This window comes from Mycobacterium sp. (assembly GCF_025933915.1).
In the GTDB taxonomy this organism is placed as follows: domain Bacteria; phylum Actinomycetota; class Actinomycetes; order Mycobacteriales; family Mycobacteriaceae; genus Mycobacterium.
In genome coordinates, this window is sequence record NZ_JAICZA010000025.1 from 1 (window position 1) to 42,813 (window position 42,813).

Consider the following 42,813-nt stretch of genomic DNA (forward strand, 5'->3'; position numbering starts at 1 on the left):
AGCTGGACCGGGTACTGCGGCTCGCTGATCTGGGGCACCACGCTGTGCTCGACGAAGATGGCGTGCCAGAGCATGAAGATCAGCAGCGTCCACAGCCGGCGGCTGTGATCGCTGGCGCCGTTGCGGTGCTCGTCGAGCATCCTGCGTATCGCACTTTTATCGACCAGCTGATCGGCCTGCGACGACGCCACCATCGCGTAGGCCCACTCCAGCAGCTCGCCCGCGCGTAGCCAATGCCGGATCGGCACCGGGAACCCGAGCTTGGGCCGGTGCAGCACGTGTGCGGGAACGATCGGCTCCAGCGCGCGGCGCAACGCGTACTTCGTGGTCGTGCGGGTGATCTTGGCCTCGACGGGCAACCGGGACGCCACGGCGAACACCTCGGGATCCAGGAACGGCACCCGAAGTTCCAGGGAGTTGGCCATGGTCATCTTGTCGGCCTTGACCAGGATGTCGCCGCGCAGCCAGGTGAACAGGTCGATGTGCTGCATGCGGGCCACCGGGTCCCAGCCCGCCGATTCGGCGTACAGCGGCGCGGTCACGTCGGTGTGGGTCCACTCCGGGCGGAAGCCGGGCAGCACGTCGCGCAGCTGCGCGTCGGAAAAGCTGCGGGCATTGCCGTAGTAGCGCTCCTCGAGCGTCAGCGACCCGCGGTGCAGCAGACTCTTGCCCCGCATACCCTCCGGCAGCGGCCGCGACACCTTGCCCATCGACTTCCGCAGCGGCCGCGGCAGATAGTCGAAGGGCTTCAGCGACAGCGGTTCCCGGTAAATCGTGTAGCCGCCGAACAACTCGTCGGCGCCCTCGCCGGACAGCACCACCTTGACGTGCTTGCGGGCCTCACGGGCCACGAAGAACAGCGGCACCAGCGCGGGGTCGGCAACCGGCTCGTCGAGGTACCAGACGATCTCGGGCAGGGCGGCGACGAACTCGTCGGGCGTGACCACCTTGGCGATGTGGCGGGCGCCGATCGCCTCCGCCGACGCCACCGCGACGTCGATCTCGGAGAATCCCTCCCGCTCGAAGCCGGTGGTGAACGTGATCAGCCGCGGGTTATGCCGAATCGCCAGCGCCGCGATGGCGGTGGAGTCGATTCCCCCGGAGAGGAACGCCCCGACCGTCACGTCGGCGCGCATGTGCTTGGCCACCGAGTCCTCGAGCACCGCGGTGATCTCGTCGTAGCGGGCTTGTTCGGTGCCGCGGGTGATCGGGGTGGCGGCGAACCGCGGCACGAAGTACCGGGTCACCTCAGGCTGCAGGCGGTCGGGACGGATCCGGGCGTAGCAGCCCGATTCCAGCCGGCGCACCCCGCGGTGCAACGTCTCGGGCTCGGGCACGTACTGCAAGACGGTGTAGTGCTGCACGGCCCGGTCATCGATCCGTGTGTCGAATCCGATCAACTCGGCCAAATCGAGCAGACACTTTTTCTCGCTGGCCACGGCCGTACCGCCGGCACCGGTCGCCATGAACAGTGGCTTGATGCCGAAAGGGTCTCGGGCGCAGAATAATTCGCGGGTAGCGGTATCCCACAACGCGAACGCGAACATGCCGCGCAGCCGCGTCAAGACATCGGTACCCCAGTAGTGATAGCCGGCGACGACGGCCTCGCCGTCGCCGTCGGTGGCGAAGAGGGCGCCATGGCCGGTGGCCAGTTCGTCGCGCAGCTCCAGGTAGTTGTAGATCTCGCCGTTGAACACCAGCACGTAGCGGTCGGGCGTCTCCGGCGGCCCCCAGCGCAGCGGCTGATGCGAATGCGCGATGTCGATGATGGAGAGCCGGTTGAAGCCGAAAACGACCGAGCCGTCGGTGTCTGGGTCCACCCAGGTGCCGGGTTCGTCGGGCCCGCGGTGGCGCATCGAATGCGACGCGCGGGCGATCGCCTCGTCGGCGCGGGCGGCGGCCGCCTCCTTATCCCCAGCCTCGGGGGCGGCAACAAACGCCAGCAGACCACACACGGCGCCCCAGTATGCCGCACTTCGGGGACGCCGGTGGACGTCGCACCCGGCACGTCGCGAAAGGTTGGGCGCACTGGCGGGCCGGGGTTTCGTCGCCCGGCTCGGGCGCGTGGTCTACGCTGCGTAGTATTCGATATCCGAGCAGGAGGCGCCAACGTGACCCCTCGCGAGCAGGACCGTTCGCAACGTTTGTCGCAGGGTAGGTTTCAGCGCCGTTCTGCGGCCCCCGCGGGTCTTTCCCGTCGTCTGCGGCTGCTGGCGCTGGCCGTGACGCTGGGTGTGCTGGCGATGTTCCTGAGCGGATGCAGCAGCTGGGCCGACGCGCTGGCCCTGGGCTGGCCGAGGGGCATCACGCCCGAGGCGCAGCTCAATCGGCAGCTGTGGATCGGCGCGGTGATCGCCTCGCTGGTCGTCGGGGCCATCGTCTACGGCCTGATCTTCTGGTCGTCGGCGTTCCACCGCAAAAAGGCCACCGACACCGAGCTGCCCCGCCAGTTCGGCTACAACATGCCGCTGGAACTGGCGCTCACGGTGACGCCGTTCCTCATCATATCGGTGCTGTTCTACTTCACCGTGGTGGTGCAGGAGAAGATGCTGCACATCGCCAAGGACCCCGAAGTCGTGGTCGACGTCACCGCCTTCCAGTGGAACTGGAAGTTCGGATATCAGCGCGTCGCATTCAAAGACGGCACGCTGAACTACGACGGTGCGGACCCGGCGCGAAAGAAATCGATGGCGTCCAAGCCGGAAGGTAAGGACGCCCACGGCGAAGAGGTCGTCGGGCCCATTCGCGGGCTCAACACCGCGGACCGTACCTACCTGAACTTCGACAAGGTCGAGACCCTGGGAACCAGCGACGAGATCCCGGTGCTGGTGCTGCCCGCCGGCAAGCGCATCGAATTCGATCTGGCGTCCGCGGACGTCGTCCACACGTTCTGGGTCCCGGAGTTCCTGTTCAAACGCGACGTCATCCCGAACGCGGACGCGAACAACTCCGTGCACGTCTTCCAGGTCGAAGAGATCAAGACGCCAGGGGCGTTCGTGGGCCACTGCGCCGAGTTCTGTGGCACCTATCACTCGATGATGAATTTCGAGGTTCGCGTGGTGTCGCCCAACGACTTCAAGGCCTACCTGCAGCAGCGGATGGATGGAAAGAGCAACGCCGCGGCATTGCAGGCGATCGGCCAATCTCCGACGGCGGTGACCACGCACCCCTTCGATACCCGCCGCGGTCAGTTAAGCCAGTAGGTTAGGACACCAAATGCATATCGAAGCCAGGCTATTCGAGTTCGTCGCCGGGTTTTTCTTTGTGGTTGCGCTGCTCTACGGGATTTTGACCGCGCTGTTCGCCACCGGCGGTGAGGAGTGGGCGGGCACCACCGCGCTGGCGCTGACGGGTGGCCTCGCGTTGATCGTGGCCACCTTCTTCCGGTTCGTGGCACGGCGGCTCGACACCCGGCCCGAGGACTACGAAGGCGCTGAGATCAGCGACGGAGCAGGGGAATTGGGCTTCTTCAGCCCGCACAGCTGGTGGCCGATCCTGATCGCGCTGTCGGGCTCGGTGGTGGCGGTGGGCATCGCGCTGTGGCTGCCGTGGCTGATTGCCGCCGGCGTGATGTTCGTCCTGACGGCGGCGGCCGGACTGGTCTTCGAGTACTACCTGGGTCCTGAGAAGCACTGAATCGCGGCATAAAGGTCACAATCCGATCACGTGATCGCTTGCGCCGTTCGCCACGACGGCTTTGCCCGTTTTGGGTTCGGTAGTGTTTCGCCCAGGCAATGAGAAGTTTCCCAGCGCGCCCGGCAACGAGGTGACCGCGGAGTCTTACGCGCAGGTGATGCAGTCGAAAAGGGTAGGCAAAGGGCACAGATGAGCGGGCCGAAACCCCCGGGATGGGAACCTGACGAACCCGATCCTGCCGACCCGATCAGCCACCAAGCGGAAGTCGCTGGTGAGCCCGCTGACGACCCGGAGCCCGGCGGGGACGACGACGTCGAGGGCGGGGCGGAACCCTTTGACAGCAGTGCCGAACCGGCCGCGGCGGACCAGACGGACGCCTATTCCCGTGCCTACTCCGCTCCGGAATCCGAGCACTTCACCAGCGCGCCCTACCTGCCCGCCGATCTGCGGCTCTACGACTACGAAGACTACGACGAGTCCGAGCAGGACGATGAACACAGCCCGGCGCGCTGGCCGTGGGTGGTGGGGATCGCCGCGATCGTGGCCGCGATCGCGCTCGTCGTTTCGGTGTCGCTGCTGTTCGCGCGGACCGACACCAGCAAGCTGGCCAACCCCAACACCAGCACCGTCCCGTCGACCCCACCGATGCAGGACGAGATCACGACCACCAAACCGCCGCCCCCGCCGCCCCCCACGACCGAGCCGCCACCGCCCCCGACAGCAACGGAGACACAGACTGTGACGGTGACGCCTTCTCCGGCACCGGCGCCCCCGCCCGCACCCGCTCCGGCGCCGCCGGCGACCTCCACGGCGGCAGCGCCTCCGCCGCCCACGACACCGACCGGTCCGCGGCAAGTCACCTACTCGGTGACCGGCACCAAGGCCCCGGGCGACATCATTTCGGTGACCTACGTCGACGCGTCCGGTCGGCGGCGCACCCAGCACAACGTGTACATCCCGTGGTCGATGACCGTGACCCCGATCTCGCAATCCGACGTGGGCTCGGTGGAGGCCTCCAGCCTGTTCCGGGTCAGCAGGCTCAATTGCTCGATCACGACAAGCGACGGAACCGTGCTGTCGTCGAACAGCAACGACTCGCCGCAGACGAGCTGCTGATGGTCAGCAGATATTCGGCATATCGGCGAGGCTTGGGCGACGACACCATTTCGCCCGAGGTCATCGACCGCATCCTGGTCGGCGCGTGCGCCGCCATCTACCTGGTGTTGTTGGGTGTTAGTGTGGCCGCGGCCGTCGCGCTCACGGACCTGGGCAGGGGCTTTCACAAGGCGGCCAGCAGCCCGCACACCACCTGGGTGTTGTACGCCGTCATCATCGTGTCCGCGCTGATCATCGCGGGCGCGATCCCGATACTGCTGCGGGCCCGCCGGATGTCTCAGTCCGAGCCGGCCGCCCGGGCGATGACCGCGCCGAACAGGCCTCCGGTGCGCCTCATGTCTCAGGCGCCGCGCACCGCGGCCGAGCGGGCGCGGCAGGCCCCCGTGCAAGCGGCGGTGCCGAAGTCGGACGCGGAGTGGTCAGGCGAGACGGTAGACCGAGTCTGGTTGCGCGGCACGGTCATATTGACCGGCACGATGGGTGCGGCGCTGATCGCCGTCGCGACGGCGACCTACCTGATGGCGATCGGTCACGACGGCGCGTCCTGGGTGGGCTACGGATTCGCCGGCGCCATCACCGCCGCGATGCCGGTGGTCGAGTGGCTCCACATCCGGCAGCTGCGCCGCGTGGTCGCCGAGCGCTGACACATACTGCGGCTTCCGCATCGCGCTACGCGTTGCCGCGCCTCGGGTCAATCCCGCGACGCTGCCGGTGACGCCGACGTTCGGTCGGCTGGTGCGGGACGCCCCGGAGGGGTCGCCCCGCCACGGTGGATAGCCGCGCTAGTGCTCGCCGGCCTCGCCGTTCGGCGTACCCGCAATGCTGTCCTGGTGTTCGCGCAGTGCGGTCAGGGCACGCTGTTCGGAGCTGTGCGCCGCCTCCCGCAATGCCGCGTCCTCGGACACCGGATCGGCGAACATGAAGCTGCCGCTACCCGGCGATCCGGACGAGCCCAGCTTGTTCATCTTCTTGGGCAGCGCCGCGCCCTGGTACTCGAGCGGCAACGGGTGGCCGTGGTCGTCGACCGGGCCCAGGGGCTGATGCAGCTCGATGTAGGCGCCGTGCGGCAGCCGCTTGATGATGCCGGTCTCGATGCCGTGTTCGAGCACCGCGCGGTCGCTGCGCTGCAGACCGATGCACCACCGATACGTGACGAAGTAGACGATCGGCGGCAGGATCACCATGCCGATGCGGCCGATCCACGTGGTCGCGTTCAGCGAGATGTCGAACTTGAGCGCGATGATGTCGTTCATGGCCGCCAGCGTCAGCAACATGTAGAACGAGATCGCCATCGCGCCGATCGACGTACGCACCGGCACATCGCGCGGACGCTGCAGCAGGTTGTGGTGCGCGTTGTCACCGCTGAACCGCTTCTCCAGGAACGGGTAGATGATCAGCAGGACGAAAATCCCGCCCATGATCAGCGCCACCCAGACCGCCGCCGGAATGGTGTGGTGCCAGAAGTAGAACTCCCACGGCGGCCAGATACGGGCCAAGCCCTCGGTCCACATCATGTAAAAGTCCGGCTGCGAGCCCGCCGAGACGTGAGATGGCTTGTAGGGCCCCAGGTTCCAGATCGGGTTGATCTGCAGCAGGCCTCCCAGCAGCCCCAGCACGCCGACGATCGCGGCGAAGAACGCTCCGGACTTGACCGCGAACACCGGCATCACGCGCACCCCGACCACGTTGTGCTCGGTGCGACCCGGCCCGGGGAACTGGGTGTGCTTCTGGAACCACACCATGGCCAGGTGCAGTCCGATCAGCGCCAGGATGATCCCGGGCAGCAGCAGAATGTGCAGCGCGTACATGCGCGGAACGATGTAGCCCACCGCGTCGCACTGGTTGCCGAGACCGCCGCAGGGGAAGTCGCCGCCGAACAATGCCCAGTGCAGCCAGGTGCCGATCACCGGCATGCCCAACGTGATCGAGGACAGGGCGGCGCGCACCCCGATGCCCGACAACAGGTCGTCGGGCAGCGAGTAGCCGAAGTAGCCCTCGAACATGGCCAGGATGAGCAGCAGCGAACCGATCACCCAGTTGGCTTCACGCGGCCGTCGGAACGCGCCGGTGAAGAAGATGCGGGCCAGGTGGACCATGATCGACGCCGAGAAGATCAGCGCGGCCCAGTGGTGAACCTGACGAACGAACAGGCCGCCGCGCACCTCGAAGGAGATGTCGAGGGTCGATGCGAAAGCCTTCGACATATCCACGCCGCGCAGCGGTTGGTACGCGCCGTTGTAGGTGACCTCGGCCATGGACGGGTCGAAGAACAGCGTTAGGTACACCCCGGTGAGCAGCAGCACGATGAAGCTGTACATCGCGATCTCGCCCAGCAGGAACGACCAGTGGGTCGGGAACACCTTGTTGAGCTGTCTGCGCACGGCCGCCGAGGGGTGATAGCGCGTGTCGATGTCCTCGCCTTGACGGGCCAGGACGTCGCCGATCTTCGGGGGACTCAGTTTGGGACTCATGTTGTCGTCCTCTCCCAGAATGCCGGTCCGACGGGCTCGACGAAGTCGCCGTTGGCGACCAGGTACCCGTTGGTGTCGATGGTGATCGGCAGTTGCGCCAACGCGCGCGCGGCCGGCCCGAAGATCGGCTTGGCGAAGTGCAGCGCGTCGAACTGCGACTGGTGGCAAGGGCACAAGATTCGGTAGGACTGCTGCTCGTACAGCGACGCGGGGCAACCCAGGTGCGAGCAGACCTTCGTGTAGGCGAACAGTTCGCCGAAGTTGAAGCTCTCCTGGCCCTGCCGCTTGACCACGCGGTGCATGTCGGTGGGGCGAATCCGGATGAGCATCACGGGGTTACGCACACCCTGGTTGATCGCGCGCAGCTTTTCCTGCGACTCCGGAGTGGTTCCGTCACCGTCGGACTCCCGCCACGGGAAGACGGTTTCCATCCCGCCGGCGTCGAGATCCCCGGGGCGCATCTTGACGAACGGCGACGCGGAGAAGCTGCCGGTGGCGCGCGCCAGATAGATGGTCTCGCCTGGGTAGCGCGGGGTCCAGTCGGAGGTGAACAGCACGGCCTTCTTGCCGTTGGCGGTTTGCACCACCGGCTTCCACGGGTTCTTGATCAGGCCACCAGCAAATGCCACCAAGGTGGACAGGCCGAACGCGCCCAGGCCCACTCCCAGCGACAGGCCGACCAGCTTGCGCCGACCGATGGTGGAGCTGCCGTAGGCGTCGGCCAGGTTCGCCACGACCGTCTTGCGGTCGATGTCGCGGGACGCGCCGTCATGGCGGTCCTGGATCGAAATCTCTTCGGGGATAAACCGTTTCTGGTACAGGATGGTGCCGATCCCGATCGACAGGATCGACATCCCGAACGTCAGGCCGTAGAGCGGGGTGGTCAGCGTGTAGAGCAGGCTGCCCGGGGCTTCCTTCGGCTTGTACTCCCACGGCCAGAACAGGAAGATCAGCAGCAACGCCAGCCCGAACCCGCCGCCCAGCAAAAGCCACAGGGCTACGCCGCGCTCGGCGCGCTTCTCGGCTTTGGTGCCCTCGACCGGCCAACGGTTTTCCTTGAACACGGTCTCGACGCCGTCGAGCCTGCCGCCCAGCGCCACCAGTTCCTGCTGCGACATCGCGGCCAGCGCCGCGTCGTCGGGATCCTTCGCGCCGGCGCCTTGAGGGCTGCCGCCGGTGTCAGAGCCGCGAACGTCGCCTCCGCTCATTTTGCGCCGCTCCTCTTCGCCCTTTTTGGCGCTGCGCGCCATATCGTCTCGACGCGGCTCATGCCCGTGCCCCAATCCACAGTGCCAGTCCGATGGCCGCGACCATCCCGATGATCCAGGCGGCCATGCCCTCGGGTGCGGGCCCGAATCCGCCCAGGCCGTAGCCGCCCGGCTGGCGCTCTTCGGTCACCGCCTTGACGTAGCCGATGATGTCCTTCTTGGCTTCGAAAGACAGCTGATGGTCGGAGAACTTCGGCATGTTCTGCGGGCCGGTCCGCATGGCCGCCAGGATTTGCTGCTCGTTGGCGGGTTCCAGGTCCGGCGCGTATTTACCGGACGACAGCGCACCGCCCTTACCGGTGAAGTTGTGGCACGACGAGCAGTTCAGCCGGAACAGATCGCCACCGCGGCCGAGGTCCTCACCGCGCAGCGAGCGCATCGCCAGGCTGCCGTCCGGGTTGCGCACCGTCGTCGGGCCGCCACCGTTGGCCTGTACGTAGGCGCCCAGCGCGTCGATCTGCCCCTCATCGAAGATGGGTTCCTTGCGGGGTGCCTGCGCCTCGCCGGTCATCGCCGGCATCCGGCCGGTGGACACCTGGAAGTAGACGGCTTCCTCGCCGACGCCGATCAAGCTCGGCCCGCGGTCCGGCACACCCTGCAGGTTGGCGCCGTGGCAGGACACGCACGAGGTGTCGAACAGCTGCTTGCCGGTCCGCAGCAGTGCCGAGTTCGACTCATCCGCGACGGCCACCTGCGGGCGCGGGGTGAGGACGGCGGCCAGTCCGCCGGCGATGGTCAGCGCGATCAGCAGCAGCAGGCCGCCCGACAATCGGCGGCGCAGCCGCCGCCGCGAACGGTCGCGTTGCCCTCGTTGCGACTGAGAAAGCCGCGAACCGGATCGGATAGACCCCAGTTTCTTCAACCGAGCACTCCTTTTGTCCAGCGCCTGCTCATCGGATGAAATAGATCACGGTGAACAGCGCGATCCACACGATGTCGACGAAATGCCAGTAGTAGGAGACGACGATGCTGGCCGTAGCCTGCGCCGGGGTGAACTTGCTCATCGCGGTGCGGGCCAGCAGGAAGATGAAGGCGATCAGGCCGCCGGTCACGTGCAGACCGTGGAACCCGGTCGCCAGATAGAACACACTGCCGTAGGCGCTGCTCGGGATGGTGGTCCCGTGACCCACCAGGTGGTAGTACTCGTAGGCCTGCCCGAGGACGAAGAACAGCCCCATCAGGAAGGTGATGACGTACCAGCGGCGCAGCCCGAACACGTCGCCGCGTTCGGCCGCGAACACCCCCATCTGGCAGGTGAACGACGACGCGATCAGCACCAATGTCACCGGGACGGCCTGGTACAGATTGAGCTCGGTCGGCGGCGGCGGCCACTTCCCGCCCGACTGGGCGCGGGCGGTGAAGTACATCGCGAACAGGCCGGCAAAGAACATCAGCTCGCTGGAAAGCCAGACGATGGTGCCGACACTGACCATGTTGGGTCGATTCAGCGAATGAACCCGTGACGTGATTGCAGTACCTGAAGTCCCGACAGCGCTGGTCACATCCGCAAGTATGACGCTTTGTAGTTGTTGAACTCCACCCGGGGCGGAAATTGATCGCTGGCGCGTCGCGCGCGCGTGCAGACCGGGCAGCTCGCAGCCGAGTTTGGTGGAGGTTGGGGCTGGTGTGGTCCGCGTGGGACCATCGGCTCGTGGCTTTGTCATCTGAGGATTCGCCCGTTGGGGGCCCCTGCGGAGATGCTCCGCAGGGGGCCCCAACAGACGCGGGCGGGTCCGCGACCTCGTGGCCGCGCGTCCTGGCCCGGTTGACGGGCGGACAGGACCTGACCCGCGGGCAGGCCGCCTGGGCCATGGACCAGATCATGGCCGGCGAGGCGAGCGCCGCCCAGATCGCGGCCTTCGCGGTGGCGATGCAGGTGAAGGTCCCCACGTCGGCCGAAGTCATCGAGCTGGCCGAGGTCATGCTCAACCACGCGCTGCCGATGCCCGACAGCGCCATCGGCCAAGACACCGTCGACATCGTCGGAACCGGCGGCGACGGCGTCAACACCGTGAACTTGTCCACCATGGCGGCGCTCGTGACGGCGGCCGCGGGGGTGCCGGTGGTCAAACACGGCAACCGGGCGGCCTCGTCGCTGTCCGGCGGCGCAGACACGCTCGAGGCGCTTGGGATTCGCATCGACCTCGGACCCGAGGAGGTGGCGCGCAGCCTCGCCGAGGTCGGCATCGGGTTCTGCTTCGCGCCGTTGTTCCACCCGTCATACCGGCACACCTCCGCGGTGCGCCGCGAGATCGGCGTGCCGACGGTGTTCAATCTCCTTGGGCCGCTGACCAATCCGGCCAGACCGCGCGCCGGTTTGATCGGTTGCGCGTTCGCCGACCTGGCCGAGGTGATGGCGGGGGTGTTCGCCGCCCGTCGCTCCAGCGTGCTGGTGGTGCACGGCGACGACGGGCTCGACGAGCTGACGACCACGACCACCAGCACCATCTGGCGGGTGCAGGCCGGCACCGTGGACAGGCTGACGTTCGATCCGGCCGGCTTCGGGTTCCCCCGGGCCGACCTCGACGATTTGTTGGGCGGCGACGCGCAGGCCAACGCCGCGGAGGTGCGTGCGGTGCTCGCCGGTGGCAAGGGTCCGGTGCGCGACGCCGTCGTCCTCAACGCCGCGGGCGCGATCGTCGCCCACGCCGGGTTATCCAGTCGCGCCGAATGGTTGCCGGCGTGGGAGGACGGGCTGGCCCGCGCCGGTGCGGCCATCGATTCCGGCGCGGCCGAACAGCTGCTCGCGCGATGGGTGCGGTTCGGCCAGCAGGTCTGAATCCGGAAGGTCTTGCGCCATAACCTGTTCCGAGGCCAGACGGGCCGAGCGCGCCGTCTCCGCCCAGGCCGCGCAGGCGCCGGCTGATCGCAGCGGGGAAGCCCAGCCCGCGGCGTCCCGGGCGCCCTCGACCCGGACGATGCGCACGCCGGGGGCGCCCAGCCAGCGCGCGATCAGCGCGGTCTCCTCGACCAGCGCCCCGCCCAGCGGGCCCGGGGCGGGCAAAATCGCCTGCGCCCCAGCGGTAATCGCGTCGACGACCGGTATCGGCGGCACCCCACGCCTGGCGTTGCCGGCGGCGGCGAGTTGGCCGTAGCGGATGACGGCGAGGTGATAGCCGCCCTGGCCGTCGGGCGCGGCGGCGATCAGCTCGGGCAGCGCGGCCAGGGCGCGCAACCGCTGACCGCGCCACAGCGTCTCGACCGCGGCGGCGGTGCGGTCGCGCAGCCGCGCGGCGCTCTCGAAGTGACGCCGCTCGGCCAGCGCGCTGACGTGGTCGACGGCGGCGGTCAGAGCGGTGTTGTCCGCGCCGTCGACCAGCGCCGCGATCCGGGCGACGGCCGCCGCGTATTGAGTGGCGGTGACGTCGCGCGCGGCCGGGCACGGCGACACCTCAGCCTCGGCGCACAGCGGTCCGTGTAATGCCGAGCGGCCCAGCCGGTTGGTGCAGGTTCGTAGCCCGGTGAAGCGGGCCAGCAGGTGGGCGGTGTCGGTGGCGTCGGCGCGGGCCCGGAACGGGCCGATGGCGCGATCGTGCCGCGGCGCGCGCACCACGGCCAGGCGCGGGAACGCCTCATCGGTCAGTGCCACCCACCACCAGCGCTGCGGGAACCTGGACCGCCGGTTGTACGGCGGGGCATGCGCGGCCAGCAGCCGCAGCTCGCGCACGCCGGCCTCCAGCGCGTGGGCGCACTCGACGTGGTCGACCGCGACGGCCAGCGTGACCATCTCCTTCATGCGGCCGCGGGGATCGGCGCCGGTGAAGTACTGGCCGACCCGGCGTCGCAAGTCGACGGTGGTGCCGATGTAGAGCACCTCGCCCGACGGCCCCCGGAACAGATACACCCCCGGCCGGTGCGGCAGCCCCTCGGCGAGCACCCGTTTGCGGCGCTGCGTCGGTGTTACCTCGGGCAGATAGGAGCGCAGGTCGGCGTAGGTGTGTACGCCCTGGTTGCCCACTCGCTCGATGAGGGCGTGCAAGACGTCGACGGTGGCCCGCGCGTCGTCGAGGGCGCGGTGGGTGGGCTGGGTGGCGACGGCGAACAGCCGCGCCAGGGAGGCCAGCCGCACGCTGGGGGCTTCCTCGCGGCTGAGCACCCGGCGGGCCAGCCGGACGGTGCACAGCACCTGCGGGCGTGGCCAAGCGATATCGCACTGTTGCGCGGCGGCGCGCAAAAAGCCCATGTCGAAGCCGGCGTTGTGCGCCACCAGCACGGCGTTGCCGGCGAACTCCAAAAACATCGGCAGCACGGCGTCGATGGTCGGCGCGTCGGACAGCATCGCCGTGGTGATGCCGGTCAGCTGCACGATCTGGGGTGGGATAGTGCGCCGCGGATCAATCAGGGTGGCGAACTCGCCGAGCACCACGCCGCCACGCACCTTGACCGCCCCGATCTCGGTGATGGCGTCCGGCAGTGTTCCCTCGGCGCTTTTGGTGCGTCCGCCGGTGGTCTCCAGGTCCACCACGACGAAGGTGGTGTCGCGCAACGAGAGCTCATCGGACGTGAACGGCGACCCCACGTCGGCGAAGCTCAACTGAGTCGCGCCGCGTGCACCCACGGGGGTGACGTTAAGCATGACGACCGACACCCGCGGCGGTCCCACGCCGGGGGATCACGGTCACGGATAGATGTCGGTGCCCGCGGTTACCGTTCGGGCAGTGCGGCGTGATGTTCGCCCACCCGGCTCGCAGAGCCAGACCGAGAGGACCGACCCGATGGCACCAAGAACTGGACCCACCAACGTCGCCGCGCCGCCGCCGGACCCGGGGGCGCCGGTGGTCATCGACTGCGACGACTGCGCGGTGCGCGGCCCCGGCTGTCGCGACTGTGTGGTGAGCGTGATACTCGGGGTCCCGGATACTTTGTTGCAGGACGAACGGGCGGCATTGGAAGTTCTCGCCGAGGTGGGCTTGGCGCCGCGACTTCGGCTGGTCCCGATTCGTCGGGATGCCGGATCTGGTGTAGCCTAAATGCCTTGTCCGCCAAAGGTCCTCGCGCCACGCGAAACGACTCACATAGAAATGACAGAATTCTTTCTAATTTCTTAACCGCTCGCTTTGGACAAACGCCGATATCGTTTCGTAACCTGTTTGAGACCTAAACCCGCTCGACGACCATGGTTCGTCGATGGCCGTTTAAGGAAGCAAATCTTGAGGCTTGACTCTAGGTACCCGGTTGCGCGTGTCCTGACACGTTCGGCCCTAGGGACGCTAGCTGGCTTCGCGATCGTGTGCGGTGTGGTGACCGCCCCCTCGTGGGCGGACCCGGCCGAAGACGCCACGGCAAAACTCAACGAGCTGTCCCGCCAGGCGGAGCAGACCACCGAGGCGATGCACAGCGCCCAGCTCGACCTGAACGACAAGCTGGCCGCCGAGCGCGCGGCCGACAAGAAGCACACGGACGACCAGGCCACCGTGGACGCGGCGAAGGTCCATTTGTCGTCGTACCAGACCTCCGTCAACAACCTGGCCGCCGCGACCTACATGGGCGGTCACGTCGACGGCATGGAAGCCATCCTGACCGCCGGCTCGCCGCAGGGGCTGATCGACAAGCTCGCGGTGCAGCGGGTGATGGCGACGCAAATGGCCAGCCAGATGAAGAGCTACCGGATCGCGGGCGAGCAGGCCGCCAAAGCCGAGCGGGAGTCCGCGAAGTCCGCCGCCGACGCCAAGAGCGCGGCCGAGCAGGCCGCCGCGGTTCGAGCGAGCCTGCAATCCAAGCAAAGTCAGCTGCAGGTGCAGATCGCGGTGGTCAAGTCGCAATACCTGTCTTTGACCGCCGACCAGCGCACCGCGCTCGCCAATCCCGGCCCCGCGGCCCCCGCGGCAGCGCCGGGCCCCGGTGCTCCGGCGCCGGAGGCGGCACCTCCGGGAGCCGGGCAGGCGCCGGGTGAGGCTCCGCCTCCCGGGGGAATGCCCGGAATGCCCGGTATGGCTCCCGACGGGGTCGGCGGCGGTGACCGCGCCACCGTCGTGCAGGCCGCGCTGACCCAGGTCGGTTCGTCCTATGTCTGGGGTGGCGCCGCGCCCGGCGGATTCGACTGCTCCGGCCTGGTGATGTGGGCGTTCCAGCAAGCCGGCATCTCGTTGCCGCACTCCAGCCAGGCGATGGCCCACGGCGGTCAACCCGTTTCGCTGTCGGACCTGCAGCCCGGAGACGTGCTGACGTTCTACTCCGACGCCTCGCACGCGGGCCTCTACATCGGTGACGGCATGATGATCCATTCCTCCACCTACGGTGTGCCGGTACGGGTGGTGCCGATGAACTCCTCCGGCCCGATCTACGACGCTCGCCGTTACTAGACACCCCGCGCCGCGGCGCCGGCGGCTTCCGATGCTGCTGACGTGGGTATTCGTCGTCGAATTGATCGTGGCCGCGGCGGTGCCGTTCGACGCGGAACGGAACAGCCGGATCCGGCCCCCGCAGCTGATCACGCCCGCCCACAGCCAGGTCAGCGCCTCGACAAAGTCGATCGTCGTCGGCGACCGCACCGTGCGGCTACTGGGCCTCGGTGGCCCATCGAGCGAACGCTTGTTGTTCCGGGTGGCCGAGGACATGGGCGCCGCGATCAGCGCCGTGGAGGCATTCTGGGGCGTCGACTGGACACGCGAAATCTCGGTGGTGGTGGCCGGCACGGACGAGGAATTTCGCGCCGACGCCGGCGGGGGACCGGCATCACAGTGGGACGATATCGCGGCCGCGACCGTCTCCGACCGGGTCGATCCCGTTCGCCGGATCGCCCTCGGGCAGCGGATCGTGTTCGCCCCGGGTGCCGCCAACATGAGCGCGGCATCACTGCGAATAGTGTTGGCCCACGAGCTTTTTCACTATGCCGCACGCGCGGACACCGTCGCGGACGCGCCCCGCTGGCTCACCGAAGGGGTCGCCGACTTCGTCGGCCGCCCACCGACGCCGGTGCCCACCGAGGGGTTGCTGCCCATGACGCTGCCGTCGGACAGCGACCTGGACGTGCCGGGTGCGCAGCGCTCGTTGGCCTATGACCGCGCCTGGTGGTTCGCCCGTTTCGTGGCCGACACCTACGGAACGCCGAAGCTGCACGATCTCTACCTGGCGACCTGCGGCACCAGGCGCGCCGACATGACCGTCGCCGCCCAGGACGTGCTGGGCACCAGCCCGACGGGCCTGCTCACCCGCTGGCGCCAATGGCTGACCCACTAGCGGTGCATCGCGGGGCTCAGACCGTGTGCACGGACCGCGTCGCCGCCACGCTAGCCTGACGCACGTGAGCCGGGTCTTGCTGGTAACCAACGACTTTCCGCCCCGCCCGGGCGGCATCCAGTCGTACCTCGGCGAGTTCGTCGGTCGGCTGGTCGAGGCCCAGTCGCATTCGGTGACGGTGTACGCACCGCAATGGAAGGGCGCCGAGGCATACGACGAGGCCGCTGGCTGCCGCGTGGTGCGTCACCCGGGCACCCTGATGCTGCCCGGCCCGGCGGTCGATGCCCGGATGCGCCGGCTGATCGTCGACCACGGCATCGAGACCGTCTGGTTCGGGGCGGCCGCGCCGTTGGCGCTGCTGGCCCGGCGTGCTCGTGGGGCGGGGGCGAGTCGGGTGCTGGCCAGCACGCACGGCCATGAAGTGGGCTGGTCGATGCTGCCGGTCGCGCGCTCGGTGTTGCGTCGCATCGGCGACGACACCGACGTCGTCACGTTCGTCAGCCGCTATACGCGGTCGCGGTTCGCGCCGGCCTTCGGGCCCAACGCGTCGCTGGAATACCTGCCCTCCGGGGTGGACACCGACCGGTTTCGGCCCGATCCGGCGGGCCGTGCCGAGTTGCGCAAGCGCTACGGGTTGGGCGAACGGCCCACCGTGGTGTGCGTGTCTCGGCTGGTGCCACGCAAAGGCCAGGACATGCTCATCAAAGCGCTGCCCTCGATCCGGCGACGCGTCGAGGGAGCCGCCCTGGTCATCGTCGGCGGCGGCCCCTACCTGGAATCGCTGCAGACGCTGGCCCGCGAGTGCGGGGTGGCCGGCGACGTGATTTTCACCGGCGGCGTACCGGCTGCCGAATTGCCCACGCATCACGCGCTGGCAGACGTATTCGCGATGCCCTGCCGCACCCGCGGTGCCGGCTTGGACGTCGAAGGACTGGGCATCGTCTTCCTGGAGGCCTCGGCGAGCGGTGTGCCCGTCGTCGCGGGCAGATCCGGGGGAGCACCAGAAACGGTGCGGCACAACGAAACCGGGCTCGTCGTCGACGGTTGCTCGGTGGGCGAAATCGCCGAGGCCGTCGTCGAGTTGCTGACCGACCGGGACCGGGCCGCCGCGATGGGCGCGGCCGGACGCGAATGGGTGACGGCCCAATGGCGCTGGGACACCCTGGCGGCACGGCTGGCCGAGCTGCTCGGCTAGTGGCGTGTGCTCGCCGGATTAACTGGCGTAGATCGATTCGATGTCGGAGGCGAACTTCTCGGCCACCACGCGGCGCTTGACCTTCATCGTCGGCGTCAATTCGCCGGTGTCCTCGGTGAAATCGACCGGCAGGATGCGGAACTTGCGGATCGACTCGGCGTGTGACACCGCCTGATTGGCGTCCTTGATGGCCGCGTCCACCTCGGCGACGAGGTCCGGGTCGGTGGCCAGATCGGCCACCGAGGCGCCGGCCCCCTTCTGGTTGCGCTGCTTCCAGCCGTCGAACGCCTCGGGATCGATGGTGATCAACGCGCCGATGAACGGTTTGGCGTCGCCGACCACCATGGCCTGACTGATCAGCGGATGCGCCCGCAGCCGGTCCTCCAGGGCGGCGGGGGCGACGTTCTTGCCGCCCGCGGTGACGATGATTTCCTTTTTCCGCCCGGTGATCTTCAAAAAGCCGTCCTCGTCGAGCACGCCCAGGTCTCCGGTCTTGAACCAGCCGTCGGTGAAGGCGTCGTCGGTGGCCTGCTCGTTGCGCCAGTAGCCGGTGAACACCACGCCGCCGCGCACCAGCAGCTCGCCGTCGTCGGCGATGCGCATGCTGTTGCCGGGCAACAACGTTCCGACGGTGCCGACCTTGACATTGCCGACCTGGTTGACGGTGATCGCCGAGCTGGTCTCGGTCAGCCCGTAGCCCTCATGGATGGTCAGCCCCACGCCGCGGTAGAAGTGCCCGAGTCGCGACCCCAGCGGCGCGCCGCCCGACACGGACGCGCGACAGTCGCCGCCGAGCGCCGCGCGCAGCTTGGCGTACACCAGCCGGTCGAACAACGCATGCTTGACGCGCAGCAGCGGCCCCCGCCGGCCGCGGTCCTGCGCCTCGCTCCAGTCGACGGCGGTCTGCACGGCCATGGCGAAGATCCGGCCCTTGCCGTCGTTTGCGGCGTTTTGCTCGGCCGTGTTGTAGACCTTTTCGAACACCCTCGGCACCGACACCACCACGGTCGGTTTGAACACGGCAAACATCGGCAGCAGGTTCTTGATGTCGCTGGTGAATCCGACGGTCACCTTGTTGGCGAACGCGGACAAGGTGAGCGAGCGCGCCAGCACGTGGGCCAGCGGCAGGAAGATCAGCAGCCGCTGCCCCTTGTCGAGCAGCGTCGGCAGGCTTTCCTTGGCGCCGCGGGTCTCATACAGCAGGTTGGAGTGTGTCAGCTGGCAGCCCTTGGGCCGCCCGGTGGTGCCCGAGGTGTAGATGAGTGTCGCGGGATCGTGGGCCCGCAGGGCCTCGAGGCGCGCGGTCAGCTCGGCCGGCTCGACCGACTCGCCGGCCTCGACAAGCTGGTCGAGCGCCTTGGGGCCCGAACCGTCGATGTGCAGCACCCGGCGCAGGGCGGGCAGTTCGGCGGTCAGCTCGGTGACCATCGCCGCGTGTTCGTCGGTCTCGGCGAACGCCAACACCGCCTCGGAGTCCTGCAGCACCCAGCGCACCTGTTCGGCCGAGGACGTCTCGTAGATCGGCACGGTGACCGCGCCCACCGACAGGATCGCCAGGTCGAGGATCGCCCATTCGTAGCAGGTGGCACAGAAGATCGAGACCCGGTCGCCGGCCTGCACGCCCAGGGCGATCAAACCCAGTGCGGCCGAGCGGATCTGACCGGCCGCCTCGGCGCAGGTGACGTCGGTCCACTCGCCGTCGACCTGGCGTTGGTAGATGACAAAGTTCGGATCATCGCGCTCGTGTTCGAAGACCATCCTCGCGATGTTGTCGTCTTCGTCGACCGAAAAACGGGCGGGGACGCTGTACTCACGCACTCTCATGACCTCGATTGACCTCGTGACGTTTCCCGGCAGCCGGGTTGTACGTTGACCAGCCTAATCCGAGCATCGATCCAGCACGGCCGGAGTCGGTGAGGCCGGACCGCGATGGCCCGCCGCGACGCCCGGCCCGCCCTCGACGGGACACCGTGGGCCCGTGTGTGAAGCTGTGGGCATGAACAGCATCCAGATCGCGGATGAGACGTTTGTGGCCGCCGCCGGCGCACGAGTGGGCGCCGCGGTCGCAGATCAGTCGAGCTGGCGCCGCTGGTGGCCGGACCTGCGGCTGCAGGTCGTCGAGGACCGCGCCGACAAGGGCATCCGCTGGTCGGTCACCGGCGCGTTGACCGGGACAATGGAGGTCTGGCTGGAACCGTCGCTGGACGGGGTCGTGCTGCACTACTTCCTGCACGCCGAGCCCACCGGGGTGGCGGCCTGGCAGCTGGCCAAGCTGAACCTGGCGAAAATGACACACCGCCGCCGCGTGGCGGGCAAAAAAATGGCCTTTGAGGTCAAGACGACACTGGAACGGTCACGTCCGGTCGGAGTTTCTCCGGTAGTTTAGCCGGGTCGGGTCCGCGCAGAGAGTACCGTGTCGGACCGAGACCCGCGGGGGTCCCTGCACGGCAGGCCCAGGAAGCCGGGGTCGATCCGCTTGCGGGAGAGAGGGCAGCAACCAGGTGGCGGAGAAGACGACGCAAACCATCTACATCGAAGCCGACCCGGGCACCGTGATGCGGGTGATCGCGGATATCGATTCCTATCCGCAATGGATCTCCGAATACAAGGAAGCCGAGGTGCAGGAGAAGGACGCCGACGGCTACCCGAAAGTGGCGCGGATCGTCATGGACGCCACCGTCCTCAAAGACACCATGGTCATGTCCTACCAATGGCCCAAAGATCGCCGATCGGTCAGCTGGACCCTGGTCTCGAGCTCACTGCTTCGCTCCCTCGAAGGCTCATACCGGTTGGCGTCCAAGGGATCCGGCACCGAAGTCACCTACGAACTCTCCGTCGACCTGGCCATGCCGATGATCGGTCTGCTCAAGCGCAAGGCCGAGCGGCGCTTGACCGACACCGCGTTGAAGGATCTGAAGAAACGAGTCGAGGCTGAGTGAAACGGCTGAGCCCACCCCGGCCCGGATCAGTCTGTTCGTTGGCAAAGGCGGGGTAGGGAAATCCACCCTGGCTTGCGCCACCGCGGTCAGTGCCGCGAGCGCGGGGCAGCGGGTGCTGGTGGTGTCCACCGACCAGGCGCACTCGCTGGGTGACGTGCTGGGCATCCCCGTCCCGCCCAGCCAGGGCGAGCTGGTACGGGTGCTCGCCGACCTCGAAACCGGGCAGGCGGAGGCCGGCGGCGGGTTTCTCGATGCGCTGGCCTTGAACACCCTGGCCCTGCTCGAGGTCCGATGGCGTGACGTCGTCGCCACGTTGGACCGGCGGTTCCCCGACTCCGAACTGAGCACCATTGCGCCCGAAGAGCTTTCGGCGCTACCCGGTGTTCAGGAGGTGCTCGGCCTGTACGCGGTCGGTGAGTTGGCCGGCTCCGGGCGATGGGACCGCGTGGTGGTCGATTGCGCGTCGACCGCGGATGCCCTGCGGATGTTGACGTTGCCCGCCACCTTCGGCCTGTACGTCGAGCGGGCGTGGCCGCGGCATCGCCGGTTATCCGTCACGGCCGAGGACGCCCGGTCGGCGGCGGTGGTGGCGCTGCTCGAGCGCATCAGCGCCGGCGTGGAGGCGCTCGGCGCGTTGCTCACCGACGGTGAGCTGGTCAGTGCGCATCTGGTGTTGACCCCCGAACGGGTGGTCGCCGCGGAGGCGGCCCGCACGCTGGGGTCGCTGGCCTTGATGGGTGTGCGCGTCGAAGAATTGATCGTGAACCAGGTTCTGCTGCAAGACGAGTCGTACGAGTACCGCAACCTGCCCGAACACCCGGCCTTCTACTGGTACACCGAACGCATCGCCGAGCAGCGCAGTGTGCTCGACGAGCTCGACGCCACCATCGGTGAGGTGGCCCTCGTGATGACCCCGCATCTGTCCGGCGAACCGATCGGCGCCAAGGCGCTGGGGGCGCTGCTCGACGCCGCCCGGCGCCGCGGCGGCACCGCGCCGCCGGGCCCGTTGCGGCCCACCGTCGACCTGGAATCCGGGACGGGACTTGGGTCCATCTACCGGATGCGGCTAGCGTTGCCGCAACTCGATCCGTCGGCGCTGACGTTGGGGCGGGTCGATGACGACCTGATCATCAGCGCCGGCGGATTGCGGCGCAGGGTGAGGCTGGCGTCCGTGCTGCGGCGCTGCACGGTGCTGGACGCCCGCCTGCGAGGCGGCGAGCTGACAGTGCGTTTTCGACCAGATCCGGAGGTGTGGCCTAGGTGAGTGGGGCTCATCCCGAAATCGGGCCGGAACTACGCCGGCTCGCCCAGTCGATTCTGGACGGAATCGATCCCGCGGTGCGCGCGGCGGCGACGCTGACGGCGGGTGCGGGACCCGGAACCGGCAAGTGCCAGCAGGTGTGGTGCCCGGTGTGCGCGCTGGCCGCGTTGGCGACCGGCGACCAACACCCCTTGCTCACCGCGATCGCCGACCACAGCGTCGCCTTGCTTCAGGTGATCCGCGACATCGTCAGTGATGCCAGTGACATCGACCGGGCGTCCAAACCGACACCCGAACCGCCACCCGACCGTCCGCCCGGCGGCGCGACCGACGGTGGCGATGCCGCCTCGCGGACCCGTTATCAGCACATCCCGGTCACACTGGACGAGTGAGGAGACCGCGCCGCAGGTGGTCGCTTCTTGTGGGGATGGGTACAGTTGGCGCAGGACATCAGCGGTTAGCCGAGAGGGAGGGCCATGTGGTACTGGCTATTCAAGTACGTGCTCCTCGGCCCGCTGTTGTCTCTGCTGGGGCGGCCGAAAGTTGAAGGCCTAGAACACGTTCCGAGTTCCGGACCGGTGATACTGGCAAGTAATCATCTGGCGGTGATGGACAGTTTCTATCTTCCGCTGGTGGTGCGCCGCCGCATCACGTTCCTGGCGAAGGCGGAATATTTCACCGGCACCGGTGTGAAGGGCTGGTTCCAGCGGTGGTTCTTCACCGCCGTGGGGCAGGTGCCGATCGACCGTACCGACGCCGATAGCGCCCGGGCCGCGCTGAGGACCGCGCAACAGGTGCTGGACCAGGGCAAGCTGCTGGGCATGTATCCCGAAGGCACGCGGTCGCCGGACGGCCGGCTGTACAAGGGCAAGACGGGGCTGGCGCGGCTGGCCCTGGAGAGCGGGGTTCCGGTGATCCCGGTCGCGATGATCGGCACCAACGTCGTCAACCCGCCCGGGACGAACATGTTGCGGTTCGGCCGGGTCACCGTTCGCTTCGGCAAGCCGATGGACTTCTCGCGGTTCGACGGGCTGGCCGGCAACCGTTTCATCGAGCGGGCGGTTACCGACGAAGTGATCTACGAGCTGATGGGGCTGTCCGGCCAGGAATACGTCGACATTTACGCGGCCAGCCTAAAAAAGGGCGGCGACGGTGACGCGGCCGACGGCGAGGCCGTGCGGATTCCCGAGACCGCTGCCGGTTAGCCGACGGCGGTAACCGGCGCCAACCGCGGCGGAGCGGCGTCCCGCGAAACTCCGCGGGCGGTCACGGTGAGGCCGGCCGCGACGATGACCGCCAGCGCCCACCACACGTAGGACATCCCGGCAAGTTGGCGCCACCAGGCCGCGCTCGCCTCGTGATGCTTGGGCAGCAGCTCGATCGGCGTCCACCTCATCAGCGCCACCCCGATGGCGCTGATGACCATCAGCAGCGCGTTGCGGCGTCGCCAGGCCACGATTCCCGTCACCAGCACCGCCGGCAGCACCCACACCCAGTGGTGTGACCACGACACCGGCGAGACCACCAGCCCGAACAATGCGACGCAGACGAGCGCGAGCGTGGGCTCGTCGGCGCGCAGCACCCGCCGCATCGCCCACACCGTCACCGCCAGCACCAGCAGCGACGCCGCCACCCACAGCAGGAAGCGTTCCTGCTGGGACAGCCCAAGCCGCGCGAGGCCGCCGGCGATGTTCTGGTCGGTGTTCAGCGTCGCGGCGCCGATCCGGTCGGTGTGATGCAGGGTGTGCGTCCAGTACTCCCATGAGTCGTCCCACGCCAGGGCGAAACCCAGCAGCGTCGCCCCCACGAACGACGCGAGCGCGGTCAACGTCGCCCGGTTATCGCGGCGCAGCAGGAAATAGAGCAGAAACACCGCCGGCGTCAGCTTGAGCGCCATGCCCAGCCCCAGCAACAGCCCGCGCGGCCACGGCGTGCGGCGTGGCACGCAGTCGGCGATCACCAGCGTCATCAGCACGACATTGATCTGTCCGAAGGCGAAGTTCGAGCTGATCGGCTCGAGCCAGATCGTCGCCGCCGCGGCGGCGACGATGGCCAGCCACCACCGGCGCAGCCAGGCCGGGCCGGGCAGCACCGTCGAGGTGCTCCAGACGTCCAGCCGGGTCAGCACGATCACCGTCGACACGATCAGTAGCACCAACGTCAGGGCGGTGATCGCGACGCTCGCGGCCGGCATGTGCATCCAGGCGAATGGGCAGAACACGATGGCGGCCAGCGGCGGATAGGTGAACGGCAGATCCACGATCGGGGTGTGGAACATCACGTCTCCGCTGTACAGCGGACGCCCGTCCATCCAGGCCCGGGCGCCCATCTGATAGACGTCGATGTCGATGCGATAGGGCGTGTGCCCGAACAACTGCCACGCCGCGTAACTCAGCCCCGCCGTGGCCACCAGCCAAACCAGGCCCCACCACAGCGCCCACCCGGGTTGATTGCCCACGCCGGGCGCCTGCCGTGTACTCATGTCGCACAACAGCGTAATGGGTGCCCGGGCCCGGACACCGCTGGTGCAGCGCGGCTCCCACGACCTCGGCGCGCGAAGGCGTAGGTTTCAAGAGTGCTCCACTCGTTCGTGGGCGAGATGTCCCGATGGTTCGAACATGACATTCACGACCGGGGCCACCTGCCACTGCTGTGCTGCCTGGTGGCCTTCATCCTGACGTTTTTCGTCACGCGGACGTTCGTGCGCTTCATCCGTCACGGCGTCGAAAACGGCCGGCCCGCCAGGTGGTGGCACCCGCGCAACGTTCACGTCGGGGGAGTCCACATCCACCACGTGACGTTCGGGGTGGTTCTTACCTTGTTGTCCGGGCTGACGCTGGTCACCCTGTCCATCGATGGGCATGAGCCCCAGTTCATGGTGGCCGCCACCTTTTTCGGGATCGGGGCCGCCCTGGTCCTCGACGAGTACGCGCTCATCCTGCACCTGTCCGACGTCTACTGGTCCGAGGACGGCCGCTCGTCGGTCGATGCGGTCTTTGCCGCCGTGGCGGTGGCCGGGCTGTTGATGATGGGCCTGCACCCGCTGATGTTCTTCCTGCCGATCTGGCATGACGCCAATTCGGTGCCGCTGCGGGCCGTGGTGGGCGGCGCCATGGCCTTGACGCTGCCGCTGGCCGTCGTGGTGGTGCTCAAGGGCAAGGTCTGGACCGGCTTGCTCGGCATGTTCCTCGTGGTCCTGCTGGTCATCGGTGCGGTCCGGCTGTCGCGCCCGCACGCTCCCTGGGCCCGCTGGCGGTACTGCACGCAACCGGAGAAGATGCGCCGCGCACTGCAGCGCGAAAGGCGGCTGCGCCGCCCGGTGGTGCGGGCCAAGTTGTATTTGCAGTGCGCCATCGCCGGCACGCCACGGTTTCCGGACCCCCACGCGGTCGATGCCAGGCTGGACGACGAGGTTCATCCCGCCCCGGCTCCCACCGGTCCCATCCTGATCGGCAGATAAGCTCCAGCCCCGCCCGCAGCTGCTCGATCGGCCGTCTCCTTTTTCGTGCCGTGCCGGCACTCATCGTCGCCGGCTGAGCTTGATCGGCCGTCTCCTTTTTCGTGCCGTGCCGGCACTCATCGTCGCCGGCTGAGCTTGATCGACCGTCTCCTTTTTCGTGCCGTGCCGGCACTCATCGTCGCCGGTCTAGGCTTCTTCCGGTGCGGTACTTCTACGACACCGAATTCATCGAGGACGGCCGCACCATCGAGCTGATCTCGATCGGGGTGGCCGCCGAAGACGGCCGCGAGTACTACGCGGTCTCCACGGAATTCGATCCCGAGGGCGCCGGGCCGTGGGTGCGCGCCAACGTGCTGCCCAAGTTGCCGCCCCCGGCGTCGCAGCTGTGGCGTTCACGCAGGCGGATCCGCGAGGACCTGGAAGAGTTCTTCGGCCTAAATTCAGGCAAGGCGGCCCCTGAGCCGATCGAGCTGTGGGCGTGGGTGGCCGCCTACGACCATGTGGCCTTGTGCCAGCTGTGGGGCCCGATGCCCGACCTACCGCAGGCCATCCCCCGTTTCACCCGGGAGCTGCGGCAACTGTGGGAAGACCGAGGCAGCCCGCGGATGCCGCCGCGGTCGCCCGATGCCCACGACGCGTTGGTCGACGCCCGCGATCAGCTCCGCCGATATCGGTTGATCACATCGGGAGACTGAGCCGTCGAGCCCGGGTGAACGGCGTTCGCGCTGATCAGCCGGGACCAGGGGCGTCCGCGCCGCGGTTACGATGGACCGATGAACTGGACCGTCGACATACCGATCGACCAGCTGCCGTCGCTGCCGCCGCTGCCGACCGATCTGCGGGCGCGGCTGGACGCGGCCCTGGCCAAGCCGGCCGCCCAGCAGCCCAGCTGGCCGGCCGATCAGGCGTCGGCGATGCGCACGGTCCTGGAGAGCGTGCCGCCGGTGACGGTGCCGTCGGAAATCGTCCGGCTGCAAGAGCAGCTTGCCCAGGTGGCCAGGGGTGAGGCGTTTCTGCTGCAGGGCGGTGACTGTGCGGAGACGTTCACGGAGAACACCGAACCCCACATCCGCGGCAATGTGCGCACCCTGCTGCAGATGGCGGTCGTGCTGACCTACGGCTCGAGCTTGCCGGTGGTCAAGGTGGCCCGCATCGCGGGCCAGTACGCGAAACCGCGATCGGCCGACGTCGACGCGCTGGGACTGAAGTCCTACCGCGGCGACATGATCAACGGCTTCGCCCCGGACGCCGCGGTGCGCGAGCATGACCCGTCGCGTTTGGTGCGTGCCTACGCCAATGCCAGCGCGGCGATGAATTTGGTTCGGGCGCTGACGTCTTCGGGATTGGCGTCACTGCATCTGGTCCACGACTGGAACCGCCAATTCGTCCGGACCTCGCCGGCCGGTGCCCGCTATGAGGCGCTGGCCACCGAGATCGACCGCGGTCTGCGCTTCATGAGCGCCTGCGGCGTGGCGGATCGCAACCTGCAGACCGCCGAAATCTACGCCAGCCATGAGGCTTTGGTGCTCGACTACGAGCGGTCGATGCTGCGCCTGTCCGAGAGCGAGGGCGACGAACCTCAGCTGTATGACCTGTCGGCGCACACCGTGTGGATCGGTGAGCGGACCCGCCAGCTCGACGGCGCGCACGTCGCCTTCGCGGAGGTGATCGCCAACCCGATCGGCATCAAGCTCGGCCCGACGATCACCCCGGAGCTGGCCGTCGAATACGTCGAGCGGCTCGACCCGCACAACAAGCCCGGCCGGCTGACATTGGTGAGCAGGATGGGCAACAACAAGGTGCGCGATCTGCTGCCACCGATCGTGGAGAAGGTCCAGGCCGCCGGCCACCAGGTGATCTGGCAGTGCGATCCCATGCACGGCAACACCTACGAGTCGTCCAACGGCTACAAGACGCGGCACTTCGACCGCATCGTCGACGAAGTGCAGGGTTTCTTCGAGGTCCACCGCGCGCTGGGGACCCATCCCGGTGGCATCCATGTCGAGATCACCGGGGAGAACGTCACCGAGTGTCTTGGTGGGGCGCAAGACATTTCGGACACCGACCTGGTTGGCCGCTATGAGACCGCGTGTGACCCGCGGCTGAACACCCAGCAGTCGCTGGAGTTGGCCTTCCTCGTCGCCGAAATGCTGCGCGACTAACAGCAGTGTTCGCCGGGCCCGGCCCGGCCACCCGACGCAGAATCGTGTAAAACCATGCGTGGGTTCAGGAGGTGATTGCAACAGCCACCTAACTGGAGGTTGTTGTGTATCTGAAGGCGTTCCCAGATGTTGTTCGTCAGTTTTGGGATCACATCCGCGATGGGATGTGGGCTGCTAGAGCAGTCCGTTGAGGTTGCTTCCGATGGTCCACGCCGCGGTCGCGACCAACCCGGTGAGCGCGAGCACCAGCGCCACCCACACCAGCACCATGCGCCGGTTGTGCTGGCGGGTCCACACGAATTCACTGATCGGGATACCGGCGAATTCGCCTGTGACGGGCTCATATTCGTAGTCATCGTCGCCGTCATCGTCGGGTTCGGAGTCGGTCGACACCGGACGCTGTGGCTCCGGCCAATCCTCGGGGCCGCGGGTCAGTTGGCGGGTGGGGTGGCGCACCGGCTCGGGTGGCCCGGGTTGTTGCGCGGTAGGAGGGCGCTGGCCGGTCCGGCTGTGGTGGAGCGCGGCCGACCTGTGCTGCGCGGAGTTGCGCGGTGCCGGCACCCGAAAGTCCGGCAGCGCAAGCTCGTCGGCAATCGCGTCGAGATCGGCCTGCATCTCGGTCGCGTCGGCGTATCGGTCGGCCGGATCGCGGGCGGTCGCGCGCCCCACGAACTGGTCGAACTGCACGGGCACACCGTCGATGACCGCACCGGGTGCCGGCACGTCGGTGTCCAGTCGCCGGTAGGCGATCGACAACGCCGAGTCACCGGTGAAGGGTGTGCGCCCGGTCAGCAGCTCGTAGGTGAGGATGCCCGCGGAGTAGACGTCGCTGCGCGGGCTGGCGTCGCCGTCGCGCACCTGTTCGGGTGACAGATACGCCGCGGTGCCCAAAATGACGCTGGTAGAGGTGATTCCGGCGGCCGCGACGGCACGTACCAACCCGAAGTCGGCGATCTTGACCTCGCCGTCGTCGGAGATCAGCACGTTCTCGGGCTTGACATCGCGATGCACCAGGCCGGCCCGGTGCGCGGCGGCCAAGCCGCCGAGCACCGGACGCAGCACCGCCGCCACGGCATAAGGCGGCATGGGTCCGCGCTCGCCCAGCAACTCGCGCAGGGTCCCGCCCTCGATGAGCTCCATCACCAGAAACGGATGCCGCGCGTCGGAGCCCTGGTCGTAGACCGCCACCAGCCCGGGATCTTTGAGCCGGGCAACGGTGCGGGCCTCGCGCTGGAACCGGGTCAGGAACTGTTCGTCACCGGCATAGCGAGAATCCATCACCTTCACGGCGACGGGACGGTCGAGCCGGGTGTCGAGACCGCGGTACACCGTTGAGGTGCCGCCGCTGGCGATCTTCGACTGGATCAGGTAGCGGCCGTCGAGCAAAGTGTTGTCCAAGGGGTCCACCGACGAAACCTCGGTCCGCTGCCAATGCGGGCCGGCCCGGCCGGGCGGATGAGCTTGGGCCACGGGGCCATCGTAGGTGCGACCGTGTGATTGGGCGGGAGAACACGGGTTCAAGGCGCGTATCAAGGCTTACACTTGCGCGGATGAGCAGTATTCCTGCCGGCGACGATGTGCTAGATCCCGACGAGCCGATCTATGACCTGCCGCGGGTCGCCGAATTGCTGGGAATCCCGGTTACCAAGGTGCACCAACAACTCCGGGAGGGCCATCTGGTCGCGGTCCGGCGCGGCGAGGGTGTGGTGGTGCCGCAGGTGTTCTTCACCTCATCCGGCGAGGTGGTCAAATGCCTGCCGGGATTGTTGACGATCCTGCACGACGGCGGCTACCACGACACCGAGATCGTGCGCTGGTTGTTCACCCGGGACCCGTCGCTGACGGTGACCCGAGACGGCAGCCGGGACGCCCTCAGCAATGCCCGTCCCGTCGATGCGCTGCATGCCCACCAGGCCCGGGAAGTGGTGCGCCGGGCACAGGCGATGGCCTGCTGAACCCCGCCGCCTATCCGGCGGTGATCTCGGCCCGCTCGGCGGGCGGCCGGGGAACCCGGTACAGCGAGTACCACGCGATCAACGCGCAGGCGGTGGCCAGCGAGAAATGCAGCCACGAGTACATGCCATGCGAGCCATCGGGTTTGAAGATCACCATCACCCAGGTCGACACACCGCCGATGATCGCCACCGCCCGTCGCGACTGGGCCAGGGGCGCCACGACCGCCAGTGGCCACGAGTAGTACCAGGGCAACGCGGCCGGGACGAACAGCACCACGATCAGCATCGAGTACGCGATGCCGGTGAGCGCGCCCTTGTCGTCACGACGGAACCGCCACCACAACACCGGCAGCGAGACCGCGATGATCGCGATGCCGGCCAACCGCGTGGCTCGAAGGATCGGATAGAAGCTCACCGGAAACAACCCGCTGCCGATCGCGTGGATCAGGTTGGCCGCCGCGGTCGGCACGGTCAGCCAGTTGATGATCTTCACCGATCCGGCCAGCGCGGTCAGCCACCCCAGGCCCACGCCGGCCAGCGCGGACAGGATCGCGAACACGACCGCGAAGACCAGCAGCGACATCGCCGTGGCCGCGAGAAGCGCTCGCGCGGGCCGATATCCCCGCCGGTCGCGCAGGTCCCGCGCCCACACCCACACCAGAAAGGGCAGCGCGATGCCGGCGGTCGCTTTGACCGCGATGGCGACGGTGATCAGCGCGGTGCCCGCGACGTGGCGACCGCCGAACGCCAGCGCGATACCGGCGGCCATCAGGCCCACCATCAGCATCTCGTTGTGCACCCCGCCCATCAGATGGATGAGCACCAGCGGGTTGAGCACACAGATCCACAGCGCCGTCGAGGGGTCAGCGCCCAGATGACGCGCCAATCGGGGGGTCGCCCAGATCAACAGCGCCAGACCGGGCAGCATGCACAACCGGAGCAACATCGTGCCCGCCACCACGTTGTTGCCGACGATGACGGTGATCAGCTTTGCGACCAGAATGAACGCCGGCCCATAGGGTGCTGTCGTGATCGACCAGATGGGACTGACGTTGTCCAGCAAGATGTTCGGATTGGCGACCGGTCCGACCGCGTAGGGATCCAGGCCGTCGCGCAGCAAGGCGCCCTGCGCCAGATACGAATAGGTGTCCCGGCTGAAGACCGGCACCGAGATCAGTAGCGGCGCCAGCCAGAAGCCGGTGGTGGCCTTCATGATGAACTCGGTGGCTCCGTCGGCCAGCACGCGGTGGCCCAGGCCCAGCCAGGCGATCAGCATGAGACCGACGCCGGCCCACAACACGATCGACGACAGCACCAAGCCGTGACCAAACCGCAGCCAGGACATGTGAATTGACTCGAGCAGCGGGTCGTGCTGGCGGGTGCTGCCCGCTCCGAGTCCACCCAGGGTGATCAGCACCGACCCAAGTAAGCCGAGTTTCGCCGGACGGGATTCGTCGGCGGCCACGAATGCCCTCAGTCGCGAAAGCCATTCTCCGCGATCGGGTTTGGCTGTCGGCGAGTCGTCGGCCGGGGTGTCGGTCGGGGTCGTCATCGGTTCAGGCGGACCGGTTCGTGGCCAGCTTGGCCAATTCGGACAGCCCCGCTTTGGCCGCGGTGTTGATGGGTGCGGCGGCCAGCGTGGCCAGCGCCCGACCCGTCAGCGTGGCGATCCGTTGTTCGGCCGCGGCCAGGGCGCCCACCGATTCGATGACGTCGCGCAGCTGATCCACTTGGGTGTCGGTCAGCTGGGCTCCGATCGAGCTCCGTAACAGGTTGGCCGCCACCGGGTCTGACTGCTCCGCCAACTCGACGGCCTCGGCCAGCAGCACGGTGCGCTTGCCGGATCGCAGGTCATCCCCGGACGGCTTACCGGTCACCGCGGGGTCACCGAACACGCCCAGGACGTCGTCGCGTAGCTGAAACGCCACCCCGAGATCCGTCCCGAACTGGCTGAAGGAATCGTGGACGTCGGGTCTGTCGGCGGCGGCGGCCACCCCCAGCTGCAGCGGCCGCGACACGGTGTAGCAGGCGGTTTTGAAGGTGTCGACGTTCATCGCCGACGCGATCGAGGCGGCGGCGCTGGCCTCGGCGACGATGTCGAGGTACTGGCCACCGAGCACCTCGGTGCGGATGTTGGCCCACACCCGACGGACGCGCCGCTGGGCCTGCGGAGTCAAGTCGGCGCCGAAGACGATGTCGTCCGCCCAGGCCAGGGCGAGGTCACCGAGCAGGATGGCGGCCGACATGCCGAACCGTTCCGGTGAGCCTTGCCAGCGCCGGTCGCGGTGCAGCGTCGCGAACTGGACGTGAGCGGTCGGCCGGCCCCGCCGGGTGGAGGAGTCGTCGATCACGTCGTCGTGCACCAGCGCGCAGGCGTGGAGCAGCTCGAGTGCGGAAAACAGCAGCAGCACTTGGTCATCGGGGTCGTCGGTGGCCACCGCACGCCAGCCCCAATAGGCGAAGGCGGGCCGCAGCCGCTTACCGCCGCCCAGCACGAAGTCTTCGAGCGCGGCGATCAGGCCGCTGTAGTCGTCACCGATGTAGGCGGTCTCGGCGCGCCGGGCGTGCAGATACCGCCGCAATTGTTCGGTGATGGCGCCGGTCAACTCGACGGTCGCCGCTGCTGCTGTGGCTCCTGAGCTCAGCGCGGCGCCCCTTTCTGCTCGGATAGCTGGGTGTTCCAGGCCCGACCAGTGTATTCGGCACGCCGCCCGGGGTGCGTCCCGCGTGGCGTTGCGGTGTGCACCCAGTTGCTTCGACTGCCTCACTAACCCGCCCCTATGCTGGCGGGTGCGCTGGGGCTCGCGCGGATATTGCGCGGCCAAAAGATGCCCCAGGCCAATAGCCGTTGGACGGAGAGAAGCCGCGTGACCCTCAACACCATTGCGCTCGAGCTGGTGCCGCCCAACGCCGACGAAGGTCGGGAGCGGGCACTCGAAGAGGCGCAGAAAGTGGTGCGGCATTCAGCCGAGTCCGGTCTGGACGGCCTGATCCGGCACGTGATGATCCCCGGGATCATCGCCGAGGACGACGACCGTCCGGTCCCGATGAAGCCCAAGCTGGATGTGCTCGACTTCTGGTCGGTCGTCAAGCCGGAACTGACCGGGATCAAGGGCTTGTGCACGCAGGTCACCGCGTTCATGGACGAGCCGTCGCTGCGTGCGCGGCTGACCGAGTTGTCCTCGGCCGGAATGGAAGGCGTGGTGTTCGTCGGCGTGCCGCGCACGATGAACGACGGCGAGGGCTCGGGCGTCGCCCCGACCGACGCGCTGTCGATCTATCGCGAACTGGTGACCAACCGCGGCGTGATCCTGATCCCGACGCGGGACGGCGAACACGGCCGGTTCAACTTCAAGTGCGACCAGGGCGCCACCTACGGCATGACTCAGCTGTTGTATTCCGACGCGATCGTGGGTTTCCTGCGTGAGTTCGCCCGGGAAACCGCTCACCGGCCCGAAATCCTGCTGTCCTTCGGCTTCGTGCCGAAGATGGAAAGCCGGGTCGGGCTGATCAATTGGCTCATCCAGGACCCCGGCAATGCCGCGGTGGCCGGCGAGCAGGAGTTCGTCCAGAGGCTCGCCGCCAGCGAACCGGCGCAGAAGCGCCAGCTGATGGTCGACCTCTATAAGCGCGTCATCGACGGCGTGGCCGACCTAGGCTTCCCGCTGAGCATCCACCTCGAGGCGACCTACGGGATCTCCGGGCCGGCGTTCCAGACCTTCGCGGAGATGCTCGCGTACTGGTCACCCGCCCGGCAGGGCTAGCTCTACGCGGCAAGGCTAGGTGGGCGGCGGCTGATCGCGCGGTGCGGTGAGGCGCGGTGACCGGTCGCGGCCGACCCAGGCCAACAGCCCCACCACGCCCGCGGCCGCGAAGGACGCGATGCCCAGCCACACCACCGCGCCGGTGAAGGAACGGGTGTTCGGGTCGGTGTAGCGGGCCTGGGCGGTCATGGTGCTCACCACACCCGGCTTGAGCTTCCACGACACCACGTCGGGCTCGACCCGGTCGCCGTTGGTGGAGGTCACCACGCCCGGGAAGGCGACCGTGAGCTCGACGTCCGCCTCGGAATCGGTCAGCGAGGTCATATCCGCCCGGCCCTCCAGGATCACCAGGTTGCCGTTGCGCCGCAGCGACAGGTTGACCCCGGAGGCGTCGGAGTTCATGTTGGCCAGCTGGGGCAGCTCGGCGAACGTCAGATCGGAGAACACCGCCTGAGAGCCGACGTAGCCGTCGCTGTCGTAGTTCGACACCGCCACCTTCTGGCTGAACGGCAGGTTGTTGCTGTCCAGCTGCGGGCCGGTGTCCTTGGGGGTCTTGGGTTTCGCGGCGGCGACGATCTCTCCGGACACCAGGTCGTCGGGGGAGATGGTGAGCGACGCCCGTACCCGCAGGCATCCGGCGGCCAGCGGCACCAGCAGCAGCAACATCGCGATGGCCACCAGGCGGCGCCGTCGGGTCCCGGCGGCTCGGAAGCCTCGGCCGTGGGACGGGGGAGAGCTGGCGCGCACCAGGTCATCGTGCCAGATCCGATGTGCCGCCTAAATAAGTGACACGTCGGAGTGGGATCTTTCGATGCGTGCCGAGTTCCGCGGTGTCACAGTGGCAATTCGCGGCCCAGGATCGCGAACTCCCGCGGGTCGCCGGCGAAGCGGTAGCGGCGGATGACGTCGGTGAAGCCCAGGCGCCGGTACAACCGCCAGGCGCGGTTGGGCTCGTCATTGGTTTCCGGCGTCGACAGCAGCACATTCTGTTCGGCGCGACCCGCCAGCAGGCGTCGAGCCAACGCCTCGCCGAGGCCGCGGCCCTGGGCACGGGGATGGATGTGCAGTTCGGTCAACTCGAAATAGCTACTCATCAGCCGCGCGATCTCCTGGGGCGGCGAGCCGCCACGCTGCATGCCCAGCACGACCTGCTGCTGCCACCATTGCCCGGGCGCGCCGGGGTAGCCGTAGGCCACGCCCAGCAGTGGGGCGCTGGTCAAATCTTCCGCCGAGGGTGTTTGCGCGCCCTCGTCGTCGGCTGCCTCGGTTTCGACGACGCCGGCCCCTTGCCAGCCACGTCGACGGATGTGTTCCAGCCACATCGCGGCACGCTGGTGCTCGGTGCCCCGCGGGTATCGCATCGCATCGACATACACCGTCAGGGCGTCTTTGAGGCGACGCTCCATATCGTGCGGGAGCAGATCGATGAGGAATATCGCCAATTCGCGGTTCCCTCCTCATCCGGTAATCAGACTCATGTGGTGCTGCGGCGTTCTGTGGCCTAGGGGGACCAGGCTGCTGTCGACCATTATCGGACGCCCACGCGGCGAAGCGACGAGCGGTCGTGGCACCGAACGGACGGGCCGCCCCGGTTCGGGAAGCCGGTTGTAGCGCACGGCCGTTCCGGTCTGGCGCGATGCCCGGATTAGACCGGGATAGAATCGGCGCGGAACCAGTGGTATGGGGCAGATTGACCTCGTATCATTCAATTAGTTGCCCGCGCAAAGGGCATCCGCGTGTACCGATGGTCACGTGCCCAACCGTCGGCAAGGAGGGACGAATGCCACTCTCCGATCATGAGCAGCGGATGCTCGATCAGATCGAGAGCGCTCTCTACGCCGAAGACCCGAAATTCGCCTCAAGCGTCCGGGGCGGAGGATTTCGCGCGCCCACGGCCCGTCGGCGTCTGCAGGGCGTAGCGCTGTTCGTCGTCGGCCTGGCGATGCTGGTTTCCGGAGTGGCCTTCAAGGCCACCTGGATCGGCGGCAGCGTCCCCATTCTCAGCATTTTCGGTTTCATCGTCATGTTTGGCGGAGTGGTGTTCGGGATCACCGGTCCCCGGTTGTCCGGCAGGTCAGACCATTCCGGATCGGCGCCCGGCTCGCTGCGCCAACGCCGCAACAAGGGCGGCGGTTCGTTCACCAGCCGCATGGAAGATCGGTTCCGCCGCCGCTTCGACAACTAGCGCCGACCGACACGCGGGGTAGCCGAGGGGCTGCCCCGTTTTGCTTTTCTCGCTGCGCTCCAAGCCTCGGTGCCGGCGCGGCTGTCATCGTCGCAGGCTCCGGCCATCCGGCTGACCCGTGCGCAACCGTCGATGCCGTTTTGCGGCGTAATCGAGGCCTAACCGAGGCGTGGGCCAGCGGCTAAGCCCCACTGGGCCCCACCCGCATTCCCCACCGGGCCCCACTGGGGCGTGTTTTCCCTGATAGAAGAGCTGTTCCGGCGGGCGTGAATACTGCGCAGAAAGGGGGCCGACACGCCCCTGGTGTGCCGTCGACAACCCCGTGACGACGGATAACCCGGGAAACACCACGGCGACAAGCAGATAATGGGGCGAAGTGGGGGGTTGTGGGGTATGGTGGCTGCAGTGTTTGGGTGACCTCGAACAGGAGGTGAGCTGGTGTTTCTTGGCACCTACACGCCCAAACTCGATGACAAGGGGCGGCTGACGCTGCCCGCCAAGTTCCGTGACGCGTTGGCAGGGGGGTTGATGGTCACCAAGAGCCAGGACCACAGCCTCGCCGTCTACCCCCGGGCGGAATTCGAACAACTGGCCCGCCGGGCAAGCAAGGCCTCGCGGAGCAACCCTGACGCCAGGGCCTTCCTGCGCAACCTCGCCGCCGGCACCGACGAGCAGCATCCCGACGCCCAGGGGCGCGTCACGTTGTCGGCCGACCACCGCCGTTATGCCAGCCTGTCCAAGGACTGCGTGGTGATCGGTGCGGTCGACTACCTCGAAATCTGGGATGCGCAGGCCTGGCAGGACTACCAGCAGACCCACGAAGAGAACTTCTCCGCGGCCAGCGATGAAGCACTCGGCGACATCATCTGAGGCGCATGCCCGTGCAACGTGGCCTCTGCCCGAACCGACCCTGGCGTACTTCCCCAACGCCAGGTTCGCGCCTTCGGGCAGGGACCTCGATGTGCAGGCGCCACACCGGTCCGGCCGGAACGGGCCGGGAACGGTTCCGCGCCGGCACGCTCGGGCGGTGCAGACCCGCAGCGGCGCGCGGGCCGCTCTCGTGGGGGCCCTCGAGGCCGACGGGTGCCGGCAGATCCGGGGAGGCGTTGCGGTGGCTGACAATTCAGATTTCGGGCACGTGCCCGTCCTGCTGGAGCGCTGCGTCGCACTGCTCACACCCGCGCTGACCCGCCGTCACCCGGACGGGACGGGGGCGACCCTGGTCGATGCCACCGTCGGCGCGGGAGGGCACGCGGAGCGGTTCTTGACCGAACTGCCGGGTCTGCGGCTGATCGGGCTCGACCGCGATCCCAGCGCCCTGGACATCACCCGATCGCGGTTGGCGCGATTTTCCGACCGGGTCACGCTGGTGCACACCCGCTACGACGGCGTCGCCGCGGCGCTGGCCGAATCCGGATATGCCGCAACCGAATCGGTCGACGGAATGCTGTTCGACCTCGGTGTGTCGTCCATGCAGCTGGATCGCGCCGAACGGGGTTTCGCCTACGCCCAGGACGCACCGCTGGACATGCGGATGGATCCCGAAGCGCCGCTGACCGCGGCCGACATCCTCAACACCTACGACGAGGCGCAGCTGGCGAACATCTTGCACCGCTACGGCGAGGAGCGGTTCGCGCGGCGCATCGCCGCGCATATCGTGCGCCGGCGTGCCCGGGAGCCGTTCACGTCGACCGCGGACTTGGTGGCGCTGCTCTACGAGGCGATTCCGGCCGCGGCCCGACGCACCGGCGGACATCCGGCCAAGCGCACCTTCCAAGCGCTGCGGGTCGCGGTCAACGACGAACTGGATTCGCTGCGCGCCGCACTTCCGGCCGCGCTGGACGCGCTTGCCGTCGGCGGGCGCATCGTGGTGCTGGCCTACCAATCGCTGGAAGACCGGATCGTCAAGCGGCTGTTCACCCAGGCGGTCGCTTCCCGCACCCCGATGGATCTGCCGGTCGAACTCCCCGGCCACCAGCCGCGATTCCGGGCCCTGACCCAGGGTGCCGGACGCGCCGACGCCACCGAGATCGAACGCAACCCGCGCAGCGCCGCGGTGCGATTACGGGCTCTGCAACGAATGGAAACACAGCAGGCGACCGGGAAAGGCGATTGATGAAAGCGGACCGCGAGACGTCGACACGACGCGGGGGCACCGACCGCCGGAGCGCGCGCGACGGTTCTGCCCGGCGGGGCAGGCGCCCGGCGCCGGACTCCGGCGCGGCGCGACGCACCCGCGGCGGCAGGACCTCGGCGCCCGCCCGCGAAACCCGCGCGCCCAAGGCCGGACCGCAGACCAGCCCCGTCGCCCGGCCGGCCGAGCGGTCGGCCCGGGCCAAGAACACCAGCCAGGCCAAGGCGCGAGCCAAGGCCCGGAAAGCCAAAGCGCCCAAGGTTGTTCGTCCTCGGCTGACCGAGCGTCTGGCCGCGCGGCTGGCATCGATCGACCTGCGCCCGCGGACACTTGCGAGCAAGGTCCCATTCGTCGTGTTGGTCATCGGTGCGCTGGGCGTGGGGCTCGGTCTCACGCTGTGGTTGTCCACCGACTCCGCCGAGCGCTCCTACAAGTTGAGCCACGCCCGGGAGCGGACCCGGTTGCTGCAGCAACAGAAGGAAGCGCTGGAGCGCGATGTCCGCCAGGCCGAAGCCGCGCCGGCGCTGGCGGAGGCCGCCCGCAAGCAGGGCATGATCCCCACCAGGGATACCGCGCACCTGGTCCAGGACCCGTCCGGGAGCTGGGTGGTCGTCGGCACCCCGAAGCCGGCTGACGGTGTTCCGCCCCCGCCGCTGAACAGCAAGCTCCCCGACGAGGCGCCGCAGCCCCCGAAGCCGGCGGCCCCTGCCGCGGAGGTCCCGATGCGGATCGAACCGGTCCCCGGCGCTCCCGCCCCGGCCAGGTCCGGGCCCGAAGCGCTGCTGCGCGCACCCGACGGCGCCTCAACGGTGGGCGGTCAGCACTTCCCACCGGCACTTCCCCCGGTGCCCGGCGCGCCTGGTGCGCCCGCGGCGCCGGCTACCGGTACGCTGCCCGGCATGCCAGGCGGCCCCGTTACCGGTGCGCTGCCCGGCGTGACCGGTGGGCCGGCGACCGGTGCGCTGCCGACGCCGGGCCTGCCGACACCGGCGAGACCCGCGGCCCCCCCGGTACCCGCCGAGGTCCCGATTCCCTTGGGCGGCCTGCCCATTCCGGCTCCTGCCCAAATGCCCGCGCCCCTACCGCCGGAGGTTCCGGTCCCGGTGCAGCTGGGCCGCCCGGCCGCCCCTGCGCCAATCGTCCCCGCCGCTCCGGCGCCCGCCCCGATGCCGCAACCGGGTACCGGCGCCCTGCCCGGGCCCGCCGTGGCACCGCCAGGTGCTCCCAGGTGAGCCGCGGTGACTCCCCGCGGGCACGCCGGTCGCAGGCGACACGCCCGACGCGTGGTCCCCGTAAGGACTTGGAGGGCAACGCCGCCCGGCAACCCAAACGCCGCGCCAAGCCGCAAGGCGAACAGGGTCGCGGCGTTGCGGAATCGAAGCGATTCCGCAAAGCCAAGCAGCCCAAGGATGTCCGTATAGCGCAGCGGTCCGAGCCGGTGGGATCCGGGCACTCGGCGCGGGAGCGGCGCACCCGTCAGATCGCGCAATTGGCCAGCCGCGGCGGGTCGTTCGTTTTCCGGCATCGCGCCGGCAACGTGGTCATCCTGGTGATGATGCTGGTGGCCGCGGCCCAGCTGTTCGCCCTGCAGGTGACCGAGGCCCCGACGCTGCGCGCCCAGGCCGCCGGGCAACTCAAGGTCACCGATGTGGAAAAGGCGGTGCGCGGCAGCATCATCGACCGCCGCAAGGATCAATTGGCCTTCACCATCGAATCGCGTGCGCTGACGTTTCAGCCGAAACGCATCCACAAGCAGCTGGACGACGCCAGGGCCAAGAATTCGGCCGCCCCCGACCCGCAGCAGCGGTTGCGGGATATCGCCAACGACGTCTCGGGCCGCCTGGGCAACAAGCCCGACTCGGCGACCCTGTTGAAGAAGCTGCAAAGCGACGAGAACTTCGTCTATTTGGCTCGCGCCGTCGATCCCGCTGTCGCCAGCGCGATCTCGGACAAATTCCCCGAGGTCGGTTCGGAACGCCAAGATCTGCGCCAATATCCGGGCGGATCGTTGGCCGCCAACATCGTGGGCGGCATCGACTGGGACGGCCACGGGCTGCTGGGGCTGGAAGAGGCCATGGACTCGGTGCTGTCCGGAACCGACGGCTCCCTCACCTATGACCGCGGATCCGACGGTGTGGTCATCCCCGGCAGTTACCGCAACCGGCATCGGGCGGTCAACGGCTCGATGGTGCAGCTGACCCTCGACGACGACATCCAGTTCTATGTGCAGCAGCAGGTTCAGCAGGCGAAGAACGTGTCTGGCGCGCATAATGTTTCGGCCGTGGTGCTCGATGCGAAGACCGGCGAAGTGCTGGCCATGGCCAATGACAACACCTTTGACCCCTCCCAGGACATCGGACGTCAGGGCGACAGACAGCTGGGCAACCTGGCGGTGTCCTCACCGTTCGAACCCGGGTCGGTGAACAAGGTGATCACCGCGTCCTCCGTCATCGAGTACGGCCTGTCCAATCCCGACGAGGTGCTGCAGGTCCCCGGTTCGATCCAGATGGGCGGGGTCTCCATCCACGACGCGTGGGACCACGGCGTGATGCCTTACACCACCACGGGTGTGTTCGGAAAGTCCTCCAACGTCGGCACTTTGATGCTCGCCCAGCGGGTTGGCCCGGAGCGCTTCTATGACATGGTCCGCAAATTCGGGCTCGGGCAGCGCACCAATGTGGGGCTGCCCGGTGAGAGCGCCGGGCTGGTACCCCCGATCGACCAATGGTCGGGCAGCACCTTCTCCAACCTGCCTATCGGCCAAGGCCTTTCGATGACGCTGCTGCAGATGACCGGCATGTACCAGACCATCGCCAACGACGGGGTGCGGATGCCGCCGCGGATCCTCAAGGCCACCATCGCGCCCGACGGGACCCGCACCGAAGAACCGCGCCCGGACGGCGTGCGGGTGGTTTCGGCGCAGACGGCTCAGACCGTGCGCAACATGCTGCGTGCCGTCGTGCAACACGACCCGATGGGCTACCAGCAGGGCACCGGTCCCGCCGCCGCGGTGACGGGCTACCAGATGGCCGGCAAGACCGGTACCGCACAGCAGATCAACCCCGCCTGCGGCTGCTACTTCGACAACGTCTACTGGATCACGTTCGCGGGCATGGCCACCGTCGACAACCCCCGGTATGTCATCGGCATCATGATGGACAACCCGGAGCGCAACGCGGACGGCACGCCGGGCCACTCGGCGGCCCCGCTGTTCCACAACATCGCCGGCTGGCTCATGCAGCGCGAGAACGTGCCGCTGTCGCCGGACCCGGGCCCACCGCTGACGCTGCAGGCCACTTAGCGGGTCGCCGCCGGACGGGACAGCGGTGATCGCCACCGGCGTCACTCACCGCGCGTGGATCGCCTCATGGCCGGGTGCGGCTCGGTAGGGTGTCATGGCCGATCATGAGGATCGTGCGGTGCCGGAGGGAGGTGTGACGGAAGTGGTGTCGGTGCCCACCGGGTTACGCCCGGGCGCCGTGGCGGGCGTTCCGCTGTCGGCGCTGGTGGCGCAGGTCGACGCAGCACTGACCGACGGCACCGCGGTCCCCGACGTGACGGTCACCGGCGTGACGCTGCGCGCCCAGGACGTGATGCCCGGTGATTTGTTCGCCGCGCTGGCCGGTTCGGCCACCCACGGGGCCCGGCACGCCGCCCGGGCGATCGAGCGCGGCGCGGTCGCCGTGCTGACCGACGCCGCCGGGGTTGCCGAGATGCACGCTCTAACCCAGAGCGTGCCGACGCTGGTGCATCCCGACCCTCGCGGCGTGCTCGGCGGGCTGGCCGCCACGGTGTACGGAAATCCCTCAGAACGGGTCACGGTCGTCGGAATCACCGGCACGTCCGGCAAGACCACCACGACCTATCTGATCGAATCCGCGCTGCGCGCCGCCGGCCGGAGCGCCGGGCTGATCGGCACCATCGGCATTCGCATCGACGGCGAGGACATTCCCAGCGCGCTGACCACCCCGGAGGCCCCCGTCCTGCAGGCGATGCTGGCGGCGATGGCCGAACGGGGGGTGGACACCGTCGTCATGGAGGTCTCCAGCCACGCGCTGGCACTGGGCCGCGTGGACGGGACCGCATTCGCGGTCGGCGCTTTCACCAACCTGTCCCGCGACCACCTCGACTTTCACCGGACGATGGCCGACTATTTCGAGGCCAAGGCGTTGCTCTTCGACCCGAACTCCCCGCTGCGGGCCCGCCGCGCCGTCGTCTGCGTCGACGACGAGGCCGGTCGCTCGATGGCGGCCCGGGCCGGCGATGCGATCACCGTCAGCGCCGAGGGCCAACCCGCGCAATGGCGCGCCATCGACGTGGCCCCGATGGGGGCCGGGGGACAACGATTCACCGTCGTCGGCCCCACCGGCGCGCAACACCAGCTCGGCGTTCGGCTGCCCGGCTACTACAACATCGCCAATTGCCTTGTGGCACTGGCTGTCCTGGACGCCGTGGGGGTGTCTCCGGACCGGGCATCGGCGGGACTGTTGCAGGCCCGCGTGCCGGGCCGCATGGAGGAAATCGACGCCGGCCAGGATTTCCTGGCGCTGGTCGACTACGCCCACAAACCGGGCGCGTTGCGCGCGGTGCTGACCACCCTGGCGCGTCCGGATCGCCGGCTGGCGGTGGTGTTCGGCGCCGGCGGCGAGCGCGACCCCGGGAAGCGGGCACCGATGGGCGCGACCGCGGCCGAGCTGGCCGATCTGGTCGTCGTCACCGACGACAATCCGCGCGGTGAGGACCCGGCGTCGATTCGCCGCGAGATCCTGGCCGGGGCGGCCGAAAGCGGTTGTGCGGCAGACATTGTCGAGATCGCCGACCGGCGCGACGCGATCAGGCACGCCGTCGCCTGGGCGGGCCCGGGTGATGTGGTGCTGATCGCCGGCAAGGGCCATGAGACCGGCCAGCGCGCCGGCGGGCACACTCGCCCCTTCGACGACCGGGTGGAGCTGGCCCAGGCGCTGCGCGACCTCGACGGGGCAGAGCGATGATCGACCTGACCGTCGCCCAGATCGCCGACATCGTCGGCGGCACGCTGTCCGACGTCTCGCCGCAGGACGCCGCACAGCGCCACGTCACCGGGACGGTGGAATTCGACTCACGCGCCGTCGGACCCGGGGGGCTGTTCCTGGCGCTCCCGGGCGCCCGCTCGGACGGCCACGACCATGCGGCCTCGGCGGTCGCCGCCGGTGCGGTGGCGGTGCTGGCCGCCCGGCCCGTCGGTGTCCCCGCCATCGTCGTCGCGCCCGAGGGGGCGTCCGGATCGCGGGCCGGGGTGCTCGAGCACGACCCGGACGGGTCCGGCGCGGCGGTGCTGGCGGCGCTGGCCAAACTGGCCAAGGCGGTGGCCGCCGAACTGGTGGCGGGCGGGCTGACCATCGTGGGGATCACCGGGTCATCCGGGAAGACCTCCACCAAGGATCTGGTGGCCGCCGTGCTGGACCCGCTGGGCGAGGTCGTGGCCCCGCCCGGGTCGTTCAACAACGAGCTGGGACATCCGTGGACGGTGCTGCGCGCCACGCCGGACACCGACTATCTGGTCCTCGAGATGTCGGCGCGCCACCCCGGCAATATCGCGGCGCTGGCCGACATCGCCCCGCCGGCGATCGGGGTGGTCCTCAACGTCGGCACCGCCCACCTGGGCGAGTTCGGCTCGCGTGACGTCATCGCACAAACGAAATCCGAACTGCCGCAATCTGTTCCAACCTCCGGGGTGGTGATCCTCAACGTCGACGATCCGGCGGTGGCGGCAATGGCCGACGTGACCGCGGCCCGGGTGGTTCGGGTGAGCCGCGCCGAGAACACCGACGCGGGCCCCAGCCAGCTGTGGGCCGGGCCGGTGTCGCTCGACGAGTTGGCCAGGCCGTGCTTCACGCTGCATCACCGCGACGCCTCCGGGACCAGGCAGGCGCAGGTGCGCCTCGGCGTCTACGGCGATCACCAGGTCGGCAACGCCCTGTGTGCCGCCGCGGTCGCGTTGGAATGCGGCGCCGACATCGAACAGGTGGCGACCGCGCTCGCCGGCGCCGGCCCGGTGTCGCGGCACCGGATGCAGGTCACCACCCGCGCCGACGGCGTCACCGTGATC

Annotated in this window: 38 protein-coding genes and 1 pseudogene; 26 read left to right on the forward strand and 13 right to left on the reverse strand. The window is 68.4% G+C overall.

Features of this window, described 5'->3' with window-relative positions:
- Positions 1-1,955, reverse strand: a 1,955-nt coding sequence (gene asnB / locus Q0W90_RS06180; protein WP_297773638.1) for an asparagine synthase (glutamine-hydrolyzing), incomplete at its 3' end; no start/stop codon positions are given.
- A 156-nt stretch (positions 1,956-2,111) separates the two neighbouring features.
- Between asnB and Q0W90_RS06185 the strand changes: the two genes are divergently transcribed.
- From Q0W90_RS06185 to Q0W90_RS06200, 4 genes are all read left to right on the forward strand, one after another.
- On the forward strand, positions 2,112-3,203 hold the full coding sequence (locus Q0W90_RS06185; RefSeq protein WP_297592930.1) for a cytochrome c oxidase subunit II: 1,092 nt from the start codon (positions 2,112-2,114) through the stop codon (positions 3,201-3,203).
- Positions 3,204-3,216: 13 nt separating this feature from the next.
- Positions 3,217-3,636 (forward strand): cytochrome c oxidase subunit 4, encoded by a 420-nt coding sequence (locus Q0W90_RS06190; RefSeq protein ID WP_297592927.1) that lies wholly within the window; start codon positions 3,217-3,219, stop codon positions 3,634-3,636.
- A 189-nt stretch (positions 3,637-3,825) separates the two neighbouring features.
- Entirely contained in the window at positions 3,826-4,752 is a 927-nt protein-coding gene (locus Q0W90_RS06195) for an MmpS family transport accessory protein (RefSeq protein WP_297592925.1), read from the forward strand.
- Positions 4,752-5,396, forward strand: coding sequence for a DUF2561 family protein (locus Q0W90_RS06200; RefSeq protein ID WP_297699080.1), 645 nt, complete (start codon positions 4,752-4,754; stop codon positions 5,394-5,396). The genes Q0W90_RS06195 and Q0W90_RS06200 overlap by 1 nt, the downstream gene beginning before the upstream one ends.
- Before the next feature lie 138 nt (positions 5,397-5,534).
- On the opposite strand, the gene Q0W90_RS06205 is transcribed toward Q0W90_RS06200, so the two are convergent.
- The 4 genes from Q0W90_RS06205 to Q0W90_RS06220 are packed head-to-tail and all read right to left on the reverse strand — an operon-like array spanning position 5,535 to position 9,993.
- On the reverse strand, positions 5,535-7,223 hold the full coding sequence (locus Q0W90_RS06205; RefSeq protein ID WP_297592921.1) for a cytochrome bc complex cytochrome b subunit: 1,689 nt from the start codon (positions 7,221-7,223) through the stop codon (positions 5,535-5,537).
- Positions 7,220-8,431: a ubiquinol-cytochrome c reductase iron-sulfur subunit gene (locus Q0W90_RS06210; RefSeq protein ID WP_297592919.1), complete on the reverse strand. Its 1,212-nt coding sequence runs from the start codon at positions 8,429-8,431 to the stop codon at positions 7,220-7,222. Before Q0W90_RS06210 ends, Q0W90_RS06205 begins: the two co-directional genes overlap by 4 nt.
- Positions 8,432-8,489: 58 nt before the next feature.
- Complete coding sequence (locus Q0W90_RS06215; protein WP_297773658.1) at positions 8,490-9,335, reverse strand: cytochrome c; 846 nt, start codon at positions 9,333-9,335, stop codon at positions 8,490-8,492.
- 46 nt (positions 9,336-9,381) lie between these two features.
- A complete protein-coding gene (locus Q0W90_RS06220; protein WP_297592915.1) occupies positions 9,382-9,993 on the reverse strand; it encodes a heme-copper oxidase subunit III in 612 nt (203 codons plus the stop codon).
- 254 nt (positions 9,994-10,247) lie between these two features.
- Here Q0W90_RS06220 and trpD point away from each other — a divergent pair, with 254 nt between their 5' ends.
- Positions 10,248-11,270 (forward strand): anthranilate phosphoribosyltransferase, encoded by a 1,023-nt coding sequence (gene trpD / locus Q0W90_RS06225; protein WP_297773660.1) that lies wholly within the window; start codon positions 10,248-10,250, stop codon positions 11,268-11,270.
- Here the strand turns inward: trpD and Q0W90_RS06230 are convergent.
- Positions 11,208-13,067 (reverse strand): annotated as a pseudogene (locus Q0W90_RS06230) (DEDD exonuclease domain-containing protein); the annotation flags it as partial. The gene trpD and the pseudogene Q0W90_RS06230 sit on opposite strands and share 63 nt — an antisense overlap.
- Before the next feature lie 139 nt (positions 13,068-13,206).
- On the opposite strand from Q0W90_RS06230, the gene Q0W90_RS06235 reads away from it, so the two are divergent.
- The 4 genes from Q0W90_RS06235 (at position 13,207) to pimB (ending at position 16,865) form a co-directional block, all read left to right on the forward strand.
- Positions 13,207-13,461, forward strand: a complete 255-nt coding sequence (locus Q0W90_RS06235) for a hypothetical protein (protein ID WP_297592910.1) — start codon at positions 13,207-13,209, stop codon at positions 13,459-13,461.
- A 180-nt stretch (positions 13,462-13,641) separates the two neighbouring features.
- Positions 13,642-14,793: a peptidoglycan hydrolase RipC gene (ripC, locus tag Q0W90_RS06240; protein ID WP_297592901.1), complete on the forward strand. Its 1,152-nt coding sequence runs from the start codon at positions 13,642-13,644 to the stop codon at positions 14,791-14,793.
- Positions 14,794-14,824: 31 nt separating this feature from the next.
- Positions 14,825-15,670 (forward strand): DUF4157 domain-containing protein, encoded by an 846-nt coding sequence (locus tag Q0W90_RS06245; protein ID WP_297699082.1) that lies wholly within the window; start codon positions 14,825-14,827, stop codon positions 15,668-15,670.
- Positions 15,671-15,734: 64 nt separating this feature from the next.
- On the forward strand, positions 15,735-16,865 hold the full coding sequence (pimB, locus tag Q0W90_RS06250; RefSeq protein ID WP_297592885.1) for a GDP-mannose-dependent alpha-(1-6)-phosphatidylinositol monomannoside mannosyltransferase: 1,131 nt from the start codon (positions 15,735-15,737) through the stop codon (positions 16,863-16,865).
- 18 nt (positions 16,866-16,883) lie between these two features.
- On the opposite strand, the gene Q0W90_RS06255 is transcribed toward pimB, so the two are convergent.
- A complete protein-coding gene (locus Q0W90_RS06255; protein ID WP_297773662.1) occupies positions 16,884-18,683 on the reverse strand; it encodes a long-chain fatty acid--CoA ligase in 1,800 nt (599 codons plus the stop codon).
- A gap of 178 nt (positions 18,684-18,861) precedes the next feature.
- On the opposite strand from Q0W90_RS06255, the gene Q0W90_RS06260 reads away from it, so the two are divergent.
- The 5 genes from Q0W90_RS06260 (at position 18,862) to Q0W90_RS06280 (ending at position 22,270) form a co-directional block, all read left to right on the forward strand.
- Positions 18,862-19,251, forward strand: a complete 390-nt coding sequence (locus Q0W90_RS06260) for a polyketide cyclase / dehydrase and lipid transport (protein ID WP_297592883.1) — start codon at positions 18,862-18,864, stop codon at positions 19,249-19,251.
- A 115-nt stretch (positions 19,252-19,366) separates the two neighbouring features.
- The gene (locus tag Q0W90_RS06265) at positions 19,367-19,804 is read left to right on the forward strand and encodes an SRPBCC family protein (RefSeq protein ID WP_297592877.1); all 438 of its coding nucleotides are present in this window, start codon (positions 19,367-19,369) and stop codon (positions 19,802-19,804) included.
- On the forward strand, positions 19,797-21,068 hold the full coding sequence (locus Q0W90_RS06270) for an ArsA family ATPase (RefSeq protein ID WP_297592959.1): 1,272 nt from the start codon (positions 19,797-19,799) through the stop codon (positions 21,066-21,068). The genes Q0W90_RS06265 and Q0W90_RS06270 overlap by 8 nt, the downstream gene beginning before the upstream one ends.
- The gene (locus tag Q0W90_RS06275; protein WP_297773644.1) at positions 21,065-21,457 is read left to right on the forward strand and encodes a hypothetical protein; all 393 of its coding nucleotides are present in this window, start codon (positions 21,065-21,067) and stop codon (positions 21,455-21,457) included. Before Q0W90_RS06270 ends, Q0W90_RS06275 begins: the two co-directional genes overlap by 4 nt.
- Positions 21,458-21,541: 84 nt before the next feature.
- Complete coding sequence (locus Q0W90_RS06280) at positions 21,542-22,270, forward strand: lysophospholipid acyltransferase family protein (protein ID WP_297592873.1); 729 nt, start codon at positions 21,542-21,544, stop codon at positions 22,268-22,270.
- On the opposite strand, the gene Q0W90_RS06285 is transcribed toward Q0W90_RS06280, so the two are convergent.
- Positions 22,267-23,547, reverse strand: coding sequence for a glycosyltransferase 87 family protein (locus tag Q0W90_RS06285; protein ID WP_297773646.1), 1,281 nt, complete (start codon positions 23,545-23,547; stop codon positions 22,267-22,269). The genes Q0W90_RS06280 and Q0W90_RS06285 overlap by 4 nt on opposite strands.
- 117 nt (positions 23,548-23,664) lie before the next feature.
- Here Q0W90_RS06285 and Q0W90_RS06290 point away from each other — a divergent pair, with 117 nt between their 5' ends.
- From Q0W90_RS06290 to Q0W90_RS06300, 3 genes are all read left to right on the forward strand, one after another.
- Positions 23,665-24,525, forward strand: a complete 861-nt coding sequence (locus Q0W90_RS06290; RefSeq protein ID WP_297592957.1) for a hypothetical protein — start codon at positions 23,665-23,667, stop codon at positions 24,523-24,525.
- Positions 24,526-24,725: 200 nt separating this feature from the next.
- Positions 24,726-25,220, forward strand: coding sequence for a polyadenylate-specific 3'-exoribonuclease AS (locus tag Q0W90_RS06295; protein ID WP_297592869.1), 495 nt, complete (start codon positions 24,726-24,728; stop codon positions 25,218-25,220).
- A gap of 78 nt (positions 25,221-25,298) precedes the next feature.
- Entirely contained in the window at positions 25,299-26,687 is a 1,389-nt protein-coding gene (locus Q0W90_RS06300) for a class II 3-deoxy-7-phosphoheptulonate synthase (RefSeq protein ID WP_297592867.1), read from the forward strand.
- Positions 26,688-26,861: 174 nt separating this feature from the next.
- On the opposite strand, the gene Q0W90_RS06305 is transcribed toward Q0W90_RS06300, so the two are convergent.
- Positions 26,862-28,094 (reverse strand): protein kinase, encoded by a 1,233-nt coding sequence (locus tag Q0W90_RS06305; RefSeq protein ID WP_297773666.1) that lies wholly within the window; start codon positions 28,092-28,094, stop codon positions 26,862-26,864.
- A 143-nt stretch (positions 28,095-28,237) separates the two neighbouring features.
- On the opposite strand from Q0W90_RS06305, the gene Q0W90_RS06310 reads away from it, so the two are divergent.
- Entirely contained in the window at positions 28,238-28,642 is a 405-nt protein-coding gene (locus Q0W90_RS06310; RefSeq protein WP_297700628.1) for an Rv2175c family DNA-binding protein, read from the forward strand.
- A gap of 10 nt (positions 28,643-28,652) precedes the next feature.
- Here Q0W90_RS06310 and Q0W90_RS06315 read toward each other — a convergent pair whose 3' ends face one another.
- Together Q0W90_RS06315 and idsA2 are read right to left on the reverse strand one after the other, a co-directional pair.
- A complete protein-coding gene (locus Q0W90_RS06315) occupies positions 28,653-30,194 on the reverse strand; it encodes an alpha-(1->6)-mannopyranosyltransferase A (protein ID WP_297773649.1) in 1,542 nt (513 codons plus the stop codon).
- 4 nt (positions 30,195-30,198) lie between these two features.
- Positions 30,199-31,248, reverse strand: coding sequence for a bifunctional (2E,6E)-farnesyl/geranyl diphosphate synthase (gene idsA2 / locus Q0W90_RS06320; RefSeq protein WP_297700625.1), 1,050 nt, complete (start codon positions 31,246-31,248; stop codon positions 30,199-30,201).
- A gap of 261 nt (positions 31,249-31,509) precedes the next feature.
- On the opposite strand from idsA2, the gene Q0W90_RS06325 reads away from it, so the two are divergent.
- Positions 31,510-32,406 carry a mycobacterial-type methylenetetrahydrofolate reductase gene (locus Q0W90_RS06325; RefSeq protein ID WP_297592855.1) on the forward strand — a complete coding sequence of 299 codons (897 nt, stop codon included), beginning with the start codon at positions 31,510-31,512 and terminating at the stop codon, positions 32,404-32,406.
- Positions 32,407-32,421: 15 nt separating this feature from the next.
- Here the strand turns inward: Q0W90_RS06325 and Q0W90_RS06330 are convergent, their stop codons facing one another.
- The gene (locus Q0W90_RS06330; RefSeq protein WP_297592953.1) at positions 32,422-33,072 is read right to left on the reverse strand and encodes a DUF3153 domain-containing protein; all 651 of its coding nucleotides are present in this window, start codon (positions 33,070-33,072) and stop codon (positions 32,422-32,424) included.
- A 167-nt stretch (positions 33,073-33,239) separates the two neighbouring features.
- Positions 33,240-33,848, reverse strand: a complete 609-nt coding sequence (locus Q0W90_RS06335) for an N-acetyltransferase (protein WP_297592853.1) — start codon at positions 33,846-33,848, stop codon at positions 33,240-33,242.
- Between the two features lie 338 nt (positions 33,849-34,186).
- Between Q0W90_RS06335 and Q0W90_RS06340 the strand changes: the two genes are divergently transcribed.
- The 7 genes from Q0W90_RS06340 to murF all read left to right on the forward strand — a co-directional run.
- Entirely contained in the window at positions 34,187-34,591 is a 405-nt protein-coding gene (locus tag Q0W90_RS06340; protein ID WP_297592851.1) for a DUF3040 domain-containing protein, read from the forward strand.
- Between the two features lie 438 nt (positions 34,592-35,029).
- Positions 35,030-35,461, forward strand: a complete 432-nt coding sequence (gene mraZ, locus Q0W90_RS06345; protein WP_297592849.1) for a division/cell wall cluster transcriptional repressor MraZ — start codon at positions 35,030-35,032, stop codon at positions 35,459-35,461.
- Positions 35,436-36,707, forward strand: coding sequence for a 16S rRNA (cytosine(1402)-N(4))-methyltransferase RsmH (gene rsmH / locus Q0W90_RS06350; protein ID WP_297592847.1), 1,272 nt, complete (start codon positions 35,436-35,438; stop codon positions 36,705-36,707). The genes mraZ and rsmH overlap by 26 nt, the downstream gene beginning before the upstream one ends.
- Positions 36,707-37,957 carry a hypothetical protein gene (locus tag Q0W90_RS06355; protein ID WP_297592845.1) on the forward strand — a complete coding sequence of 417 codons (1,251 nt, stop codon included), beginning with the start codon at positions 36,707-36,709 and terminating at the stop codon, positions 37,955-37,957. Before rsmH ends, Q0W90_RS06355 begins: the two co-directional genes overlap by 1 nt.
- Positions 37,954-40,026 carry a penicillin-binding protein 2 gene (locus Q0W90_RS06360; protein ID WP_297592843.1) on the forward strand — a complete coding sequence of 691 codons (2,073 nt, stop codon included), beginning with the start codon at positions 37,954-37,956 and terminating at the stop codon, positions 40,024-40,026. The genes Q0W90_RS06355 and Q0W90_RS06360 overlap by 4 nt, the downstream gene beginning before the upstream one ends.
- A gap of 94 nt (positions 40,027-40,120) precedes the next feature.
- Entirely contained in the window at positions 40,121-41,716 is a 1,596-nt protein-coding gene (locus tag Q0W90_RS06365; protein ID WP_297773653.1) for a UDP-N-acetylmuramoyl-L-alanyl-D-glutamate--2,6-diaminopimelate ligase, read from the forward strand.
- The coding region (gene murF / locus Q0W90_RS06370; RefSeq protein WP_297773656.1) for a UDP-N-acetylmuramoyl-tripeptide--D-alanyl-D-alanine ligase at positions 41,713-42,813 on the forward strand (1,101 nt) is incomplete at its 3' end. The genes Q0W90_RS06365 and murF, both read left to right, overlap by 4 nt.

What these genes read in the sequence shown, in the direction of transcription:
- Q0W90_RS06315 (WP_297773649.1), bottom strand. Translation starts at nt 30,194, where the DNA reads ATGACGACCCCGACCGACACCCCGGCCGACGACTCGCCGACAGCCAAA.
- Q0W90_RS06300 (WP_297592867.1), top strand. Translation starts at nt 25,299, where the DNA reads ATGAACTGGACCGTCGACATACCGATCGACCAGCTGCCGTCGCTGCCG.
- Q0W90_RS06340 (WP_297592851.1), top strand. Translation starts at nt 34,187, where the DNA reads ATGCCACTCTCCGATCATGAGCAGCGGATGCTCGATCAGATCGAGAGC.
- Q0W90_RS06310 (WP_297700628.1), top strand. Translation starts at nt 28,238, where the DNA reads ATGAGCAGTATTCCTGCCGGCGACGATGTGCTAGATCCCGACGAGCCG.
- Q0W90_RS06365 (WP_297773653.1), top strand. Translation starts at nt 40,121, where the DNA reads ATGGCCGATCATGAGGATCGTGCGGTGCCGGAGGGAGGTGTGACGGAA.
- Q0W90_RS06235 (WP_297592910.1), top strand. Translation starts at nt 13,207, where the DNA reads ATGGCACCAAGAACTGGACCCACCAACGTCGCCGCGCCGCCGCCGGAC.
- Q0W90_RS06200 (WP_297699080.1), top strand. Translation starts at nt 4,752, where the DNA reads ATGGTCAGCAGATATTCGGCATATCGGCGAGGCTTGGGCGACGACACC.
- Q0W90_RS06190 (WP_297592927.1), top strand. Translation starts at nt 3,217, where the DNA reads ATGCATATCGAAGCCAGGCTATTCGAGTTCGTCGCCGGGTTTTTCTTT.
- rsmH (WP_297592847.1), top strand. Translation starts at nt 35,436, where the DNA reads ATGAAGCACTCGGCGACATCATCTGAGGCGCATGCCCGTGCAACGTGG.
- Q0W90_RS06245 (WP_297699082.1), top strand. Translation starts at nt 14,825, where the DNA reads ATGCTGCTGACGTGGGTATTCGTCGTCGAATTGATCGTGGCCGCGGCG.
- Q0W90_RS06285 (WP_297773646.1), bottom strand. Translation starts at nt 23,547, where the DNA reads ATGAGTACACGGCAGGCGCCCGGCGTGGGCAATCAACCCGGGTGGGCG.
- Q0W90_RS06205 (WP_297592921.1), bottom strand. Translation starts at nt 7,223, where the DNA reads ATGAGTCCCAAACTGAGTCCCCCGAAGATCGGCGACGTCCTGGCCCGT.
- Q0W90_RS06260 (WP_297592883.1), top strand. Translation starts at nt 18,862, where the DNA reads ATGAACAGCATCCAGATCGCGGATGAGACGTTTGTGGCCGCCGCCGGC.
- Q0W90_RS06210 (WP_297592919.1), bottom strand. Translation starts at nt 8,431, where the DNA reads ATGAGCGGAGGCGACGTTCGCGGCTCTGACACCGGCGGCAGCCCTCAA.
- Q0W90_RS06195 (WP_297592925.1), top strand. Translation starts at nt 3,826, where the DNA reads ATGAGCGGGCCGAAACCCCCGGGATGGGAACCTGACGAACCCGATCCT.
- Q0W90_RS06290 (WP_297592957.1), top strand. Translation starts at nt 23,665, where the DNA reads ATGTCCCGATGGTTCGAACATGACATTCACGACCGGGGCCACCTGCCA.
- Q0W90_RS06330 (WP_297592953.1), bottom strand. Translation starts at nt 33,072, where the DNA reads ATGTTGCTGCTGCTGGTGCCGCTGGCCGCCGGATGCCTGCGGGTACGG.
- Q0W90_RS06355 (WP_297592845.1), top strand. Translation starts at nt 36,707, where the DNA reads ATGAAAGCGGACCGCGAGACGTCGACACGACGCGGGGGCACCGACCGC.
- Q0W90_RS06280 (WP_297592873.1), top strand. Translation starts at nt 21,542, where the DNA reads ATGTGGTACTGGCTATTCAAGTACGTGCTCCTCGGCCCGCTGTTGTCT.